Origin of the sequence: Streptomyces sp. NPDC020801 (assembly GCF_044334385.1) — a bacterium.
GTDB lineage: Bacteria > Actinomycetota > Actinomycetes > Streptomycetales > Streptomycetaceae > Streptomyces.
The window spans coordinates 1-57,671 of the sequence record NZ_JBIRST010000026.1; the positions used below are offsets into that span (position 1 = coordinate 1).

Here is a 57,671-nt window from a genome sequence, read left to right on the forward strand (position 1 = left end):
TCAGGTCACTCACTGTGCGTCACATTCCTGGTGTCAGCCGGGGCCCGACCAGCACCCAGCAAGATCACCTCTTACACAAAGGAGTAAACAGCCTCCGACTACCTGCTCGGCGGCAAGGACAACTACGCCGTGGACCGGGAGATCGGCGACGTGTTCAAACGCGACCTTCCCGGCTCGGTAGCAATCGCCTTCGCCAACCGCGCAGCCCTGACCCGGGCGGTCAGGGAGATCGCGACGACCACCGACGTACGGCAGTTCATCGACCTCGGCAGTGGTCTTCCGACCGCCGACAACGTCCACCAGGTCGCGCAACGGCACGCTCCGGAGTCCCGGGTCGTGTATGTCGACATCGACCCCCAAGTGCTGGTCCACGGCCGTGCGCTGTTGGACGAAAACGAGCAGACCCGGGTCGTTCCGGCCGATGTACGCAACCCCGAAGACGTCCGTACCCACCCGGACACCCTCAAACTGATCGACTTCGATCGCCCCGTCGCCGTCATGTTCAGCGCCATCCTCCACCACGTCAACGACGAGGAAGACCCGGCTGGGATCGTCCGCTACTGGCGCGACCACGTGCCCTCCGGGAGCTACTTCTTCGTCAGCCACTTCCGGTCCGGCAACAACCCGGAGACAGCGGAGGCCGAGGGAGTCCTGCAGCAGACCTTCGGCCGCGGCCGGTGGCGCAGCGACGAGGAGATCGAATCCCTGCTGGACGGCCTGGAGATCCTCGACCCCGGGATCGTCCCCGCGTCCCTTTGGCGTCCTGACGTCGTTGACAGCCCGTGGAACAGCAGCGGCGAACGGGAACTCACCGTCTGGGAGCGTCTCATCGCCGCCGGGCTGGCCAGGAAACCCTAGGATTCGTCCGGCGGCCATGTGGCCGCCCTGTGCCTGTGTCGTTGGTGTGGGCATGGGGCGGGGTGACCTGCCCGATGCCGAGTGGGAGCGGCTGCGGCCGTCCGTCGGGTGGACGGTCCTGTCAGCACGGTCGACCTGTCACGGCTGCCGTACCCGTACCCTCCGTTGCCGGCAGCGCAGGTGCTCTTGCTTCTCGGTTCCTCGAGTTGGTGTGGGGGTGAGATGGATGTCCTGGGGATCGACGCCTGCGCTAAGCAGGGGTGGGTGGGGATCCGGCTCACGGACGGCGCGTACGCGGAGAGCCTGGTGGCAGTGTCCCTCGATGCGCTGATCGAGCGTGCGGGTGCCGTGGAGGCGATCGCTGTGGACATGCCGCTGGGGCTTGTCGAGAAGGGCTGGCGTGCCGCTGATCCCGCGGCCAGGGCGCTGCTCGGGGTGCGGCGCAGCAGCGTTTTCCTGATCGCGCCGCGAGAACGGCATGGCAGGAACCTGATTGTGCGGCGGCCTCAAACCGGTGTCAGGAGCTGACTGGGAGTCGGCTGAGCCGGCAGGCCTGGGCGCTGGCACCGAGACTTCTAGCCTCGATCTCTCGTGACGGTCCGTCGGTTCTTTCGGCGGGCCGTTTCGGTTGTTCGGATCGGTGGTGGGCTCGCTGATGGCCCGGCTGTCGCGTCGGGTGGGCACCGGGTTCCACGGGCCTGGCGGGGGTGGTGCTGCTCGCAGGGACGGGAACGTACTGGTCAGCCGGGGTTCGGGATGGCTTCGAGCCGTGCCAGGGCGTCCGTTATCACGTCGGTCCAGGGCCAGTGGCGTGCGTACCTCAGGTGCCGGCGGCGGGCAGTGGTGACGATCTGGGCGTTCCTTGCGGATGATCAGCCGCATTCCCTTCGGCCAGCCCTTCAGTCAGCCGCCGGACAGTTCGGCGATCCAGGCGCCGTCGCGGATCTCGCCGCCCGGCTCGACGGCCACCGTCCATGCGGCGGTCGGAACCTTGAGCACGGCCCGGTGTATGGCGCCGGTGATGGGCATGCCGACCGAATACGACGGCCACCGCCCTCGCTGGGCGAGCCAGGCGACGAACTCGTGGGTGCCGCCACCGGAGTCGGTACGGATCAGCGTCTGGTGCCCGCGCCGGTACTTCTTCGGCAGCTGGGCCAGGGCGAGTTGAGCCGTGGTGATGTGGTCGGCGTCGGTATCGCTGCCTGCGTTGCCCGGCCTGAGCAGACCGGCCACCGGCTCACCGCTGCCGCCACTTCCGTGGTCGACGATCCCCATCAGAGGATGGTGTCCGAAGGTCTTCTTCCAGGTCGCGGTGGCGTCCTGCTTCTCGGAGTGGGCCAGCACGAGCACCCCGTCCAGGTCCACGATCACCTGCCCCGCGGCATCCGGAGCCGCGGTCTTGGCCACGTTCCAGACAGGCTCGCGGGCTTCGGCCCGCGCGGCCCGTATCGCGGACAGAGCCTTCGACCCGGCGGCGGCGAGGGTGTCGACCAGGCGGGAGACCGTCGGGTCGGAGGCCACTGGTCCCGCGCACCGGCCCCACGCCCACCCGCCCGCCGCATCGCACCGACCCCGCGTGCGGCCGCACGGCCCATGCCGCCCATGGCCCGAACCGTCACGCGAGGCACGGAGCCGACGGCACGGGCGGCCGGCGCTCGGCGAAGAGCCGACCGGAGTACGGGCGCCCGAGCCGAAGACCGGGGCGGTGGCGGGGGTGTCCGGGCCGAACGGAGGACCGCTGCCAGGGCCGTCCGAGCCGACGGACGAGCCCGTGGCCCGAGCGTTCGAGTGGCACGGCACGCCGGTGGTGCCGCAGGCCGCGCCGTCCCCGGTCCGCCGGGGGCGCCGTCGAGCCGAGTCGGCCCCGAAGCGACCCGACCGCGGCCTGCGGGCTTGGCTACGTCGGAGAGGCTCTCGGACTGCCCGGGTGTGAACCAACCCGGCCGAGGTGCCGGCCGACCAGCTCAGCAGCGTTCAGACGGGTGGCTGCTGTCGCTGTACCCACTGCCGAAGTTGTGGTAGTTGCCGTGGAAATCGTGGTTGGTCAGGCACTTGGGGTACACGAATGGCGGAAAATGCAACACGCCATGTGCCCAGGACAGATACACGTGCGGCATCGAGTAGCTGTAGCCGGGGCCGTCGATCGGAACCAGGTCGGAGGTCCAGAAGTCTCCGCTGATTTGCTGGTAGGGGCTGCTGTAGTACTTCTTGCCAGGCTGCTTGTGATTGGCGTCTTCGATCCAGATGGAGCCGGGGCCGGAGTTGGTGATGGAATCATCACTCCAGTGCACTTCGGCGTACATCATGCGGCAGCTGGGGATGTAACCGAGGTACAACACGCCAAGCGTGCCGCCCGTGGTGGTCTTCAGGGTCGTCGGGACGCTGGCCATTACCCGGTCGGAGCCGCAAGACGCAGCCTGTGCCTGCGCCGGCGCCGCGCCCAGCAGCCCTGCTCCGGTGACCAGAGCCGCGGCCGCAAGCGCCATGGAGAGTTTCTTCTTGAACCTTCGCCATCCAGGCGGGCTTGCGAACGAGCTGGCGGGGGTCGAACCTACGTTGGAAGCTGTGCCGGGTTTCATCTGAAATCCTTTCAGTAAAGGGTTGGAGAGGAATAGAGACCGACGCGAATCTGGTGTCTGTTTTGTAGACCGCGCCGTAGTGGCCGGTAACCGTGCGTACGCGGGCTCGGCTTGAGGCAGGCGGTATCGAGACACCTGGATCCACGCAGATACGCAGCGGTCACTCCCGTTCGCTTGGGCTGCTCATCACTTGGGCCTGGCTACCTCCCCTGGTCGCCTCAAGCGCGGAATCCGAAGGCACGCTCCGCACGCATTGCCCGCCTACTGGCCTTCGGCGAGCCCCGCTACGGCGACGATATGGACACGCGTCCGTCGGCCGTCCTAGATTCGTCCTAGTGCGAGGTCAGCCGGGGGATCGGCGCTGATCGTCACGTGGCGGGGGGGACATGAGATTCGGCGTGCTGGGGCCGTTACACGCCCAGATCACCGGACGCGAGGTCCGGTTCGACGGACCGCGGCAGGCCAAGATGCTGGCCGCACTTCTGATCGACGCCAACAACATCGTCTCCATGGAACGGCTCTTGGCCGTGATGTGGGACGGGAAAGCGCCTGCCACTGCGGTCCGTCAGGTCCAGGACGCTGTCTCCGGGCTGCGCCGCAACCTCGTCGCCTGCGGAGCGCCCGGCTCCTTGATCAGCACGCAGCGTGGTGGCTACCAGATCCACCTGTCCCCGGATCAGCTCGACCTGCTGCAGTTTGACCACGAGGGGCACCTCGCCGAACGGCACACGGCCCCGTTCGAGAAAGCTGCCGCGTTGCGGCGGGCGCTGGCCTGCTGGCGCGGTAACGCGCTGGTCGACATCTCCAGCCGGGTCCTGGAGCTCGATGCGGCACGGCTGAACGAGAAGCGCGCGGCCACGCACAAACAGTGCCTGAGCATCGAACTCGACCTGGGGCGTCATCGGGAGATCATCGAGGAGCTGACCGCCCTGCTGCGCGAGCACCCCTACGACGAGCACGTCGCCGAACACTTGATGGTCGCTCTCTACCGGTGTCGGCGACAAGGCGAGGCGCTGCAGGTGTACGAGCGGCTGCGCCGGACACTGGCCGACGAACTCGGCGTCGATCCCACCCCGCCGCTCCAGGCACTGCACCAGCGCATCCTGACCGCCGATCCCGCCCTGGCGGCTCCGCTCCCGGCAAGCGGTCCCTCGGACATACCACCGGAAAGTGCTGACGCGGCGGCCACCGGGCCGGCTATGGCGATGCCGGTGCGTCAACTGCCGCTCGACGTACCCGACTTCGTGGGCCGGGCGGAGGCACTGGCCGAGATCGCTGGACTGCTCGACGGGTCGGCGGCGAACCGGGCCCCGGTGGCCGTCATCGTGGGCGGTCCCGGTGTCGGCAAGTCCTGCCTGGTGACGCACGCCGCGCGTCTGGCGAGCGCCACCTTCCCCGACGGCCAGCTCTACCTCAACCTCGCCGCCACATCGGACGAGCCGCGGGACCCGGCGCTGATGCTGGCCGAGGCGCTGCGCGCGCTCTCGATCGCCGGCAGCGCGATCCCGAACGGCCTGTCTGAACGGGCCGCGCTCTACCGGTCGTTGTTGGCGGACCGCCGGATGCTGGTGGTGCTGGACGATGCCGGTCACGCCGATCAAGTGCTGCCGTTGTTGCCCGGGGCCGACGGCTGTGCCGTCTTGATCACCAGCCGCACTCTGCTGACGCAACTTCCCGGCGCCCGGCACATCGACCTGGACGTGCTGAGCCCGGCAGAGGCACGGGAGTTGTTCACCGGCATCGTCGGGCGGCGGCGGGCCGAGCGGGAACCGGCGGAGGCCGACGCGATCCTCGACTGCTGCGGCAACCTGCCGCTGGCGATTCGGATCGCCGGCGCCAAGCTCACCGGCCGCCCGGCCTGGTCGCTGCGGGTGCTGCGGGAACGGATCGAGGACGAGTCCCGGCGGCTGGCCGAGCTGAGGATCGGGGATCTCAGCGTGCGAGCCAGCGTCGAACTGAGCTTGCGGCTGCTGCCCGCCGACGCGGTGCGCGCGCTGAGCCTGCTGGGTCTGCTCGGCGCCTACACCCTGCCCGGCTGGGTGGTCGGCCCGCTGCTGGACCGGCCGGACGCCGAGGAGGTGCTGGACACCCTCGTCGACGCCAGTCTCGTGCGGCTCACCGCCACCGACGCCATCGGCCAGCCGCGCTACCGGCTGCACGACCTGATCAGGACCTGTGCCGTGGAGGTCGCCGCCCCGCTGCCAACGGCGGACAAGAGGGACGCGATCATCCGGGTGCTGTCCACCTGGCTCGATCTGGCCGGGCGCGGCACCGATCGGCTGCCGGCCGGACTGCTGGCCGCCGCGCCCGGTTCGACACCGCGCCGGTCGCTGCCCGACTCGGTCGTCGACCGGCTGATGGCCGACCCGCTCGGCTGGTTCGACGCGGAACGCGACACCCTGCTCGGCGCGGTGAAACTGGCCGTGGACTGGGGACTGGACGAGCTGGCCTGGGAGCTGGCGGCCAGCCCCGCGACCTACTACGACCACCGGTGCCTGTATCAGGACTGGCAGCACGGGCACCGGCTCGCACTGGACGCGGCCGAGGCCGCCGGCAACATGCGCGGCGCATCGGTGCTGCTGCGCGGACTTGGACAGCTGCACATCTACCGCGACGAGTTCGACCGGGCGACCCGTGCACTGGAGTCCTCTGTCGGGCTGTGCCAAGACGGCGCGGACAAGCGCGGAGAGGCGTTGTCGATGGCGATGCTGAGCACGGTCAGCCGGGTACAGGGCCGTGACGACGAAGCCGCCGAACGTGTCGAGCGGGCGCTGGCCATCGCCGTTGGCCAGGGCGACCGGCACCTCGAAGCGCAACTGTCCTGCTCGATGGCCGTGATGCGGCTCATGCAGGGCAAACTCGACGAGGCGGAGTCCTGGTTCGCCGAGGCCCTGCGCCAGGCCAGGGCGCTCGACGACGGGCATCGGGTGGCGGTCGTGCTGCGCCGGTTCAGCCGGCTGCACGATCGGCGCGGTGATCCGGACGAGGCGCTGCGCTGCCTGTGGCAGGCGCTCGCCACCTTCGAGGAACTGTCCGACGAGCGGTGCGCCGCGTACACGCTGCTGGAAGTCGGCCGCGTGTACGCCGGTCAGCACGACCGGGACCGGGCGAGCCCGGCGTTGGAACGCGCGGCGGACCTGTTCCACCGGCACGGCGACCGTCAGGACGAGGCCACGTGCTGGCAACTGATCGGCGACCTGGACGCCGCCGCCGGCGTCCACCACCTGGCGCACGAACACCGCGGGCGGGCGCAGCGGTTATGGCAGACGATTGGCGACATGAACCAGACGAAATCCCCAGCGCGACCATCGTCGCCGTGACCTGACTGACGCTGCGCATGCGCAAGCAGTGCGAGGGGTGAGCCGCCCTCGACACGGACACGGGGATAGGACCCGATACGCTTCTTCACCTGGGAAGTGCTTCTCTCCTCGGAGTGAACAGGGCCCCAGCAAGTCCTATCGTTGCAGGTCAGAGGCACCTTCCGCGTTTTGATCAACTCTCGGACAGGCCACCTCGTGAAAGCGCGAGGCCCCCTGGTCGGCGCACCGGATCGCGCTCGGGATCGCGGAGCGGGTCCCCACGATGCCCGAGCCGGACGCAGAGAGCCGCCTCATTGAGACTCGGTACTGACCCGGTCTGCACGTCGGCGGGCCTCAAGGACGCGCTCCCCGACCTCGGGCGGTGCGCGCCGCACAACTGGACGTTGGCGCCCTCGACGCCCTGATGCCCGCCGGGCGTCGAGGGTTTCATGGTCATTCCCGGAACGCCGGGCCGTCGGGCCAGGATCGGGCGACCTTCGCATCATTCGCGAACAGCCAAATCCACCTGCACCGCTCCGGTAGCATGATCGAACTTACGATGAGCACCATCATCGCCCGTCTCTCAACCGGAAATTGGCCAACCATTGATACCTATAGCATCGCGGGTGTTTTCGCGAATATTCTGCAGAATCGAATTCGCCGCGTGGCCTCGGCGGCGGGCGATGCTGTGGGCCATGGCGGGTGTGGTGGCCCTCGGATTCCTCGTCGCGCTGGAGATCTCCGCGCGTCGCTACGGCCTGCCGGGACCGATCACCAACCAGGTGCGAGAGGTGATATTCCCGCCTAAATCGGGCTTCCTGTTGTACGCCAGTATGGCGTTGATGATGGTGGTGCTCACCTGGCGGCAACGGTTCGTCGCGGCTGCCGCAGCGATCGGTATCGACGTCGCCTTCTTGCTGGTGCGTTGGGCGGCCGGAGCCGAGGTGACCGACGGGCACCCCTTCGGCAACGGCGCGTTGTGGGTGATTCTGGGCCATGCGGTCATCGCCGTCACGCGCCGCACGGGCCGGGAACGTGTCCTGCTGCTGAAGGGTGTCGGGCTGGGCCTGCTGCTGGTGGCCGGCCGCAAGGTCGGGGATACCTGGCTACTCATCACCTCGAAGACCCGCCCGGCGGTGCTCGACCAGTACGTGGCCACCGCCGATCGCGCGCTGGGCAATCCGTCGTGGCTGGCAGGCCGGATCGTCACGGCCACCGGCCCGATCGGCGCCCATGTTCTCGACTACGTGTACGTTCAGCTTGCGGTGGCCGCGGTAATCGTCGCGATGTACCAACTGCGCAACGTGGCGGTCGAGCGCCGCTTCCCGGGCCATCATCTGGTGCGCACCTTTCTGGTCATCGGCCTCCTCGGGCCGGGCATCTACATGATCTTCCCCGTGGTCGGACCGGTCTTCGCCTACGGCGCCGACGGCGGGCACTGGGCGGTGGCCAACCTGTGGCCGAACACGCCGCCGGTCACCACCCCGCACCAGATGCCGTTCGACGAGATCACCCCACGCAACTGCATGCCCAGCCTGCACACGGCGTGGGCTACCGCGATCTTCGTTCATTCCCGCAAGGGTCCATGGACTCTGCGCTTCGCAGGCGCGTTCTGGCTGATTGCGACGCTGACCGCAACACTGGGATTCGGCTACCACTACGGTGCGGATCTCGTTGCCGGTGTGGTGTTTGCGCTCACGATCGAGGCAGCGCTGCGCTCACTCGCATATGGCTGGGATCGGTCGGGAATCCAGCTGGTCACCTTCGGCGCAACGGTCTTCGCTGCGCTCTTGGTTTCATATCGCTATCTGCCGGTGGAGATGGCCGAGCATCCGTGGGTGTTCGGACCGCTTCTCATCGCGGCGATGACCGCAGTGGTCCACGGCTACGTACGGACAACCAAACTGTGGGAACCGAAAGCCGTACCAGTGCGGCGACCGGAACCGCAAACCGAATTCGTTTGAGTCTGCGAGTTTCAGCGTATGCTGAAACTTTGCCGGCGGGCAATCGGGTGAGTCCGCTACGGGCAAGGAGAACGGCGGGAGATGGTGGCACGGGCAGGAAGGGGACCGCGGGGGGAACGTGGCGCGCAGTCGGACCGCATCCTGGCGGCGGCGCGCAAGTCCTTCGCCGAGCACGGCTACAGCGGGACCTCGTTGCGGGCCGTGGCGCAGGCCGCCGACGTGGACCCCACCCCGGTGAACTACTACTTCACCGGCCGTAGGGGGCGATGGAGCGCTGAGCTGAGCGCGCCGGCCGACGGCTCCGGGAGGGTTGCCTCTCGGGTGCCCTTTCCAACTCGGCCGAGTGACAGGCTGGTTGGGGTTGGAGGCGGCGATTGCCCGCCCGCGGAGCGTGCGGCCTGTGCCCGTCGTTGTCAGAGGTGAACGGTACGGTCCGGGCCGTGAACACAGAGCTGGGCGGCGACTGTCCGGTGCGGCGGTTCGAGGGTGACTTCGGGACCCATATGACCCTCCGGCCGGAAACGGGCGGAGACGGCGGAGATCGTGCAAACCCTGCGGATCGTGCAGACGGGGAAGACGGCGACGAGGCGATACGCCGTTGGGCGGCACACCATGGCTTCAAATACACCCGCATCGTGCTGGACCGGGGCCGTACGCCGGACCAGCCCATGCTGACGTGCCAGGGGCGGGGAACCCCGGCGGAGCAGCTGGCGACGGCCCGGGAGTGGGTGGACCGGCTGCACGGCGACGGATTCCACGTGGCGCGAGTGAAGATCGAGGCGGCGCCTTGGAACGTCGGCGTCCCGCCGACGGACACCGAGGCCGTGGCTCTCCCCGGCCGGTACTGCTTCGAGCAGTCAAACTCATCCTGTCGAACGAGGCCGAGGCAGCCGCATTCAGGACGACCCGGACGGTGACGCCCTTGTTCTTCAGGGCTATGAGGTCGTTGACGGCCGTGGTGTCCTCCAGCTCGTACATGGTCGTGTCGAGTGAGGCCGTGGCCGAGTTGATGAAGTCGTAGATGGTGGGCCGGCTGCCGCTCTGCGAGAAGGCGAACGCCGAGTAGCTCGCGGCGTTCGCGGGGACGGCGGTGGCGAACACGGCGGCACCGGCCGCCAGGGCGACACCGGCACGGCCGAGGACCTTCCACAACATGCGTGGCTCCTAGTCAGTCGACGCTCACGTGGGGTGAGCGGGGCATGACACCACGCGCGTAGAACGCTGGGGAGGGGGAGTGCGGTGAGCTTGGCGTGACATATGCGTCGCGAGCGCGGGCAAGTGGGCTTCCGTGCAGGTGGGAGGGGGTGCGCACTGGGCCGTTGAAATGGCAAGGACTTGGTGTGTGGTGCCCGTCCGAGGCCCGCAGGTGGGTGGACGCTTCTTGGGGCGCCTCCGCGCGCCCCCCGCGCGTCCTCCCGCGCGCCCCTGTGCGGGCCCGCCTGGCGGCCGAGGTGGGCGGGCAAACAAGTTGAATGTCGTAATTGTCAAGAAAAAGCAATGCATATCCGATAATCCTGCATACTGGAGCTGATCTCGTACGTCCGTACGGGGAGGGAGTGATCCAGTTGACGGTCGGCTGGGATGAGAGCGGCGGCCTCGTCGATGTCTACGAGCGGTTCATGGCAGGTGAGCGGGTCGAAGACGTGGGCGGAATCGTCAGGACCCCGATCCTGACGTCCTGGCAGCGCTGCAAGTCGCTGGGGCTCGTCCCCGACCAGCTCTTCCTCACCTGTGAGCAGAACCTCGACCTGGACGGACGGCTGCTGGCCGCCGCATCCCCGGTCCTCGACCGGCTGGAGGCCGCGCTGGACGGACCGCCGGTGAGTGTGATCCTCACGGACGCACAGGCGCGCGTGCTGTCGCGCCGGGCCGGCGATGCGGAGTTGAACAGGCACCTGGACGCGGCCCAGATCGTCCAGGGCTTCGGCTTCCCCGAGTCCAGCGCGGGCACCAACGCCGTCGGTACCGCGCTGGCCGAGCGTCGCCCCGTCTATGTTCTGGGCCGTGAGCACTTCGCGGACTGCATGCAACTGCTCGCCTGCGCCGGCGCCCCCGTCCGTGATCCGCTCAGCGGCCGCGTCGAGGGGGTCCTGGATCTCACCTGCTTCCGGCGGCATTCGGATCCGGTGATGCTGCCCCTCGTGCAACAGGCCGCCGACGAGATCGAGCAGCGGCTGCTCGAACAGTCCTCGCAGCGCGAGCGTGAACTGCTCGCCGAGTTCCTCCGCACCCGGCGGGCCGCCGGAGAACCCGTCGGACCGCTCGGGGAACCCCTGCCCGGGGCGGCACCGGCCGCGGGCCTGATCAACCCCATCGACCAGGCCGTCCTCCGGGAGAGGGCCCAAGAGCTGATCGCCTCCCCGCACCAGGTGGCCACCGAGGTGACTCTGTCCGGCGGCCGGACCGCGGTGCTGGTCTGCCGCGAGGTGTGTGCGGCCTCCGGCGAGACGGGGATCGTCGTGGAAGCCGCCATCGCCGCCGGTCCGCAGTGCCGTATACCAGCGCCCTCAGGACCCGAGCCCTCCCGTGCGAGCAGGCTGGTGACCGAGGCGACGACGCCGCCGTCGGCAGCGGCCGCGGCCCCTCGGCATCGCGCCGCGGCGACGGCGGCCACAGCGCGTCCGACGGCACTCATCGAGAAGCATCAGGCCCGGGCAGAGGTCCAGGGCAGAGCGCAGCCACCGGCGCCGGAGCCCGGGCAGGCGCCCGGCCAGGGCCCCGCAGTGGACCGGGGCCAGGCCGTCCTGACGGCGGACGCCGCGACCGCCGCACCGACGGCTCCGGCGGAGGTCCCCCACACCCATGCGGGGCTGCTGCTCCTGGGCGAGCCGGGAGTCGGCAGGCTCGCCCTGTTGGCCCGGAAGCGCCTGGAACTGCTGTACGACGCCAGCGCGGCCATCGGCCGGACCCTCGACGTGACCCGTACGGCAGAGGAGCTCGTGGAGACGGTGGTGCCGCGGTTCGCCGACTTCGTCGCCGTCGACCTGCCCGACTCGGTGCTGCGCGGCGAGGAACCCGTCGATATCGGCGAAGGGCTGCGGCGGGTGGCGCTCGGGGCGGTACGCGAGGGCTCGCATCTCTACCCCGTCGGCCAGAAGGTCAGCTGGCTCGCCGCCTCACCGCAGGCGCGCTGCCTGGAGACCGGGAGTCCCGTGCTGGAGCCGGAGCTGAGCCGGGCCGCCGACTGGATGGCCAACGACCCGGGGCGCAGCCGGAAGGTCCTCGAGTCCGGAGTCCATTCCCTGATCACCGTGCCGATGCGGGCCCGCGGGGTCATCCTCGGTGTGGTCAGCTTCTACCGTGCCGAGCACTTCGGCCCCTTCGAGGACGACGACCTGTGGCTCGCCGGCGAGCTGGTCGGCCGGGCCGCGGTCTGCATCGACAACGCCCGCCGTTTCACCCGCGAGCACACCATGGCCCTGGCGGTGCAGCGCAGCCTCCTCCCACGGGGCCTGCCCGTTCAGGACGCCGTCGAGGTCGCGCACCGCTACCTGCCCGCGCAGGCCGGGGTGGGCGGCGACTGGTTCGACATCATCCCGCTGTCCGGAAGCCGGGTGGCTCTCGTCGTGGGTGACGTCGTCGGCCATGGCGTGCACGCGGCCACCACCATGGGCCGGCTGCGCACCGCCGTGCACAACTTCTCCGCCCTCGACCTGCCGCCCGAGGAGCTCCTCACCCACCTCGACGACCTGGTCGGCCGCCTGGACGCCGACAGTGGCGGAAGCGACGGGATCGTGGGTGCCACCTGCCTGTACGCGGTGTACGACCCGGTGTCCCGGCGCTGCACGTTCGCCCGGGCCGGCCACCCCCCGCCCGCACTCGTGCTGCCCGACGGCACCGTCGACTTCGTCGACGTGCCCGCCGGCCCGCCGCTGGGTCTCGGCGGACTGCCCTTCGAGCCCCATGAGATCGAGGTGCCCGAGGGCAGCCGGATCGTTCTCTACACCGATGGGCTCATCGAGCAACGCGGCCAGGACCTCGACGCCGGACTCGGTCTGCTGCGCCGCACACTCGCCGCCACCCGGCCGTTCGCCGATTCGCCGGAGGAGACCTGCGGGGCCGTCCTGGACGCCATGCTCCCCGCCCACCCAGGCGATGACATCGCCCTGCTCGTCGCCCGGACCCGTGCCCTCGACGCCGAACGGACGGTGCACTGGGACGTGTCGGCCGATCCGGCCGAAGTCCCGCGGGTTCGCGCGGCAGTCACCGAACACCTCAAGAAGTGGGATCTCGTCGAGCAGGTGCCCACCACCGAGCTGATCGTCAGCGAGCTGGTCACCAACGCCATCCGGTACGGCGGTGCCCCCATCCGGCTGCAGCTGATCCGCGATCACACGCTGATCTGCGAGGTGACGGACGGCAGCAGCACGTCCCCGCGCCTGCGGCGGGCCCGCACGACGGACGAGGGCGGACGCGGCCTCTTCCTCGTGGCCCAGCTCGCAGAACGATGGGGTACGCGCTACACGGCCGACGGCAAGGTCATCTGGACCGAGCAGCCACTGCCTCCCGACGGCTCGGACGGATCCGTCCGGCTCCCGGCCTAGAACCCCTGGAGCAGGGGGGCCGGCGGCGGGACCCGAACTCCATGGGCGCGGCGCCGGTATGCCTGCCGGGACCGCCGGCCCCCGGCATCGTGGTCGTCCACCGGGAACGGCTCCACCGCCGCCGCGCAAGAAAGCGCCCCCGACTCGCTGTGCGCGACGGCGTGGCCGTAGTGGCACGGTAATTCGGTGGGACGGCCGTTGACGCCCAGGGAGCCCTCGCCGAGGACCTGCGCGTCCGTGCGGCGCCGATTCGCTGTACGCCGCATCCTCCCCCTCCGCGTCGTACCGCGCCACGTCGGAACGGGTTGGAACAGGTTCGGGGAGCCGAAGGAAAATGTGGTGCCCTGCCGGTCCGTCCCTTCGTACACTTCCCACGACATCGCGCGCCGCCCTCAACCGGCCGCGCGCCGCCATGACATCCGAGGGGAGCCCGACGTGCGCAACCGCACCGACGTCGTCGTTCCCCCGTCGCGGTCCGAGGTGATCCTGGTGTCCTGGTCCGTCCGGTGCCCGCTGCGCGGCCGGTACCGGATGCCCGTGACGAGTATCTGACCCGGTCCTCTTCCCCCACCGCCCGCCCGTGGGCCGGTCGGGTCGACTGCGTCCTCACACGGGAATCGCGCCGCCCTTTTCCTGATCACCGATCATCCGAAAGGCCATGGGCCGTGCGCACCAACCCGGACGTCATCCATTCCGACGCCCTCACCACCACCCGCAACCTCGGCATCCTCGCCCACGTCGACGCCGGCAAGACCACCGTCACCGAGCGGATCCTGTACGCCACCGGCACCACCCACAAGCGGGGCGAAGTGCACGACGGCACCACCGTCACCGACTTCGACCCGCAGGAACGCGACCGTGGGATCACGATCTTCGCCGCGGCCGTGAGCTGCGCCTGGGACGGGCATCGGATCAACCTGATCGACACCCCGGGACACGTCGACTTCGCCGACGAGGTGGAGCGGTCGTTGCGGGTGCTCGACGGGGCGGTGGCCGTGTTCGACGCCGTGGCGGGCGTGGAGCCGCAGAGCGAGTCGGTGTGGCGGCAGGCGGACCGGCACGGGGTGCCGCGGATAGCGTTCGTCAACAAGATGGACCGGGCCGGGGCGGACCTCGACGCCGCCGTGGCGTCGATCCGGGAGCGGCTGCATCCGGCGCCGCTGGTCGTGCAGTTGCCCATCGGGGCCGAGAACGGCTTCACCGGAGTCGTGGACCTGGTGCGCATGCGCGCGCTGGTCTGGCCCGAGGGCTGTGACGCCGTCGAGGTCGGACCCGTGCCGGACGGGCTGCGCGAGGAGGCCGCGCGGCGGCGCCGGCTGCTCGAAGAGGCGGTCGCCGAACGGCATCCGGCCGCGCTGGAGGAGTTCTGCGAACGGCGGACGCTCACCGCGGCCACCCTCGGCTCCGCCCTGCGCGAGGTGACCCGCGCCGGCGACGGCGTCGTCGTGCTGTGCGGGTCCGCCTACCGCAACCGCGGTATCGAGCCGTTGCTCGACGCCGTCGTGGCCTACCTGCCGTCGCCGCTCGACGTACCCGCCGTATGCGGTACGCACGACGGTGCCGCGCAGGAACGCGCGGCCGATCCGCAAGCTCCGCTCGCGGCACTGGCGTTCAAGGTGAACGCCACCGCCACCGGGCGGCTGACCCACCTGCGCGTGTACTCGGGCACGATCGAGAAAGGAGACACCGTGTGGGACGCGACCGCGGGGCGCACCGAGCGCATCGGGCGGATCCTGCGCGTGCAGGCCGACCGGCAGACGCCGCTCGAGCGTGCGCTCGCCGGGGACATCGTCGCCGTGGCCGGGCTGAAGTCCGCCCGCGCGGGAGCGACCCTGTGCGATCCCGGTGCCCCGCTCGTCCTCGAGCCGCCCGGCGTCGCCGAGCCCGTCGTCTCCGTGGCCGTCGAGGTCCGCAGGAGCACGGACACCGGCCGGCTGGCGTCCGCGCTCGCGCGGCTGACCGAGGAGGACCCCTCGCTGGTCGTGCGGACCGACACCGAGACCGGTCAGACGGTGCTGTCCGGCATGGGTGAGCTGCACCTGGAGGTCGCCGTGGAGAAGCTACGGCGGGCCCACGGGCTCGACGTCAATGTCGGCCGGCCGCGGGTGGCCCTCCGCGAGACGGTCGCCCGCGGGGTGTCGGGCGTCGTCTTCCGGCACGTCAAACAGGACGGGGGCGCCGGGCAGTTCGCGCACCTCGTGCTGGACGTCGAACCCGCCGGCGGTGCCGCCGGGGACGGCTTCGTCTTCCGGTCGGCCGTCGTCGGCGGGCGCGTTCCGCAGGAGTACGTCCGTGCGGTCGAGGCGGGCTGCCGCGACGCCCTGGCCGAGGGACCGCTCGGCGGGCATCCGGTGACCGGGCTGCGGGTCACGCTCACCGACGGGGCCACCCATCCGAAGGACTCCTCGGAGCCGGCCTTCCGCACGGCGGGGCGCCTCGGCCTGCGCCAGGCACTGCGTGCCTGCGCCATGCGCCTTCTGGAACCGGTCGCAGAGGTCACGGTGACCGCGCCCGAGGATGCCGTCGGCGCCGTCCTCGGCGACCTGGCCGCACGGCGCGGCCGGGTGTCGGGACAGGCCGGCCGCGCGGGTACGGCGGTGGTCACCGCCACCGTCCCGCTGGCCGAGCTCTTCGGCTACGCGACCCGCCTGCGCGGCCGGACCCAGGGCCGGGGCACCTTCACGGCGCGCCCGGCGGGCTACGCCCCCGCCCCGGGCCCGACGGGCTCGACCGGTCCGACCGGCTCGACCGGTCGGACCGGTCCGACCGGGACTCCGGCTCGGTGACCCGCAGGCCGGTCCTTCCCCGCACACCGGGGAGGGACCGGCCGTCCCGCCGGCACCGCTGCGTCAGGGGTACGACACCACCGTCGACGGCGTCGTCGACGTCCCCGCCGTCGGCGCCCCCGTCTCGTTGACGACGTGCTCGTACTGCCCGTTGCCGCCCAGCGACACCACCAGCAGGTCGTGGAACCTCACCCCCGGCCGGTCGGGCGCCGCGAAGCCGTGGTGCTGCACGATCGTCGGGTCGACGTTGTAGTAGCAGTAGCTGCCCAGGCCCCAGCCCTCGTGGGCGGTGACGTCGTCGCCGACCTTGTAGGCGGCGTAGCCCTTGACCGAACCGTTCTGGATCGCCGCCTGGTTCGGTGCGTCGTAGGCCTTCTCGTTCTGGAAGAAGACGGTGCGGCCGCGCTGGCCGTACCACTGGACGTCGTACTTGTTGAAGTGCTCCACGAACAGGCCGGTGGCCAGTACGTCGTCGCCGTTCACGACGATGCCGTAGTCGGCCCGGTTGGTGTCCCAGCCGACGCCCGTGCCGTGGTCGGCGCGCCAGACCCAGGTGTGGTCGACGATGGTGTGTCGGCTGTTGATCACCATGCTGGTGGTGGCCTTGCCGGCCCCCGCGCCGCCGATGCGCACGAACACGTCCTGCACGGTGGTCGGGTTGGCCGAGTGGTCCTTCGACGCGCCGTTCGGGCCGACCTCCAGCAGGGTCGCGGAGTTGACGGGCCCGGCGTCGATGAGGAAACCGGCGAGCCGTACGCCGTCGACGTCGGAGACCTTCATCACCGTCACGCCGCCCTCCGGGACCAGGGTCGCGTACCCCAGGCCCAGGACCACGGTGTTCGGCCGGTTCACCAGGATCGGCCGGTCCACGTGGTAGATCCCCGGGGTCAGCAGGAGGTGAAGTCCCTGGGCCAGGGCCTGGTTGAGGGTCGCCGCGCTCACGCCCGGCTTCGCGACGTAGAACCGGGACAGCGGAAGGGAGGTGCCTCGCGGGGTGCCGTTGCCCCAGGTCACGCCACGGGCGTTGGTCCGTTTCTCCGGCAGGAACACACGGAATTGGCTCCCGCTGACGTACAGGAAGGGCTTCTCCCGGGAGACGGGGGTCGTGGCGAGCGTCGTGTACGGCGGGTTCGGGAAGCTCTGCGCGGGGGCGCCCTCGACGCCGGAGAAGACCATGTTCCACACGCCGTTGAGCCAGCTGCCGATCGCGCTGTCGCGGGTGTACCACTGCTGCTGCGAGTACGGGCCGACCCGGCCCTCGATCCGGCTGTCGGCGATGTAGCCGCCACTGGCCCAACCGTAGCCGGACGGGGCGAGGTCGAGGCCGCCGCGTACATGCATACGGCGAAACGGCGCCGCCTGTGCGACGGCCCAGCGGTTGGTGCCGCCGGCCGGGACGAGGGCGAGGTTCTCCGCCGAACGCCAGAAGTTCTGGGTGGCGTTGCCGTTGAACCAGCCCGCGTCCACCGTGACGTCCCCGTTGATGGTCGTGTCGTCGGGGGAGAGGCCGAGGCCCGCGACGGAGGTGTAGAAGCCGATCTGGGCGTTCAGGCCGTGGTACGCGCCGGGTCTGAACAGCAGGGCGTAACGGCCGGTGCCGAACTGGGCCGACTCCTGCCGGCTGAAGACGTCGTCCAGCTTCGCCTGGATTCCGGGCGTGGACGGGTCGAAGACGAGGACGTTGGGCCCGAGGTCGCCGCCGCCGGGCAGGGCGCGGGGCCTGCGGTGCCCGGTGCCCGGCGGGGCGTCGGGCGCGACCCCGCGTGCGGCGGCTCCGCGTGCGGCGGCTCCGCGTGCGGCGGACGCCGGCGTCGCGGACAGCCCCGCCAGCAGGGGAGCGGCCGCCGCGGCGGCGCCGAGGACGGCCCGGCGACCCATGGCGGGTGCCGGGGAATCTGGGGAGACAGGGGGCATGGGGCGGCTCTCCTGGTTCAAGAGATGAACGGAGTGGGGTTCGAGAGCGCTCTCTCGCCGGTGAATGCTTCATCCCTGTGAACGAAGCGTCAAGAGTTGTGACCAGACTTGTGCCGAGCCGCTGACGGGCCGTCAATCAACCGCGCATGCCGGGCGATGGACTGGAGAGGCGGGCGGGTGCCGGCGCGGACCTGCCGAGACCCAACCGTTGCACAGCGTCCATGGCGCCTGCCGGGCGCTCCCGCCGCAGGTCACCGGTCGGCCGGCCGCCGTATACAGCCGATCGCCGGCTCCCTGCGGCGGGCGGCCGCCGATTCACTCCTGCCGCATCCCTTGACGGGCCCTCCCCGGGAGGTTTAACTCACGTCCTAAATTAAGTCCTGAGGTGCTTCGGAAGTCGAACGGGTGGAGGGTCCCGACGGTCGGCGTCCGCAGGCGTTCTCGGGCTTCTCGACTCCCGGAAAGGGACACCAGGAGCCATGCGCAGCATCCGAGCCGCGGCCGTAGGCGCCGTCACCATGTCTCTCGCCCTTGCCGCCTCGGCCTGCGGAGGCGGTTCGTCGACGGGCGGCGGGTCCAGCGACTCGCCCGAGTCGCTCACTTACTGGGCCTCCAACCAAGGCGCCAGCATCGAGATCGACAAGAAGGTCCTCCAGCCCGAGCTCGACAAGTTCCAGAAGCAGACGGGCATCAAGGTGAAGCTGGAGGTCGTCCCCTGGACGGACCTGCTCAACCGGATCCTGACCGCGACCACCTCCGGCCAGGGCCCCGACGTCCTCAACATCGGCAACAGCTGGAGCGCCTCCCTGCAGGCCACCGGAGCCCTGCTGCCGTGGGACGCGAAGAACTTCGCCAGGATCGGCGGCAGGGACCGTTTCGTCGAGTCCGCCCTCGGCTCGACGGGCGCACCGGGCAAGGACCCGGCCGCGATACCCCTCTACTCGATGGCGTACGGCCTCTACTACAACAAGAAGATCTTCGCCGACGCGGGGATCGCCAAGCCCCCGGCGACCTGGGCCGAGCTGGTCGCCGACGGGAAGAGGATCCAGGCGAAGGGCAAGCAGGTGCTGGGCGCCGAGGGCTCCAACGTCTCGGAGAACATCCACCACGTCTTCGTCTTCGCCAGGCAGCACGGTGCCGGCTTCTACACCGCCGACGGCAAGCCCGACTTCACGAACGACGGCGCGGTCACGGCGGTCAAGCAGTACGTCGACCTGATGGCCAAGGACAAGGTCATCCCGGCGGGCGACGCCGAGTACGCGCAGAACCAGTCGGTGAGCGACTTCGCCCAGGGCCGTACGGCGATGCTGCTGTGGCAGTCGGCCTCCGCCAACCTCGCCTCCCAGGGCATGAGCGCGGACGCCTACGGTGTCGCCCCGGTCCCCGTGCAGTCCGGCACGCCCGGCGCCGGCACCCGGGTCAACTCCATGGTCGCCGGCATCAACCTGGCCGTCTTCAGGAACACCCACAACCTCGACGGCGCGACGAAGTTCGTGAAGTTCCTGACCGGTGACGACGAGCAGAAGATCCTCAACAAGGCCTACAGCTGCATCCCGTCGGTCAAGTCCGCCCAGTCGGACCCCGTGTTCAGCACCCCAGCGAACACCGTCCTGAAGAACACCCTCGCCACGAGCGCGGCAGCGCTGCCGCAGGTCGCCGACGAGTCCCAGTTCGAGACGACGGTCGGCACGGCCGTCAAGGAACTCTTCGCCGACGCCGCCGCCGGCCGCGCGGTCACCACGGACTCGGTGAAGGCCAAGCTGCTCAAGGCCCAGCAGCAGATGCCGGCGAAGTGAGCGCGGACACCGTCATGACGACCACCGCCTGCGAGCAGGCCGGCAGGGGGGCGGTGCCCGGCGGTTCTCCCGGTGCGGCGGCGCGCGGCCCGCGCCGCCGGTCCGGGCGGATCCGCCGCGCCGGGCTGCCGTACCTGCTGCTCCTGCCCGCCCTGCTCCTCGAACTCCTGGTCCATCTGGTGCCGATGGTGATCGGCATCGTGATGAGCTTCAAGGAGCTCACCCAGTTCTACATCCGGGACTGGGGCACCGCCCCCTGGTCCGGCTTCGGCAACTACCGCATGTCGGTGGACTTCGACGCCCCCGTGGGCGAGGCGCTGCTCCACTCCTTCCTCGTCACCGTCGGATTCACCCTGCTGTCGGTCGGCCTGTGCTGGCTGACCGGCACCGTGGCCGCGATCTGCATGCAGGACACCTTCCGAGGCCGCGGCCTGCTCAGGGCGCTCTTCCTGGTGCCGTACGCGCTGCCGGTCTACGCGGCCGTCATCACCTGGGTGTTCATGTTCCAGCACGACAACGGCCTGGTGAACCACGTCCTGCACGACCAGCTGCACCTCACCGGCAAGCCGTCCTTCTGGCTCATCGGCGACAACAGCTTCGCCGCGCTGCTGACCGTGTCGGTGTGGAAGGGCTGGCCGTTCGCCTTCCTCATCGTCATGGCGGGCCTGCAGAACATCCCGCGCGAGCTGTACGAGGCGGCCGCGCTGGACGGCGCCGGCATGTGGCAGCAGATCCGCCGCATCACCCTGCCGTCGCTGCGCCCCGTCAACCAGGTGCTGGTCCTGGTGCTGTTCCTGTGGACGTTCAACGACTTCAACACGCCGTACGTGCTGTTCGGCAAGGCCGCCCCCGAGGCCGCGGACCTCATCTCCGTGCACATCTACCAGGCGTCCTTCGTCACCTGGAACTTCGGCACCGGCTCCGCCATGTCGGTCCTCCTGCTGCTGTTCCTGCTTCTCGTCACCGGCGCGTACCTGGCGCTCACCTCACGTGGCCGGAGGTCCGCCGATGCATGACTCCCACCGGTCCCCGATGGCGCCGCCACGCTCCTTCCTCTGGTCCCGGCGGATCTTCCTCACCCTGCTGACCGGCTTCGTCCTGGTGCCGGTCTACGTCATGGTCTCCAGCTCGCTGAAGCCGCTCGCGGACGTCACGGGCAAGTTCCGCTGGCTGCCCAGCGACCTGACCGTCCGCCCGTACATCGACATCTGGTCGACGGTCCCGCTCGCCGAGTACTTCGTGAACTCCCTCGTGGTGGCGGGCGCCGCCACGGTCTGCTCGGTGGTGATCGCGGTCTTCGCGGCGTACGCGGTCAGCCGCTACACGTTCCGCGGCAGACGCGTCTTCACGGTCACCGTCCTGTCCACGCAGATGTTCCCGGGCATCCTGTTCCTGCTCCCGCTGTTCCTCCTCTACGTCAACATCGGCAACGCCACCGGCATCGCCCTGTTCGGCTCCCGCGGCGGCCTGATCCTGACCTACCTCACCTTCTCCCTCCCCTTCTCCATCTGGATGCTGATCGGCTACTTCGACTCCGTGCCGCGCGACCTGGACGAGGCGGCCCTGGTGGACGGCTGCGGCCCGCTCGGCGCGCTGCTGCGCGTCGTGGTGCCGGCCGCGATCCCCGGCATCGTCGCCGTCGCCGTCTACGCCTTCATGACCGCCTGGGGCGAGGTGCTCTTCGCCTCCGTGATGACCAACGACACCACCCGCACCCTCGCCGTCGGCCTGCAGGGCTACTCCACACAGAACGACGTGTACTGGAACCAGATCATGGCCGCCTCCCTCGTCGTGAGCGTGCCCGTGGTCGCCGGCTTCCTGCTGCTGCAGCGCTACCTCGTCGCAGGGCTCACCGCGGGAGCGGTGAAGTGACCGCCGACACCATCCTTTCCGAGAGGACTTCCGTGCCCGACGCCATCGACCTCGCCGCGCTCCCGGACGACTTCCTGTGGGGTACGGCCACCTCGGCGTACCAGATCGAGGGAGCCGTCGCCGAGGACGGCCGTTCACCGTCGATCTGGGACACCTTCTCCCACACCCCCGGAAAGATCGACAACAACGACCACGGCGACATCGCCTGCGACCACTACCACCGCTGGCGCGAGGACATCGCCCTGATGCGTCAACTGGGCGCGAACGCCTACCGGTTGTCGATCGCCTGGCCGCGCGTGCGGCCGGAGGGCGACGGCCCGGTCAACCCCAGGGGCCTCGCCTTCTACGACGAGTTGATCGACGGCCTGCTGGAAGCCGGCATCACCCCGTCCGTCACCCTCTACCACTGGGACCTCCCACAGGTCCTCCAGGACCGCGGCGGCTGGCCCGAACGCGCCACCGCCGAGCACTTCGCCTCCTACGCGTCGGTCGTGGCCGAACGCCTCGGTGACCGCGTCACACACTGGGCGACCCTCAACGAGCCCTCCTGCTCGGCCTGGATCGGCCACCTCGAGGGCAGGATGGCCCCCGGCCTCACCGACCTGAGCTCCGCGGTCCGCGCCTCCTACCACCTGCTCCTGGGCCACGGCCTGGCAGCCCAGGCGATCCGCGCCGCGAGCCCCCGCGCCGAGATCGGCATCGTCAACAACCTCTCGACCGTCTTCCCCGCCACCGGCCGCCCCGAGGACGAGGCGGCCGCCCACCGCCACGACGGCCACGTCAACCGCTGGTGGCTGGACCCGGTCCACGGCCGCGGCTTCCCCGCGGACATGCGCGAGGTCTACGGCGTGGACCTCCCCGAGCAACCTGGTGACCCGGGCACGATCGCCACCCCCCTGGACTGGCTCGGCCTGAACTACTACTTCCCGGCCGCGGTCGCCGACGACCCCACCGGTCCGGCCCCCCGCGTGCGCACCGTCCGCCGCCCGGGCGTCCCGCGCACCGGCATGGACTGGGAGATCGACGCAAGTGGCATGGAAACGCTGCTGCTCCGCCTCACCCACGAGTACGGCGCCCGCAAGATCCACGTCACCGAGAACGGCTCCGCCTTTGCGGACGTGGTCCGGCCCGACGGCACGATCGACGACCCCGAACGCCAGGACTACCTGGTCGAGCACCTCGCCGCCTGCGCCTCCGCCGCCCGCAAGGGCGCCCCGCTGGCGGGCTACTTCGCCTGGTCGCTCCTGGACAACTTCGAGTGGGCCTACGGCTATGCCAAGCGCTTCGGCCTTGTCCACGTCGACTACTGGACCCAGGAGCGGACGATCAAGGGCAGCGGGCACCGGTACGCGGGGATCGTGCGCGCGCACCGGGGGAGGGGGCGCAGGGCAGCTTGAGACCGGGCGCCCCGTCCCGGGGTCGTCCCTCCCGCCCTCAGCAGTTCCTCCCGCTCACCCGAACGAGATCACCAGCGCAACGAGGAGCAGCAGCGACAGCACCGCCTCCGCGGCCCCGACCCGCGTAGCCCGCACCCGGCCGAGAGCGGGAACGGCCAGCGCACGGACCAGGCACACCGCGAAGAATCCGGCGATCCAGGGGCCCAGTACGACCGCGACCCCCACGGCTGCCGCGTGGTAGCAGCCCGAGGCCCGTCGATAGGCGGTGCTGTTCCGCTCACGGATCATGGTCTTGACGTAGAGGATGGTGCCCGCGAAGTAGAGCAGACAGGCCAGCGCAGGGCGCCAGGCATCCTCGAACCCGCCCCCGCCGAGGAGCAGCGCGACCGGGAGCATGCCGCACGCCGGGACGACGGCCACGAGCCCGTTGATCAGGGCGCGTTCCCGGTTGCGCCAGGCGTACCAGCAGTTCAGGGCGAGCAACGGTGCGGCGCAGGCCGCGGCGAGGAGCAGCCGGGGCGCGTGCACGGCGAGGGCGGCGCCGAGCGGCACCAGCGCCGCCGTGAGGACGACGGCCGGCCGGGTGTGGCGGGCGGCGGCCCTGGGGTTGCGGGAGTTGCGGCGCAGCCGCAGCCACTGCTGGACATGGAAGACGGCGAGGTAGCCGAGCAGCCACGCGAGCAGCAGCGGGACGTGCCACGGCGTCGGTCCGCCCAGCAGCGTGCCCGCCAGAAACGGCACGACCAGCATCGCCCAGGCGCCGTGCTGGTTCGGCAGCCAGCGCCGTACGGCGCGCGAAGACATGTCCGCTGTCCAACCTTTCGAGCCGCCGTACGGGCGCGGCCCGTCCTCAGCCTGTCATCCGCTCAAGGGCGGAGATCCGGCCATTGGTCCCGGATCGACAGGACCTTCGCCCTTTCGCCGCTCCCTTCGCTGCTCCCTTCGCCGTTCTGGCTCACCCCGCCGCCCCGATCCGGCGCGCCAGGACAGCGGGAGCGGGTCGGGCGCCGGTCGGGAGGGAGGAGGGGGCTGGGAGGGGGCGCGGCCCGGCCGGGACGTACCCGGGCGCAGTCAACGCCTGGTCTGCTCCTGGCGGCTTGACGCGGTGTGGCGGGTGGACGTGGTGCGGCCGCTTGCCGTGGTGCGGCGTGGTGACGTGGTGCGGCGGGTCGCCCAGGCGTACGTGGCCGCCGTGATGAGGAACACGCCCATGACGGCGGCCGGAGCGGCGGCCGTCACCCAGCCCGCGTCGCCGTCCGGGCCGGCGACGGCGTGCAGGACCGCGACGGCCACGGCGGCGGCCACGCCGCAGCCCACGACGGCGGCCACGACGTGCCGGGAGCGACCGGGGCCGGCCGGGGGCGGAACGTGGCCCAGCCGCGCCCAGTGGCGTGCGGTCTCCCGCGCCTCGCGCCTGCGCTGTACGGCGGCGTCCAGGCGCAGTGCGGTCGTGGCGGTGGCGCCGACGGCGGCCGCGACGCACGGCGTCCACCACCCCTCGGCCACGAGCAGCAGCAGCGCGAGTGCGCCGGTGCCGGCCCAGCCGGTCACGCAGGCGGCCGCTGCGATGCGCCGGGAGTCGGGCCGGTCGGCCCCGGCCCGCAGGTCGGCGAGGGCCGGCAGGTACCAGACGCAGCCGGCGGCGGTGAGCGCCGCGGCTCCCAGCGCGGCGACGGCGTGCGACACGGCCTACCTCGCCGCCGCTTCCAGACCGGGGGCCCCGGCGGTCCCGGCGACCTCGGCCGCCCCGGCGATCTCCGGGTGGTGCAGGTCGAACGCCGGGGACTCGCTGCGTATCCGGGGCAGGGAGACGAAGTTGTGCCGGGGCGGCGGGCAGGAGGTCGCCCACTCCAGTGAACGGCCGTAGCCCCAGGGGTCGTCGACCTCGACCCGCTTGCCGTACTTGGCCGTCTTCCACACGTTGTAGAAGAACGGCAGGATCGACAGGCCAAGCAGGAACGATCCGATCGTGGACAGGGTGTTGAGGGCGGTGAAGCCGTCCGCGGCCAGGTAGTCGGCGTACCGGCGCGGCATGCCCTCGACGCCCAGCCAGTGCTGCACGAGGAAGGTGAGGTGGAACCCGACCGTGAGCGTCCAGAAGGTGATCTTGCCGAGCCGCTCGTCCAGCATCTTGCCGGTGAACTTCGGCCACCAGAAGTGGAAGCCCGCGAACATCGCGTACACGACCGTGCCGAACACGGTGTAGTGGAAGTGCGCCACCACGAAGTACGAGTCCGACACGTGGAAGTCCAGCGGCGGCGCGGCCAGGATGACACCGGTCAGACCGCCGAAGAGGAAGGTGACGAGGAAGCCGACCGTCCACAGCATCGGCGTCTCGAAGGAGAGGCTGCCCTTCCACATGGTGCCGATCCAGTTGAAGAACTTCACCCCCGTGGGCACCGCGATCAGCATCGTCATGAAGGAGAAGAACGGCAGCAGCACACCACCGGTGACGTACATGTGGTGGGCCCACACGGTCACGGACAGGCCCGCGATGGCGATGGTCGCACCGATCAGGCCCATGTAGCCGAACATCGGCTTGCGGCTGAACACCGGGATCACCTCGGAGACGATCCCGAAGAACGGCAGCGCCAGGATGTACACCTCGGGATGGCCGAAGAACCAGAACAGGTGCTGCCACAGCAGCGCCCCGCCGTTGGCCGCGTCGAAGACGTGGCTGCCGAACTTGCGGTCCATCTCCAGGGCGAACAGCGCCGCGGCCAGCACCGGGAAGACGATCAGGACGAGGAGCGCGGTGAGCAGCACGTTCCAGGTGAAGATCGGCATGCGGAACATGGTCATGCCGGGCGCGCGCATGCAGACGATCGTGGTGATGAAGTTGACCGCTCCGAGGATGCTGCCGAAGCCGGACAGCGCCACGCCCATGATCCACAGGTCGGCACCGAGCCCCGGCGAATGGACGGCGTCCGACAGCGGGGCGTACAGGAACCAGCCGAAGTCGGCGGCCCCGCCCGGCGTGAGGAAGCCGAACGCGGCGATCGAGGAACCGAACAGGAACAGCCAGTACGCCAGCATGTTCAGCCGGGGGAAGGCCACGTCCGGGGCGCCGATCTGCAGCGGCATGATCCAGTTCGCGAAGCCGGTGAACAGCGGCATCGCGAACATCAGCAGCATGATCGAGCCGTGCATCGTGAACGCCTGGTTGAACTGCTCGTTCGACATGATCTGCAGACCCGGACGGGCCAGCTCGGCCCGCATCATCAGCGCCAGCACGCCGCCGACGATGAAGAACACGAAGGCGGTGACGAGATAGAGCGTCCCGATCCTCTTGTGATCGGTCGTGGTCAGCCACTCCACCCATGCCGGCCGTACGACGCCGCGCTCCACCCGGCTGCCCGCCTCGCCGGCCGAGTCCGCGGCCGGCGCCGCCTGCTCTCCCGGCCGCACTGCCGCCGCCTGCTGTATCCGCACCTCGTCCACCGGACGGTGCCCTCCCCATCTGCTCGGTTCATCGACGCAACGACGAGCCCGGAGGTGCTCCGGTTGAGGAAACGGACCGGCCCTCCCGGCCGCCGCCCCATGATCGCCGCAGCGGTACGGGGTCCCCATAGGGCCGAACAGTCCCTGCGGGGACCTCCGAGTAGGGCCCAACAGCCCGGGACCTCTTCCTGGGAGAACGGTGACCGAGGCCCCTTCCGCCGGGTGGATCTGTGACCCTACGTGCGGTCCCGCAGGGTCGCACGGGCCGCACGGGCCGCACGGAGCCAGGTGTCCTTGGCCCGGGCGAGGGCGTGGAATTCATCCGGCCGCTTGCGGATGAATTCGTTCTGCCGGTCCCGCTCCACCCGGCTCGATTCCTCGACGTGACGTGTCTTCTCCTTGCAGTGCACCTCGGTTGCAGCGCATGACGTACTACGTGCTGGCGACCCGGGCGCGAAGTGAGCTGCACCTCGCCCATGAGGGAGGGCGGCGAGGAACCACCTCTGCTCGCCGCCGTGGGATCACACGACGCGCTGCGCGGTCGAGGAGCGGAGACACTCACACGTCCGGGGGAAACCCGACGCTGATGAACCGGGCGTCGCCGCCGCACGTATGCCCTGTTCGTGGGAGGATCCGTCACCGTGAGCGCGTCGCCGGCGGTACGGAGTCTGCGCGCCGCGGTGTTCGCCGCGGTGTGCGTGCTTCTCGCGGCCGCCGGGCACGGGCTCGCCATGGGCACGATGCCACCGCTGTGGGCGGACGGTGCCGGGTTCGTCGGGGTCTTCGGGGCCGGATGGCTGCTCGGCGGCCGGGAGCGGTCCCTGCCGGGGATCGGTGCGACGATGCTTGTCACACAGGTGGGGCTGCACTTCGCCTTTGACGCCGCGCGGGCCGGGGCGGGCGAGCCCGGCGCACCGCACTCGTTCTCCTCCATGGCGTCGATGCCGATGCCCGACGAGGGCGGCATGCGCACGGCCTCCACGCAGGTCCATGCCGCGGCCGCGCTCATCGATTCCCACGCCCTGACCTCGCATGCCGCGGCCGCCCATGTGCTCGCCGCGCTGGTCGCGTCCTGGTGGCTGCGGCGCGGGGAGGCCGCGCTGTGGTCGTTGCTGCGCCGGGCCGTCGCCTTCGTGCCCGCGCTCGCGGCCTGGTGGCGCCACGCGCCCGCCCCCGCGAATGCCCAGGCCGTCCGCCGCCCCCGCACCGCGACCGCGGCGCGCCGGCTCCGCCGGCTTCTGCTGCGGCACGCGGTGAGCAGGCGCGGGCCGCCGGCCCGGATCCCGTACCCGGTCTGAACCGACACCGCACACCCCCCTCTCGTACGGAGATCCACTCACCCATGTCCACGACACGTACTGCCACCGCCACCGGCCTGCTGCGCCGCGCCGGCATCGTGACCGTGCTCGCCGCCGCCGGGATCCTCACCGCGGCGGGCGTCGCCTCCGCGCATGTCACGGTCCACCCCGAGGCCTACGCGAAGGGCGCCACGGACGGCCTGCTCACCTTCCGTGTGCCCAACGAGGAGGACTCGGCGAGCACCACCAAGGTCCAGGTGTACCTGCCCACCGACCACCCGCTCCTCGGCCTGCTCGTCACCCCGCAGGACGGCTGGACCGCCAAGGTCACCAACACCAAGCTCAAGACGCCGGTCAAGACGGACGACGGGACCATCACCGACGCCGTGTCCCAGATCACCTGGACCGGCGGCAGGATCGGACCCGGCCAGTACCAGGACTTCAACGTCGCCTTCGGTCAGCTTCCCGAAGACACGGGCCAGTTGACCTTCAAGACCCTGCAGACCTACTCCGACGGCAAGGTCGTCCGCTGGATCGAGGAACCCCAGGGCGGCGACGAGCCCGAGAACCCGGCGCCGGTCCTGAAGCTCACCGCCGAGGGCAGTGAGGCGAAGCCCGCCGCGTCGGCGGCCGACGGCACGAACTCCGGGCAGGCCGCCTCCGCCGCGTCCACGAGCTCGTCCTCCAGTGACTCGACCGCTCGCGGACTCGGGATCGCCGGGCTGGTCGTAGGGGTGCTCGGTCTCGCCGCGGCCGCGTTCGCCGTCGTACGGACGCGGTCGCCGCGGTCGTAGCACGGCACAAGACGGCACAGCAGGGCACAGCAGGGCACAGCACGGCACGGCACGGCGCAGGGCCCGGATCACATCCCCCGTGATCCGGGCCCTGCGTCATGCCTGCGACGTCACGCGGCCCGGGCGGTCTCCAGCAGCGCGTCCTCGACGGAGGCCTCCAGGATCCCGTCGACCTCCCGGCCGACCTCGGCGGTCACCGCCCGCATACGCGAACTGCGCCACAGCCACAGAACGTCCCGCCCGAACGACCACACCAGCAGCACCAGAGCCAGCAGCACCACACCGAAGTTCGCCGCCTCCGGCAGCAGGTCCGCGCCCGCCACCAGCAGGAGGACGCCCTGGAGGGCGGCCACCGTCTTGCGGGCGGTGCTCGGCGGCAGTGGCGCGTTCAGCCAGGGCAGGGCGCGGGCGGCGGCGGCGAAGGCGTAGCGCATGCCGCCGATCAGCAGTACCCACGGGCCGAGGTCCATCGAGACGTAGACGCTCAGCACCAGGATCAGGAAGGCGTCCACCTCCATGTCGAAGCGGGCGCCCAGCGCCGTGGACGTGCCGGTGCGGCGGGCCACCTTGCCGTCGACACCGTCCAGGATCAGCGCCACCGCCGTCAGGCCGACCAGCACCGACACCGGCGGTGAGCTCTCGAAGGAGTCCGCGACCAGGGCCGTCACACCGCCGACGAGAGTGGCCCGGCCCAGGGTGACCCGGTTGGCCGCGCCGAAGTTGCGCAGCCTCGACCGGTGCAGTGCCCGGGAGAGCACCGCCCAGGTGGCGACGGCGAAGACCAGGCCGGTCACCCAGCCGGCTGGTCCCATGCCGATCGCCGTGCCGAGCAGGGCCAGCAGCAGGATCTGGACGCCCGCTCCCACAGCGGTCTCCTGCAGAGCCGGCCTCGCGTCGTAAGTGTTGTTCAGGGCCACCGCACACCCTCCGGCCGAGTGACAGAGTCGATCAACGCCGCGTACGTTGTGCGCGGCCTGTGCACACCTCGGTACGTGAACAACTTCCCGATCGTTCAGGAGGACGCTCGATGAAACGCTCTGCCCGCGCCTTCTGGCTCAACTCGCCCGGTCACGGCGAGATACGCGACGTGAGCCTTCCGGACCCCGGCGAGGGGGAGGTCGTCGTCCGCGCGCTGTACTCCGGGGTCAGCCGGGGCACGGAGACACTGGTGTTCCGCGGCGGGGTGCCCATCAGTCAGCACACCGCCATGCGGGCGCCCTTCCAGGAAGGGGACTTCCCCGGGCCGGTGAAGTACGGCTACCTCAGCGTCGGGGTGGTGGAGGAGGGGCCGGAGAACCTGGCCGGGCGCACCGTGTTCTGTCTCTATCCGCACCAGAGCCGCTACGTCGTCCCGGCGAGCGCCGTCACCCCGGTGCCGGCCGGCGTGCCCGCCGAGCGGGCCGTCCTCGCCGGCACCGTCGAGACGGCCGTGAACGCGCTGTGGGACGCCGCTCCCCTGGTCGGCGACCGGATCGCCGTGGTCGGCGGTGGGATGGTCGGCTGCTCGGTGGCCGCGCTGCTCGCCCGGTTCCCGGGCGTGCGTGTCCAACTGGTGGACGCCGACCCCGCCCGCGCCCGGATCGCCGAGGCGCTCGGCGTCGGCTTCGCCCGGCCCGAGGAGGCCCTCGGCGACTGCGACCTCGTCGTGCACGCCAGCGCCACCGAGCAGGGCCTCGCCCGCGCCCTGGAACTGCTCACCGCCGAGGGCACGGTCATCGAACTGAGCTGGTACGGCGACCGGCGCGTCGCCCTCCCGCTCGGCGAGGCCTTCCACTCCCGCCGCCTGGTCATCCGCAGCAGCCAGGTCGGCACCGTCTCCCCGGCCCGCCGCACCAGCCGTACCTACGCCGACCGGCTCGCCCTCGCCCTCGACCTGCTCGCCGATCCGGCACTGGACGCCCTCGTCACCGGGGAAAGCGGGTTCGAGGAGCTGCCGGAGGTCATGCCGAAGCTGGCCTCCGGGGAGATCCCGGCGCTCTGCCACCGGGTCAGGTACGAGGACGCGCCGGAGTGAGTGGGGGGCCAGCCGTTCAATCCGGTACGACAAGAGCGCCTGACCTGAGAAAAGAGTGAGAGGCGGCTGAACAACGGGAAGTGTGGAGCCGTACTACACGGCATCCCCCCGGCAGGGATCAGCCGGGGGACCAGACGCGCCGCACCTGGAGGGTCGTCCGTTGTTCAGCATCACCGTCCGCGATCACATCATGATCGCCCACAGCTTCCACGGCGAGGTGTTCGGACCCGCGCAGCGGCTGCACGGAGCCACGTTCCTCGTGGACGCCACCTTCCGGCGCGAGCAGCTGGACGACGACAACATCGTCGTCGACATCGGACTGGCCACCCAGGAACTGGGCGCCGTCGTGAGCGAGCTGAACTACCGCAACCTCGACAACGAGCCCGACTTCGCCGGCATCAACACCTCGACGGAGTTCCTGGCCAAGGTCATCGCAGACCGGCTCGCCGAGCGGATCCACAAGGGCGCCCTGGGTGAGGGCGCCAAGGGACTCGCCGGCCTCACCGTCACCCTCCACGAGTCGCACGTCGCCTGGGCAAGTTACGAGTGTGCCCTGTGACCGAGCTGACCGACCTGCCCGGGGTCACGGGCACGACCGGGGCCACCGGCATGAATGACATGACCGTCACGACCGGCAAGACCGTCACAACCGATATGACCGTCACGACCGGCATGACTGGCACGACCGGCAAGACCGTCACAACCGGTATGACCGTCACGACCGGCATGACTGTTCCACCGGCCTCGGCCCTCGCCTACCTGCCCGCGCAGCGCGCGGGCTCGGAGAACGTCGGGATCATCCCCATGTCCCTGCACACCGTGCACTTCGTCCTGCCGGGCGGCGTCGACGACCCGGCCACGCCGAGCGGCGGCAACGCCTACGACCGCCGCGTCAGCCTGGACCTGCCCGGCTTCGGCTGGCAGGTCCGCCCGCACGCCGTGGACGGCAGCTGGCCCCGGCCCGGCGCCGAAGCCCGTACGGAACTCGCCCGCATCCTGCGGGAGTTGCCCGACGGTGCCGTCGTCCTCCTGGACGGGCTCGTCGCCTGCGGCGTCCCCGAGATCGTCGTCCCCGAGGCGCAGCGGCTGCGCCTGGCCGTCCTCGTCCACCTTCCGCTCGGCGACGAGACCGGGCTCGAGCCCGCCGTGGCCGCCGAACTGGACGCCCGGGAAAGGGAGGTGCTGCGGGCGGTCCCCGCCGTCGTCGGCACCAGCGACTGGGCGGTCCGCCGCCTCGTCTCCCACCACGGCCTCGCCCCCGACCGGGTGCACGTCGCCGTGCCCGGCGCCGACATCGCGCCGCCGGCCCCCGGCACCGACGGTGTCTCGCGGCTGCTGTGCGTGGCCGCCGTGACCCCGCGCAAGGGACAGCACCGGCTGGTGGAGGCCCTGGCCACGGTCACCGACCTGCCGTGGAGCTGCGTGTGCGTCGGCGGGCTGACGCAGGACCCCGCGTACGTCGCCCAACTGCGCGCCCTGATCGGCAGGCACGGCCTCCAGGACCGCTTCCACCTGGCCGGACCGCGGGCCGGTGCCGACCTGGACGCCAGTTACGCCGCCGCCGACCTGCTGGTCCTCGCCTCCTACGCGGAGACCTACGGCATGGCGGTCACCGAGGCGCTCGCGCGCGGCATCCCCGTACTGGCCACGGACGTCGGAGGCGTTTCCGAGGCGGTCGGCCGCGCCCCCGACGGCGGGGTACCCGGCATCCTCGTCCCGCCGGAGGACCCGGCGGCCCTCGCCGCCGAGCTGCGCGGCTGGTTCGGCGAGGCCGACGTGCGGCGCCGGCTCAAAGCCGCCGCCCGGGGCCGGCGCGCCGCGCTCGACGGCTGGGCGACGACCGCCCGCAGCCTGGCCGGTGTGCTGGGCCGGCTGCCGAAGGAACCGCGGAGGGCGGCATGAGGAAGACGACCACTTCGACCGGCGCCGGGCGGCGCGGCGGACGGATACCGTCACAGCCGGGACCGTGCGACGCAGCGGAGGCGGCGGACGCGGGGCCGCAGACCACTGAAGCGGCCGGCGGGGCAGGTTCCGCCCCGGCCCTGCCGTCCGTGCAGCGGGTCGCGTCGGCGGCCCAGTTCACCGGAAAGGACGCGTCGGCCATGGCGGAATCCGCTCTGCATGCGCACCCCGGCCCGCAGGACGCCGCCTCCCCGGCGACCCCGGAGCCCCCGACGAGCCCCTCCGGGCCGGTGATCCCGGGTTCCGGTCCGGCCTCCCGTCCCGGGGAGCGGGCCACCGTACGGTTGCGGGAGGACGGGCCGGAGGAGCCGCCCCGGTACGCGCCCGAGTGGTTGCAGCTGCGGGAGGTGGCGGACGCCGCGGCGCGGGCGACGGAGCTGCTGGACCCGCTGCGCATCCGGCTCGCCAATCTGCCGAACCTGCACGGCGGGCTCGTCGTGCACGATCTGGGCTGCGGCACCGGCTCGATGGGCCGCTGGCTCGCCCCCCGGCTGGACGGCGCCCAGCACTGGATCCTCCACGACCGCGACCCCTACCTGCTGCACTTCGCGGCCGTCGGCGCCGCGCGCGCCGCCGCCGACGGGAGCCGCGTCACCGTGGAGACGCGCCGCGGCGACGTGGCCCGGCTCACCCCGGACGCCCTGGCGGGGGCGTCGCTGGTGACGGCGTCGGCGCTGCTGGACGTCCTCACCCACGAGGAGATCGCCACCCTTGCCGCCGCCTGCGCCGGAGCCGGCTGCCCGGCTCTGCTCACGCTGTCGGTGGTCGGCCGTGTCGACTTCACCCCGGCCGACCCGCTGGACGCCGAGATCACCGAGGCGTTCAACGCCCACCAGCGCCGCGGCGGTCTGCTCGGTCCCGACGCGGTCGGCGTGGCCTGCGAGGCCTTCGGCGAGCGCGGCGCGACCGTGCACGTGTTCCCGAGTGCCTGGCGGCTCGGCCCGGACCAGCGCGAGCTGACCGCCCAGTGGCTGCGCGGCTGGGTCGGCGCGGCGGTCGAGGAACGGCCGGAGCTCGGGGAGCGCGCCGACCGTTATCTCACCGAGCGTCTGGAGGCGTGCGCGGCGGGCGAGTTGCGGGTCGTCGTCCATCACAGCGACCTGCTGGCGCTGTCCCGGCCCGCGGGCGGTGCCGCATGAGCGTGCAGGCGGCGGACGTCCTCATGGTGCGTGCGGACCGGGAAGACCGGGAAGACCGGGCGGAATCCGGAGCCTTGGGCGCGCCGGCCGCCTCCGGGACATCGGCCGCCTCCGGGACATTGGCCGCCTCCGGGGCGTCGGCCGCCTCCGGGGCGTCGGCCGCCTCCTCGGCACCGGCCGTCGCCGGTGGCCCGCGCCGGTTGCTCGCGCGCCTCAACAGCCGTGCCCTGCGCACCCACTTCGGCACCGTCGCCGGGGTCGCCATCCTGGCCGTGCTGCTGTGGCGGCTGGGCACCGGCGTATTCCTGGACGGGCTGCGCCGGATCGACGCGCCCACGCTGCTCGCGGCGCTCGGGATCGGGCTGGTCACCACGGTGTTCAGCGCCTGGCGCTGGCAGCTGGTGGCCCGGGGCCTGCGTATCCGGCTGCCGCTCGGCGCGGCCGTGGCCGACTACTACCGCGCGCTGTTCCTGAACGCGGCGCTGCCCGGCGGAGTGCTGGGCGACGTCCACCGTGCGGTGCGGCACGGGCAGAGCGCCGGGGACGTCGGCCGCGGCGTGCGGACCGTGGTCCTGGAGCGGGTCGCCGGGCAGATCGCGCTCGCCGTCACGGGAGTCGCGGTCCTGCTGACGCTGCCCTCCCCGGTCCGGGCCCAGGCCCGGCACCTCGCGCCCCTGGTCGGCCTCGCCGCCGTGGGCGCGCTCGCCGTGGTCCTCGCCCTGCGCATGAACCGTGCGGCGCCGTCCCGCCGGGGACGTGCCCTGCGCCGCACCCTGGGCGAGGCGCGCGAGGGGCTGCTGTCCCGCCGCAACGGACCGGGCGTAGCCCTGTCCTCCGTCGTCGTCCTGGCCGGGCACGTCGCGATGTTCGTGGTCGCCGCCCGGGTGGCCGGCTCCGAGGCGTCGGTGTCCGTGCTGCTTCCGCTGGCGGTCCTCGCCCTGGTCGCCATGGGACTGCCGCTGAACGTCGGCGGCTTCGGCCCGCGCGAGGGCGCCACCGCCTGGGCGTTCGGCGCCGCCGGACTCGGCGCGAGCACCGGACTGGCCGTGGCGGTGGTGTACGGGGTGCTGAGCTTCGTCGCCGCCCTGCCTGGCGCTCTCGTCCTGGCCGCCCGCTGGTGGGCCGGCGCACGCGCCGGGTCCGGCGCCGTGGCGGCGGACCCGGAACCCGCCCACGCGGCCGGACACGCCTACCCGGGCGAACCGCCCGTCCCGGCCGCCTCGTCCACGTCCGACGTCAGCAACGAGAAATACGGTTCGAAGGACGCGGCCAGGCTCGCCAGCAACTCCCGCCCCTTTGCGGCGGAGCCCAGGGAAGGACGGCCGATGACGCCCGATTCGGTATAGGCGGACATTCCGACGGTGAGGAGATGGCGCCGGTCGTCCGCGGTGAAATCGGCGGACTCGTAACCGGCCCGGACCATTTCGGGATGAGCGTGCAGAAGAATGGAGGTCTCGATTTCCCCCGCATGCATGTCGGTGAGCAGCGAGGTGTGCACCCCGGCCCGTTCCCGGGCAGTCTCCCAGTCCTCCGCGGCCGGGAACAGCGCGATGTGCTCGCCGCGTGCGGAGGATTCCTGGACCACGTTGCCCAGCACATAGTTTCCGCCGTGCCCGTTGACGACCACCAGGGCCTCGACACCGGAGCGGCGCAGCGAGTCCGCGATGTCCCGTACCACCGAATGAAGGGTCACGGAGGAGATGCTGACGGTTCCCGGCCAGGCCGCGTGCTCGTGCGAGCAGGAGATCGTCACCGGCGGAAGGAGGTGCACCGGGTACGCGCCGGCGATCTGGCGGGCGATGGCACAGGCGATCAGCGTATCGGTCGCCAACGGAAGGAACGGGCCGTGCTGTTCGAAACTCCCCACCGGCAGGACCGCGACCTGTCGTGAGCGGTCCGCCCCTCGATTCCGTACGTCCTCCGTGGTGTCCGCCGGCCACAGATCATATGCCGTCGGGTGTGTCGGGCGCGTTCCCGAACCACTCATTGTTTTCAGGCCTTTCGTCTCTGCTTAGGATCCAGATCATGACAGAAAACCTCGGCGTACTCGGCAAGAAGTCCCCACGGCGCACGGGCGTGGAACGCGTTGTGAATGCCCCGCTGCCCACCGTGTACGGGAAATTCCAGGCGGTCGGCTTCATGGACCACGACCGCGGCGACGAGCAAGTGGCCCTGGTCCACGGCGACATCGGCAGTGAGCGTGTCCTGGTCCGGCTGCACTCGGAGTGCCTGACCGGGGACGCCTTCGGCTCGCAGCACTGCGAGTGCGGCGACCAGCTCGCCGCCGCGCTGCGCGCCGTCGTCGCCGAAGGCAGCGGCATCGTCGTCTACTTGAGGGGCCACGAGGGCCGGGGCATCGGCCTGCTGGCCAAACTGCGGGCGATGGCGTTGCAGGCGGAGGGCCTGGACACCGTCGAGGCCAACCTCGCCCTCGGACTGCCCGTCGACGCCCGCGACTACGGTGTCGCCGCCCGGATCCTGGAAGACCTGGGGGTGCGCTCGGTGCGCCTGATGTCCAACAACCCGCTCAAGCGCGAGGCGCTGGTGCGGCACGGCATCCAGGTCGCCGAGCAGGTGCCGCTGCTGATCCCGCCGTGCGAGAGCAACATCACCTACCTCCGCACCAAGCGGGAGCGCATGGACCACCACCTGCCCCACCTGGACGCGGTGGCCCACCTGTCCTGAGGACGGGGCGCCGGCAGCGGGCTCAGCCCACGACCGCCTCGTGCAGCAGCCGTTTCAGCTCCGGGTAGATCTTCAGGGAGCGCTTCGGGCGGACCTGGGTGAGGAACTGGCAGGTGAGATCGCGGCCCGGGTCGATCCAGAACGTCGTCGTCGCCACTCCGCTCCAGCCGTAGGTGCCGGTACCTGCGGGGGCCTGGGTGCGAGTGGGGTCGGTGACGACGGAGACGCCGAGACCGAAGCCCACGCCCTCGTTGCCGGGTTCGTCGTGGGCCGGGCGGCTGCCGTAGGAGCGCAGGTCGGCGTTGCCCGGGAGGTGGTTGCGGGTCATGAGGTCCACTGTCTCGGGGGCGAGCAGACGGGTGCCGTCGAGCTCGCCGCGGCGGCGCAGCAGTTCCATGAAGCGGTGCAGGTCGTGGGCGGTGGCAACCAGGCCACCGCTGCCCGACAGGAGGCGGGGGCGGCCGCGCAGCGGCAGGCCGGGGATCGGCTCGATGCCGCCCTCGCCGGTCTCCCCGTACAACTCGGCCAGCCGGCCCGCCTGTTCGTCCGCGACGCGGAAACCGGTGTCGGTCATCCCGAGCGGCCCGAGGATCCGCTCGGCGAAGAAGACGTCCAGCGGCTGCCCGGACACCACCTCCACCACCCGGCCCAGTACGTTGCTGGCCACGGAGTAGTTCCACTGCGTGCCCGGATCGAACTGCAGCGGCAGGCTCGCGTACACGTCCATCGTCTCGGCCAGGTCCGCGCCCCGCGGCACGGAGGACTCCAGTCCGGCCGCGCGGTACAGGGCGTCGACGGGGTGGGCGTGGTAGAAGCCGAAGGTCAGGCCCGCGGTGTGGGTGAGCAGATGCCGGATCAGGATCGGTCCGGCGGCGGGGCGGGTGGTGACCTCGTCGCCGGAGCCGCTCACGTACACCCGGGGGGCGGCGAAGACGGGCAGGTGTCGCTCCAGCGGGTCGTCCAGCGACAGCCGCCCCTCCTGCACCAGCAGCAGCGCGGCGACCGCGGTGACCGGCTTGGTCATGGAGTAGATCCGCCACACCGTGTCGCTCTCGACGGGCAGGCCGGCCGCCACGTCCCGCCGGCCGTGGGTGGTGAAGTGCGCGATCCGCCCGCCCCGCGCGACGGACACGAGGAAGCCGGGCAGACGTCCCTCGTCGACGAGCCGGGTGAGGTACTGGTCGAGGCGGTCCAGGGTCTTCCCGTCGAGCCCGGCCTCGCCCGGCTCGACCTCCTGTCGCAGCTTGGCCATGGCTTTCCCTCCGGTCCGGTCCCTGTCGCACGAGGACCACTGCGGCCTACCCCGGCCCGTGCCCCCTCAGACTTCATGGTCGCGCAGGGACGTCCGCACGGTCCTCCGGCTCCGCGGCCTGATGCCCCGTGACCTCCGGCCGGGGGATGTCCACGCCGTCCGGCGCTGCATCCCTCCCGGGTGCGGGTTGGTCCGGTTCCTGCCGGGCTCCGTTCCGTCCGGGCCGGGCTGGGTCCGGCTCCTGTCCGGCTCCGTTCCGTCCTGGTCCGGCTTCGGCCGGCTCCTGCCCGGCTCCGTTCCGCCCAAGCCCGATGGGAGGCCGGCTCCGTTCCGCCCAAGCCCGATGGGAGGCCGGCTCCGTTCCGCCCAAGCCCGATGGGAGGCCGGCGCCGGCCCGGCAAGGAGCGTCCGGACAGCGCGCCGGCCACGGCCACCCCGGTGAGCATCACCAGTGCCGGGAGGCCCGGGCCGCCGGGGCCTCCCGAGGGGTTCGGGCCGCTTGCCCCGCCGAGGCCCCACAGCACCGTGGCGGCGGCCACGCCCAGCGCCGGGCCGATGTTCATCGCCGTCTGCTGCAGTCCGCCCGCCACGCCTGCCGAGGCGACCGCCGCCTCTCGTACCACGACCTGCGTGGCCGCCACCATCACCGTGCCGAAGCCGGCCCCGAGCAGTGCGAATCCGCCGCACAGGGCGAGAGTCCCGGCCGCCCGGGCGAGCACCAGGACGCCCACCGCGAGGACGGCCATCGCCGCCACCGCCGTACGACGGGCCCCGGCACGGCGCAGCAGCACCGGGCACACCGCTGCGGCGAGCACCATCAACACCGCCAACGGCAGGCTGCGCAGCGCGCTTTGGAAAGGGTCCAGGCCCAGAGTGTCCTGCAGTACGTAGGTGGCGACGAACAGCGTGCCGGACAGGGCGGCCGACGCGGTCACCAGCATCACGAGCGCAGACCGGACGGCCGGCGAGCCGATGACGTCCGGTGGCAGCAGAGGGTCGGCGGTACGACGCTCGTGCCGGACGAACGCGGCCCCGGCGACGACGGCCGCGACCGGTCCCGCCCAGCCCGGATCCGGCAGCGCGACCAGCGTGTGCACCGCGCAGCCGAGCGCCACGGCGAGCAGCAGCGCGCCGGGCAGGTCGAGCCGGGCGCGGACGGCTCCGGCCTGCTCGTCGCGTACGCCCGTGCGCTCGTACCCGTACTCCTGTTCCTGTTCCTTTTCGTGCCCGTGTTCGTGCCCGTGCGAGGCCTGGGGCCGCTTCCGCGTGGGGAGCGCGAGGGTGAGCGCGCCGAACGCAAACGCAGGCCCGACGTTGAGGAAGAACACGGATCGCCAGCCCAGTCCGGTCACCAGCGCCCCGCCCACCAAGGGACCGGCGGCGGCCGCCACCCCGATCGCGATCGTCCGCACGGCGATGGGCATGCCGAGCCGGTCGGGCGGGAACGCGGCACGCAGCATCCCCAGCGTGGCCGGCTGCAACAGTGCCCCGCAGACCCCCTGGGCGACACGCAGGGCGATCACCCAGCCGACGCCGGGCGCCAGGCCGATGCCCGCGGAGGCGGCCCCGAAGCCGAGCATCCCGACGGCGTAGAGGCGCCGGTGCCCGAACCGGTCGCCGAGCCGTCCGGCGAACACCAACAGGGCGGCCACCGCGACGAGATACCCGGTGCTGGTCCACTGGACCTGGGCGAAGGAGGCGCCGAACTCGCGTCGCAGGGTGGGCTGCGCGACGGTGAGGACCGTGCCGTCGAGCGCGACGATCGTCGCGCCCGCCACGCTGCTCGCGAGCGCCACCGCCCGCGCGCCGTTCACCGCCTGCCGACCCTCCACCGTCGGCCGACCGTTCACCGGCCGTCTGCCGTCCACCGGGTGCGGGCCGTTCACCGGGCGTCCTCGGGGCCGAGGTGGGCGTCGAGGGCGGTGCGGAGTACGGGCGTGAAGTCGTCGGTACCGGTGGCGAGTTGGAGGCTTCCCCAGCCCCACAGCTGGGCGATGCCGTGCAGATTGGCCCACAGGGAGCCCGCGACCGTGCGGGCGTCCGCGCCGGCGTAGGCGCCGGTGGCGGTGGGGGAGGCGCGGCCGACCAGGTCCACCAGGAGGGCGAAGAGCGGAAGGCTGGTGTCCCGCAGTCCCAGATGGCCGCTCTCCAGCAGATCGTGACGGAACATCAGCTCGTACATGCCGCGATTGCCCAGGGCGAAGTCGAGATAGACCCGCCCCAGTGCGGTCAGCTGGGCGCGCGGGCCCGTCGCGTGGCCCTCGCCGGTGGGCCCCGTCACCCGCGCGGCGCGCTCGGCCAGCTCGGCGAAGCCGCGCCGCGCGATCGCGGACAGCAGCTCCAGGTGGGTGGGGAAGTAGCGGCGCGGCGCTCCGTGCGAGACACCCGCCCGGCGGGCGATCTCCCGCAGGGTCAGGGCCTGAGCGCCCTCCTCGGCCACAAGCTCCACCCCGACGTCGACCAGCCGCTCCCGCAGGCTGCGACTCTTCTCCGGCTCGTTCATAGACACTGTCTACCAAGTTGCGTAGACAGTGTCAACTCAATGCGTTCGGCAGGGGAATGCGCGGCTGGACCGAAGCGGTTGACCGGGGTATGACTCACGACACGACGCACGACCCCGCGCAGGACGCCCTGCTCGCGCTGCTTTCCGAGGGCCACGGCGGGGTGCTGGTCACCCTCAGGAGGGACGGCCGTCCCCAGCTGTCGAACGTCGGTCACGCCTACGACCCGGACGAGCGGGTCATCCGCGTCTCCGTCACCGACGACCGCGCCAAGACCCGCAACGCCCGCCGGGACGCGCGGGTCTCGTACCACGTCACCAGCGCGGACCGCCGCGCCTACACCGTCGCCGAGGGCACCGCCGACCTCTCACCGGTCGCCAAGGATCCCCACGACGACACCGTCGAGGAACTGATCCGCCTCTACCGCGACGTCATCGGCGAACACCCCGACTGGGACGACTACCGCGCCGCGATGGTCCGTGACCGACGCCTGGTCCTGCGGCTGAAGGTGGAACGGGCATACGGCATCCCGAAGGGCGGCAACGACGGTTAGGAGCCGAAACGCGGTCCTGGTTGGCTGGACGCCCGCTGCTCAGCATCCGTTGGTGCGCGTAGTGCCTGTGGTGGGTGTGGTGCATGTGGTGCATGTGGTGCGTGTGGTGCGTGTGGTGCGTGTGGTGCGTGTGCGTGTCGTGCATGTGGTGCGTGTGGTGCGTGTGCGTGTCGTGCATGTGGGGTATGGCGGGGCACTGGAGCACTTGGGGCGCTGTGCCTACGCGGCGCCCGTGCCTGCGTCCGCGGCCGTGGACGCGTTCGTGCGCGCCTCGATCGCCCGCAGCACCGCCACCATGTCCTCGCCCCCGTGCCCTAGTGACACCGTCTCCTCGAACAGGGCGTGGCACACGTCCAGCAGCGGGGAGGCTATACCGGACGCGCGGGCGGCCTCGGCGACGAGCCGGTTGTTCTTCAGCACGTCGAGCGCGGCCGCCTGCACCGCGAAGTCGCCGGCCAGCAGCTTGGGCGCCTTCATCCGGGAGACGGCGCTGGACATCGGTCCCGCGCCCAGCACTTCCAGGAACAGCCGCCGGTCGAGGCCCTGCCGCCCGGCGAAGTGGAACGCCTCGGTGAGTCCGGTCACCAGGGTGATCAGGAACAGGTTCACCGACAGTTTCATCAGCAGTGCGCCCGGCGCGGGACCACACAGGAACGTCTCGCGGCACATCGGGGCGAGCAGCGGCCGTACGAGGTCCACGGCCCGCTCCTGTCCGGCCAGCATCGCCACCAGCTCACCGTTCTCCGCCGGGACCCGCGAGCCCGAGACGGGCGCCTCGACGTAACTCCCGCCCGCCGCATGGACATCGGCCTCCAGAGCGCGGGAGTACGCGGGCGAGGTGGTGCCCATGTGGACCACCGTCCGGCCCGCGACACGCGCGGCGAAGTCCGGTCCTCCCCGGCCGAGGGTGGCGTCCGTCGACCGCTCGTCGGCCAGCATCAGGATCACCACGTCCGTGCGGGCGAACACCTCACCGGGGTCCGCCGCCACGGCGGCGCCGGCCGCGCGCAGGGGAGCGGCCCGTGCGGCCGTGCGGTTCCACACGACCAGGCCGGTGCCCGAGCGGGCCAGCCGGAGTGCCATGGGTCCGCCCATGACTCCGAGACCGAGGAAGCCGATGTTCACGGGGACCGCCCAGAGGTCGAGGCCGGTTCTATGACAGCTGTCATAGTAGCCGCCTTATGACTGCGGTCATAGGGTGGGAGACGCAAAGGGGCGGTACGGCGCCGGGAGGTCGACGATGGCAGGGTCCGAGCCGGGGCCGCGGGAACGGATGGTCTTCAGCGCGGCCCAGCTCATCCGGCGCGACGGGGTGGGCGCGACGGGCATGCGGGATGTGGCCGCGCACGCGAACGCGCCGCGCGGATCGCTCCAGCACTACTTCCCGGGCGGCAAGGAGCAGCTGGTCAACGAGGCGGTGGCGTGGGCCGGCCGGTACGCGGGCAAGCGCGTCGCGCGCTTCCTGGCGGGCCTGGGCGAGCCGACGCCGAGCGGCCTGTTCGCCGCGATGGTCCGCCAGTGGACCGACGAGTACGAGACGGCCGGCTTCCTCTCCGGCTGCCCGGTCGCCGCGGCCACGGTGGACTGCGCCTCCTCCGGTGTGTCCACGCGTGAGGCGGCAGCCGCCGCGTTCGCCGGCTGGCGCGGGCCGGTGGCCGAGGCCCTGACGGACCTGGGCGTACCCGCCGGGCGGGCCGAGCCCCTTGCCACGTTGATGATCAGCTCACTTGAGGGCGCGATCATCATGGCCCGTGCCGAGGGGACCGTACGGCCCCTGACGACCGTGGCCCGCGAACTGGGCCCCCTGCTCGACGCGGCCGTGTCGCCGAAGAACGGGGCGCGGAGCACAGGAAGAGGTGGCGCATGATCAACGGAGCGCACGTGGTGATCCATACCCGCGACGCGGCGGCCGACCGGGCCTTCCTTCGGGACGTACTGGGCTTCTCGCACGTCGACGCCGGGCACGGCTGGCTGATCTTCGCGGCTCCGCCCGCCGAGGTCGCCTGCCATCCGACCGAGGGCGAGCCGGCGCAGGAACTGATGCTGATGTGCGACGACCTCGACGCCACCACCGCGGAACTCTCCGCGCGTGGCGTGGAGTTCACCCGGCCGGTGCAGGAGGCCCGCTGGGGCCGGGTGACCGCCTTCCGGCTGCCCGGGGGTGGCGAACTCGCCCTGTACGAGCCGCGGCACCCACGGCCCTGACAGCTGCTGGCGACCCGCGGCCCTGACACGAGCCGCGGCACCCGCGAAGCCGGTCTGCGTGCCCTGCTGCGCGAGCACTGGGCCGATGTGCTGCGGGTGATCGCGGGAGGCGTCGAAGAAGATCCTCGGGAAGACCAGCGCGGCGGCGCTGCCGGAGATGAAGAAGTCGCAGTACTCCAGCGCGCTGCCGATCCAGGCGGCCGCGGTGGCCTTCTTCGGCCGGCTGGGCGGGGCGGCGGGGACGGACACGGCGTGCTCCTTCGGGGGAACTCCACCCGGGGAGGAGCGAGAGGAAAGCGAGAGGTGCGGGGGAGAGGCCGGATCCCGGCTGATCAACCCTCTGGACAGTTAGTAGGGGTGGGTGGGACGTTGCACTCGCGTCTCCGCCCTGTCGAGAGGCCGGGCGCGGCCCTCAGCCGGTGGCCCGCTCCGCCGTCAGAGTGGCCCGCTCCGCCGTCAGATAGGCGATCACCATGTCGCCGAGCATCGCGCGGTAGTGCTCGCGCCGGCCGGCCGCCACCAGGTCGCGGCCGAACAGAGCGCCGAAGGTGGCCCGGTTGGCGACCCGGAAGAAGCAGAACGAACTGATCATCGCGTGCAGGTCGACGGCGTCCACGTCGGCCGTGAACAGGCCCGACTCCTGCCCGGACGCGAGGATCCGGCGGATCACGTCCAGTGCGGGGGAACCGATCTTGCCGAGCTTCTCCGAGGCGGCGATGTGCTCCGCGCCGTGGATGTTCTCGATGCTCACCAGCCGGATGAAGTCCGGGTGCTGCTCGTGGTGGTCGAAGGTCAGCTCCGCCAGCCGCCGGATGGCCGCGACCGGGTCCAGATGCTCCACGTCCAGGTGCTGCTCGGCGTCGCGGATCACCCCGTAGGCGCGCTCCAGCACGGCCGTGAACAGCTGCTCCTTACCGCCGAAGTAGTAGTAGATCATCCGCTTCGTGGTGCGGGTGCGGGCGGCGATCTCGTCCACCCGGGCCCCGTCGAAGCCGGCCCGGGCGAACTCCTGCGTGGCCACGTCGAGGATCTCGGCCTGGGTGCGGGCGGCGTCACGGGTGCGCCCGCCGGGTCGTGCCGGTTCGTCGGCGCTGGTCATCACGTTCCTTCGGGCGTGGGCGCGTTTCTGGCTCGTGATTGTAGAAGCAGGCTGCCGTCCGCCGAGAGTGGTGCCGACCGCGCTGACCGGGGTCTTTCGCGGCGGGACTTTCTGCGGGCCGGGGAGGCTGATTCAGCTGACGTACTGGTTCGCACATTAGAGGCGCTCGGGAGGTTCCCGGTGGCCAAGGACTCGTACAGGGACTCGTATCTCGTCGGGCTGACCGGCTCCGACATCGGCCCGTTCTCCAGTCCGGCGCTGCACGAGCGCGAGGCCGCCCGCCAGGGACTCCGGCTGCTGTACCGGCTCATCGACATCGACACCCTCGGGGTGCCACCGCAGGCGGTGGGCGACCTGCTGCGCTCGGCTCGCGATCTCGGCTTCGACGGACTCAACATCACCTACCCCTGCAAGCAGCTCGCCCTGGAGCACCTGGACGCCCTCGACCCGCAGGCCGAGGCGGTCGGCGCGGTCAACACCGTCGTCTTCGAAGGCGGTCGCGCGATCGGCCGCAACACCGACGTCACCGGGTTCGCCGCCTCCTTCACGCGCGGCCTGCCCGACGCGCCGCTGCCCTCGACGGCACGGAACCGTTCCTGCCGGACGAGGAACCGGACACCTACCGCGGCCTCGGCATCCTCTACGACCGTGACGAGGGCGCCTTCCGGCACTGCTGCACCGATACCGTCGGCCACCTCTTCTTCGAACTCCTCCAGCGGGACCCCGGCCACCTTGGCCACGGCGCCCCCAACGCCCCTGTGCGCCCGGCGGCCCAGCACGCCGTGCGTCCGGCCCGCTGAACGGCGCCGGGGCGGCGGACCACGGCCGCCCCGGAAGAGACCCGGAAGGGAATGGCCGGCCGGCAGGGATCCGGCCGGCCTCCCGGGTGTCAGGCGCCGGCGGCTAGCCCTTCTGCACCGACTCCACGGCGTGCCCGCCGAACTGGTTGCGCAGCGCCGCGATCATCTTCATCTGCGGGGAGTCGTCCTGGCGGGAGGAGAACCGCGCGAAGAGGGAGGCGGTGATCGCGGGCAGCGGTACGGCGTTGTCGATGGCCGCCTCGACCGTCCAGCGGCCCTCGCCGGAGTCCTCCGCGTAACCGCGCAGCTTGTCCAGGTGCTCGTCGTCGTCCAGGGCGTCGACGGCGAGGTCCAGCAGCCAGGAGCGGATGACGGTACCGTCCTGCCAGGAGCGGAACACCTCGCGGACGTTGTCCACGGAGTCGACCTTCTCCAGCAGCTCCCAGCCCTCGGCGTAGGCCTGCATCATGGCGTACTCGATACCGTTGTGGACCATCTTCGCGAAGTGGCCGGCGCCCACCCTGCCCGCGTGGACGAACCCGTAGGGGCCCTCCGGCTTGAGCGCCTCGAAGAGCGGCTTCAGCCGGTCCACGTGCTCCTTGTCGCCGCCGACCATCAGCGCATAGCCGTTCTCCAGCCCCCACACACCGCCGGAGACACCCGCGTCGACGAAGCCGATGCCCCGCGCGTTGAGCTCCTTGGCGTGCTTCTCGTCGTCCGTCCAGCGGGAGTTCCCGCCGTCCACGACGATGTCGCCGGGCTTGAGCAGGGTCGCCAGCTGGTCGATGACGTGCTGGGTGGCGCCGCCGGCCGGCACCATCACCCAGACCGTGCGCGGGCCGTCGAGCCGGTCGACGAGATCGACCAGGCCGTCGACGTCCGAGAGTTCGGGATTGGTGTCGTAGCCGACGACGGTGTGGCCGGCGTTGCGGAGGCGCTCCCGCATGTTGCCGCCCATCTTGCCCAGACCGATGAGGCCCAGCTGCATCGATGCCATGTCAGTTCACTTCCTGAGGGTGCGGTAGGCGGCCACGAGGGCGGCGGTGGAGGGGTCGAGACCGGGCACGTCCGCGCCCTCGGTCAGGGCGGGCTCGATGCGCTTGGCCAGCACCTTGCCGAGCTCGACGCCCCACTGGTCGAAGGAGTCGATGTTCCAGATCGCGCCCTGCACGAACACCTTGTGCTCGTAGAGGGCGATCAGCTGTCCGAGTACCGACGGGGTCAGCTCGGTGGCCAGGACGGTGGTGGTGGGGTGGTTGCCGTGGAAGGTGCGGTGCGCCACCTGCTCCTCGGGCACGCCCTCGGCGCGCACCTCCTCCGGCGTCTTGCCGAAGGCCAGCGCCTGTCCCTGCGCGAACATGTTCGCCATCAGCAGGTCGTGCTGCGCCCTGAGTTCACCGCTCAGCTCGGCCACGGGGTTGGCGAAGCCGACGAAGTCGGCCGGGATCAGCTTCGTACCCTGGTGGATGAGCTGGTAGTAGGCGTGCTGGCCGTTGGTGCCGGGGGTGCCCCAGACCACCGGTCCGGTCTGCCATTCGACGGGCTCGCCGTCGCGCTGCACCGACTTGCCGTTGGACTCCATGTCCAGCTGCTGCAGATAGGCGGTGAACTTCGACAGGTAGTGCGAGTACGGCAGCACCGCGTGCGTCTGCGCGTCGAAGAAGTCGCCGTACCAGACGCCCAGCAGGCCCAGGATCAGCGGGGCGTTGGACTCGGCGGGCGCGGTGCGGAAGTGCTCGTCGACGATCCGGAACCCGTCCAGCATCTCCCGGAAGCGGTCCGGGCCGATCGCGATCATCAGGGAGAGACCGATGGCGGAGTCGTAGGAGTAGCGGCCGCCCACCCAGTCCCAGAACTCGAACATGTTGTCCACGTCGATGCCGAACGCGGCGACCTTCTCCGCGTTCGTCGACAGCGCCACGAAGTGCTTGGCGACCGCCTTCTCTCCCCCGCTCGGGACTTCGCCCGAGTGGGAGGTGCCCCCGTCGCCCAGCCCCGCCAGCAGCCAGGAACGGGCCGAGGTGGCGTTGGTGATCGTCTCGATGGTGGTGAAGGTCTTGGACGCGACGATGAACAGCGTCTCCGCCGGGTCCAGGTCCCGGGTCGCCTCGTGCAGGTCCGCGCCGTCGACGTTGGAGACGAACCGGACGGTCAACTCCCGTGCGGTGAAGGCGCGCAACGCCTCGTACGCCATCGCCGGGCCGAGGTCGGAGCCGCCGATGCCGATGTTGACGACATTGCGGATGCGCCGGCCGGTGTGGCCGGTCCACTCGCCGGAGCGGACGCGGTCGGCGAAGTCGCTCATCCTGTCGAGGACTTCATGCACCTTCGGCACGACGTTCTCGCCGTCGACCTCGATCACCGCGTCCCGCGGGGCGCGCAGCGCGGTGTGCAGGACCGCACGGTTCTCGGTGACATTGATCCTCTCGCCCCGGAACATGGCGTCGCGCAGGCCGAACACGTCCGTCGCGGTGGCCAGTTCCCGCAGCAGGGCGAGGGTCTCGTCGGTGATCAGGTGCTTGGAGTAGTCGATGCGCAGGTCGCCGACGCGCACCGTGTAGCGCTCCGCGCGGGAGGGGTCGTCCGCGAACAGCCGGCGCAGATGCGCCTGCCACTGGGCGCGGTGGTCCTCCAGGGCGGTCCACTCGGGCCGCCGGGTGAGCTTGGGGGTGTCGGACATGTCAGACGGTCTCCTTGACGCTCTCGCCGCGCAGGGCGACGGCGTACATCTCGTCGGCGTCGAGGCGGCGCAGTTCCTCGGCGATCAGCTCGGAGGTGGGGCGGACCTTCAGGGCGAGGGAGCGCGACGGCTGGCCCGGCAGGGTCAGCGTGGCCAGCGGGCCCTCGGGCCGGTCGATGACGATCTCCCCGTTGTCGGTGCCCAGCCGTACGGCCGTGACGACCGGACCGGCGGTGACCACGCGGTCGGCCGTGACGCTCAGCCGGGCCTCCAGCCAGCGGGCCAGCAGTTCCGCGCTCGGGTTCTCGGCCTCGGCCTCGACGGCCGCCGAGGTCACCTTCACCCGGGCCTGGTCCAGGGCCGCGGCCAGCATGGAGCGCCAGGGGGTGAGACGGGTCCAGGCGAGGTCGGTGTCGCCCGGCGCGTAGTGGCGCACCCGCGTCTGCAGTACCTCCAGCGGACGCTCGACCGCGTACAGGTCGGTGATCCTGCGCTGCGCCAGCGCGCCCAGCGGGTCGGCGGAGGGGTTGTCGGGCGCGTTCACCGGCCACCAGACGACGACCGGGGCATCCGGCAGCAGCAGGGGCAGCACCACGGAGTCGGCGTGGTCGGACACGTCGCCGTAGGTGCGCAGCACCACCGTCTCGCCGGTGCCGGCCTCGGAGCCGACGCGCACCTCGGCGTCCAGCCGGGAGTGGGTGCGGTCCCGCAGGGTGCGGGCGTGCCGCTTGATCACGACCAGGGTGCGCGAGGGGTGCTCGCGCGAGGCGTCCTCGGCCGCCTTGATCGAGTCGTAGGCGTTCTCCTCGTCCGTGACGATGACCATCGTCAGGACCATGCCCACGGCGGGCGTGCCGATGGCGCGGCGGCCCTGCACCAGCGCCTTGTTGATCTTGCTTGCCGTGGTGTCGGTCAGGTCGATCTTCATGGCCTGCGCCAGCTCCGTCCGTCTTGTGCGAGCATCTCGTCGGCTTCCCGCGGACCCCACGTACCCGACGGGTACTGCGCGGGCCTGCCGTGCTCGTCCCAGTAGGTCTCGATCGGGTCGAGGATCTTCCAGGACTCTTCCACTTCCTGGTGACGGGGGAACAGGTTGGAGTCACCGAGCAGTACGTCCAGGATGAGGCGCTCGTACGCCTCCGGGCTGGACTCGGTGAAGGACTCGCCGTAGGCGAAGTCCATCGACACGTCCCGGATCTCCATGGAGGTGCCGGGCACCTTCGAGCCGAACCGGACCGTCATGCCCTCGTCCGGCTGCACGCGGATCACGATCGCGTTCTCCCCGAGTTCTTCGGTGGCCGTGGAGTCGAAGGGGGAGTGCGGGGCCCGCTTGAACACCACCGCGATCTCGGTGACCCGGCGGCCCAGCCGCTTGCCGGTGCGCAGGTAGAACGGGATGCCGGCCCAGCGCCGGTTGTCGATCTCCAGCTTGACCGCCGCGTAGGTGTCGGTCTTCGACTGCGGGTTGATGCCCTCCTCCTGGAGGTAGCCGACGACCCTCTCGCCGCCCTGCCAGCCCTCGGCGTACTGGGCGCGCACGGTGTGGGCGCCCAGGTCCTCCGGCAGCCGCACCGACTTGAGCACCTTCAGCTTCTCGGTGAGCAGCGCCTCGGCGTCGAAGGCGATCGGTTCCTCCATGGCGGTCAGCGCCATCAGCTGCAGCAGGTGGTTCTGGATGACGTCGCGGGCGGCACCGATGCCGTCGTAGTAGCCGGCCCGGCCGCCGATGCCGATGTCCTCGGCCATGGTGATCTGCACATGGTCCACGTACGACCGGTTCCAGACCGGCTCGTACATCTGGTTGGCGAAGCGCAGCGCCAGGATGTTCTGGACGGTCTCCTTGCCCAGGTAGTGGTCGATGCGGAAGACCTGCTCCGGGTCGAACACCTCGTGCACGATCCGGTTCAGCTCCCGGGCGCTGGCCAGGTCGTGACCGAACGGCTTCTCGATCACCGCGCGCCGCCAGGAGCCCCGGGGCCCTTCCGCCAGACCGTGCTTCTTCAGCTGCTGCACGACCTTGGGGAAGAACTTCGGCGGTACGGAGAGGTAGAAGGCGAAGTTGCCGCCCGTACCGCGCGAGGAGTCCAGCTCGTCGACGGCCGCGCGCAGCTGCTTGAACGCCGTGTCGTCCTCGAAGTCGCCGGGGACGAACCGCATGCCCTCGGCGAGCTGCTGCCAGACCTCCTCGCGGAACGGGGTGCGCGCGTGCTCCCTGACCGCGTCGTGCACCACCTGCGCGAAGTCCTGGTCCTCCCAGTCGCGGCGGGCGAAGCCGACCAGCGAGAAGCCCGGCGGCAGCAGACCCCGGTTGGCGAGGTCGTACACGGCGGGCATCAGCTTCTTGCGGGACAGGTCGCCCGTGACGCCGAAGATGACGAGCCCGGACGGGCCCGCGATCCTGGGCAGCCGGCGGTCCCGGCTGTCACGCAGCGGATTCACCCAGTCGGCGGCCGGCACGAGGGGGACGCGCACGCCGGCGCGCGCGTGCCCGGCGTCCGGTGCCGTGGCCTTCGCGGTCCCGGGGCCCGCCGCCTGCGCACGCGCGGCGGTGCGCGACGGCCCGGCGGTGCGCGACGGCCCGGCGGTGCGCGACGGCCCGGCGGTGCGCGACCGTGCGGTGGCCTCCGGCCGCCCGGTGGCATCCGGACCCGCGGCGGCTTCCGGCTGCGCCGCGGCAGCCGGCGTCAGGCTGCCCGGTCCGTCCGCCTCCGGCGCCGCCGACTCGGCGGGTTTCTTGCTCATTCCGCGTCAACTCCCTTGCTGTTCAGGGACTTCGTGACCGTGTCCAGCAGGTCCTGCCACGCCGCCTCGAACTTGGCGACGCCCTCGTCCTCGAGCTGCTGGACGACCTCGTCGTAGGAGATCCCCAGCCGCTCGACCGCCGCCAGGTCGGCGCGGGCCCCCTCATGGCCGCCCGTCACCGTGTCACCGGTGATGTCGCCGTGGTCGGCGGTGGCGTTCAGCGTGCCCTCCGGCATGGTGTTCACCGTGCCGGGCGCGACCAGCTCATCCACATACAGGGTGTCCTTGTACGCCGGATCCTTCACCCCGGTCGACGCCCACAGCGGGCGCTGCCGGTTCGCGCCCGCGCCCTCCAGCGCGCCGAAGCGCCCACCGGGCCGCCGCGAGCCGTCGGCGGAACCGAACACCTGCTCGTACGCCGCGTAGGCCAGCCGCGCGTTCGCCAGCGCCGCCCGGCCCTTCAGCGCCAGGGCCTCCGCGCTGCCCAGCAGGGTCAGCCGCTTGTCGATCTCGGTGTCGACCCGGGAGACGAAGAAGGAGGCGACGGAGTGGATCCCCGACAGGTCCAGGCCCGCAGCGCGCGCCTCCTCCAGTCCGGCGAGGTAGGCGTCCATCACCTCGCCGTAGCGCTCCAGGGAGAAGATCAGCGTCACGTTGACACTGATACCCGCCGCGACGACCTCGGCGATGGCCGGCAGACCCGCCCGGGTGGCCGGGATCTTGATCATGACGTTGGGGCGGTCCACCAGCCAGGCCAGCTGCCGGGCCTCGGCGACCGTGGCCCCGGTGTCGTGGGCGAGGCGCGGGTCGACCTCGATCGAGACCCGCCCGTCCCGGCCGCCGGTCGCCTCGTACACCGGTCGCAGGACGTCGGCGGCGGCGCGGACGTCGGCGGTGGTCATCATGCGCACGGCCTCGTCGGTCGTGACGCCGCGCACCGCCAGGTCGGCGAGCTGCTCCTCGTAGCCCTCGCCGGAGCCGATGGCGGCCTGGAAGATCGACGGGTTGGTGGTCACGCCGACGACGTGCCGGTTTTCGACGAGCCGGGCGAGGTTGCCGGAGGTGATCCGCTTGCGCGACAGGTCGTCCAGCCAGATGGACACGCCCTCGTCGGACAGGCGCCCCAGGGCTCCGGCGGTCGCGGTTGCTTCGGTCACGGTGATCATCTTCCTTGTCGCGTTCGGATCATGCGCGCGCGGCGGCCAGCGATGCGCGGGCCGCGGCGGCGACGTTCTCGGGGGTGAAGCCGTACTCGGCGAAGAGCGTGCCCGCGTCGGCGGAGGCACCGAAGTGCTCGAGGGAGACGATCCGTCCGGCGTCGCCAACGTAGCGGTACCAGGTCAGGCCGATGCCGGCCTCGACCGCGACGCGCGCCCGCACCGACGGCGGCAGCACGCGCTCGCGGTACTCGCGGGGCTGCTCCTCGAACCACTCCACCGACGGCATCGACACCACCCGGGTGCCGACCCCCTCCGCCTCCAGCAGCTCCCGCGCGGCGACGGCGAGCCGCACCTCGGAGCCGGTGGCGACCAGGACGACCTCCGGTGTCCCGGTGGAGGACTCCCGAAGGACGTAGCCGCCCCGGGCCGCGTCCGGGTTCGGCGCGTACGTCGGCACGCCCTGGCGGGTGAGCGCGAGGCCGTGCGGGGCCGGGTCGGTGGAGTGCCGCCTGAGGATCTCGGCCCAGGCGATCGCGGTCTCGTTGGCGTCGGCCGGGCGGACGATGTTCAGACCCGGGATGGCGCGCAGCGAGGCCAGGTGCTCGACGGGCTGGTGGGTGGGGCCGTCCTCGCCCAGGCCGATGGAGTCGTGCGTCCACACGTACGTCACCGGCAGCTGCATCAGGGCCGACAGGCGCACGGCGTTGCGCATGTAGTCGGAGAACACCAGGAAGGTGCCGCCGTAGACGCGGGTGTTGCCGTGCAGGGCGATGCCGTTCAGCTCCGCGCCCATGGAGAACTCGCGGATGCCGAAGTGGACCGTACGGCCGTACGGGTCGGCCTCCGGCAGCGGGTTGCCCTCGGGCAGGAACGACGACGTCTTGTCGATCGTGGTGTTGTTCGAGCCGGCCAGGTCGGCAGAGCCGCCCCACAGCTCGGGCAGCACCGCGCCGAGCGTCTGGAGCACCTTGCCGGACGCGGCCCGGGTGGCGACGGCCTTGCCCTCCTCGAAGACCGGCAGGACGTCCTCCCAGCCCTCGGGCAGCTTCCCGGCCACGATCCGGTCGAAGAGCTCGGCCCGCTCTATCTGGCCGCCGCGCCACCGGCCGAGCCGCTTGTCCCAGGCCGCGTGCGCCTCGGCGCCCCGGTCCAGGGCCCGGCGGGTGTGGGCGAGGACGTCGTCCTCGACCTGGAAGCACCGCTCCGGGTCGAACCCGAGGACCTGCTTGCTGGCGGCGACCTCCTGCGCGCCGAGCGCCGAGCCGTGCGCGGCCTCGGTGTTCTGGGCGTTCGGCGCGGGCCAGGCGATGATCGTGCGCATCGCGATGATCGAGGGGCGGCCGGTCTCGGCCCTGGCCGCCGTCAGCGCCGCGTACAGCGCGCGGACGTCGATGTCGCCGTTCCCGGCGGGCTCGATGCGCTGGGTGTGCCAGCCGTAGGCCTCGTAGCGCTTCAGCACGTCCTCGGAGAAGGCGGTGGCGGTGTCGCCCTCGATGGAGATGTGGTTGTCGTCGTAGAGGAAGACGAGGTTGCCGAGCCTCTGGTGGCCGGCGAGCGAGGAGGCCTCGGCGGAGACACCCTCCTGGAGGTCGCCGTCGGAGACGATCGCCCAGATCGTGTGGTCGAAGGGGGAGGTGCCGGCGGGGGCGTCCGGGTCGAACAGGCCGCGCTCGTAGCGGGCGGCCATCGCCATGCCCACGGCCATGGCGACGCCCTGGCCCAGCGGGCCGGTTGTGGTCTCCACACCCGCCGTGTGCCCGTACTCCGGGTGGCCGGGCGTCTTCGAGCCGTGCGTGCGGAACGCCTTCAGGTCCTCCAGGTCCAGCTCGTACCCGGCGAGGTAGAGCTGGGTGTACAGGGTCAGCGAGGTGTGACCGGGGGACAGGACGAAGCGGTCACGGCCCGTCCACTCGGGGTCCGCGGGGTCGTGACGCATCACCTTCTGAAAGATCGTGTACGCCGCCGGGGCCAGGCTCATCGCCGTGCCGGGATGGCCGTTGCCGGCCTTCTGCACGGCGTCGGCCGCCAGAATCCGGGCGGTGTCGACGGCCCGCCGGTCGAGGTCGGTCCACTCGAAGCGGTCGGATGTCTGCACGCTCATCTTCAAGAAGTCCTCGGAAGAAGCGGGATGCGCTGTCGGACGTGTTCGAACTTAAAAGTCTGACTTTTTCGCCGGAAGGTCTCTGTGTGTCAGCCTGTGGTGAAAGTGGGACACTCCGGGAACGATCGAGGCGGCACGAGAAGGACATGGCGGACACAAGCACCGAAGACGGTGGCCGTGACGGTGACGGGATCAGAACCTTCCCCTTCCCGGTCGACCTCAGCCTGCGCGGCGTCGGTCTGCAAATAGGCCCCATGGGCGCCGACCGCACCTGGCACGCCGAGGCGCCACTGCACCGCGTCCACCGCATCGACTTCCACGTGGTCATGCTCTTCGGCGCCGGCCCCGTGCGGCACATGGTCGACTTCGCCGAGTACGAGGCCGCGGCCGGCGACGTCCTGTGGATCCGCCCGGGACAGGTCCACCGCTTCTCCAGGACGAGCGAGTACCGCGGAACCGTCCTGACCATGCAGCCCGGCTTCCTGCCCCGCGCCACCGTCGAGGCCACCGGCCTGTACCGCTACGACCTGCCGCCCCTGCTGCACCCCGACGAGACCCAGCGCGACGCCCTGACGGCCACGCTCGCCCAGCTGCGACGCGAGTACGAGGACACCGAGACCCTCCCGCTGAGCCTGCACACCGCGGTACTTCGCCACTCGCTCACCGCGTTCCTGCTGCGGCTGGCCCATCTCGCGGCGAGCTCGGCCCGGGCGGCGCGCGGGCAGACCGACACGACCTTCACCCTCTTCCGCGACGCGGTCGAGCGGGGCTTCACCACCAACCACAGCGTCAGCGCCTACGCCGACGCGCTGGGCTACTCCCGACGCACCCTCGTCCGCGCGGTGCGCGCCGCCACCGGCGAGACCCCCAAGGGCTTCATCGACAAACGTGTCGTCCTGGAGGCCAAGCGCCTCCTCGCCCACACCGACCTGCCGATCGGCCGGGTCGGCGCCGCCGTGGGGTTCCCGGACGCGGCGAACTTCTCCAAGTTCTTCCAACTGCGCACCGGGCAGACGCCGGTGGCGTTCCGGGCGGAGCTGCGCTGAGCGCCACCACCGGCCGGGTGCGCGGCCGCCCGGGACACGGCCGAGGAGCCCCACGTGCCTGTGGGGCCCCTCGGCGGGGGTGGCGGTCCGTGCGGGACGCGCGGTACTGCGGGATCCAAGGGATCCACGGGATCGCGGGAACTCACCGGACCGCGGGAACGTACGCGTACGGGACTGCGGGAACGTACGGGACGGCGGGACCGGCGGCCTGCGGCCTGCGAGCTGCGGTCTGCGGTCAGTGGCCGAAGTCGAACCAGTTGACGTTCACGAAGTCCGTCGGCTGGCCACTGGTGAAGGTGAGATAGACGTCATGGGTGCCGGTCACCGAGGAGATGTTCGCCGGGACCGTCCGCCACGACTGCCAGCCACTTGTGTTGCCCAGCGCGAAGCTGCCGACGGGCGCGTTGCTCCGGCTGTCCAGACGCACCTCCACCAGTCCGCTCACCCCGCCCGCCGCGCCGCCGGCGACCCGGGCGTAGAACTGCGTGGCCGCCGTGGAACCGAAGTTGACGCCCTTGTAGAGGGCCCAGTCGCCGTTCGCGAGGGAGCCGATGTCCTGGCCGCCGCCGGTGTCGGTGGTCGTCTCGGTGCTCGCGCCGCTCTGGCCGTCGTAGGACTCGGCCTGGATGGCGCTGTAGGCGTCGCGGTTGCCGGACGGCGGGGGAGTGGTGCCGCCCCCACCGCCCGAGGACTGGAGCACCTGCACATAGTCCACGGCCATCGGGTGGCCGGGCTCGGTGCCGCTGTCGGGTCCGCCGCCGAACGCGCCGGGGAAGCCGCCGCCCATCGCCACGTTCAGGATGACGAAGCAGCCGTGGTCGGTGGCGTTCGCCCACGTGGTCGCGTCGACCTGATTGGCCTTCACGGTGTGGAAGTCGACGCCGTCGAGGTAGAAGCGGATCTCCTCGGGGCTGGTCGACCTGTCCCACTCCATCGCGTAGGTGTGGAACCCGGCCTGGCAGGTGGTGCCGGTGCAGGACGTCGAACCGCCGATGCCCGACGTCTCGTTGCACGGGCCGCCCGGGTTGGTGCCGCAGTGCATCGTGGCCCAGTCGGTGTTGAGGCCCTGGACGTTCTCCATGATGTCCAGTTCGCCGACGCCCGGCCAGTTCTGGTAGTTGCCGCGGAAGGGTGAGCCCAGCATCCAGAAGGCGGGCCAGTAGCCCTTGGCGGCGGCGCCGGTGACGTTGGGCATCTGGATGCGGGCCTGCACGCGCAGCTTGCCGCCGGCCGGGGGCCGGAAGTCGGTGCGAGTGGTCTCGATCCGGCCCGAGGTCCAGTTGCCGGAGGCGTCCCGGCGCGGGGTGATGAGCAGGTTGCCGTTGCCGTCGAGGGAGACGTTGCTGGTGCTGGAGGTCATGCTCTCGACCTCGCCGGTGCCCCAGTTGGCGGCGCCGCCCGGATAGGAGGTCCCGGTGTCGTACTGCCAGTCGGAGGTGTTGACGCCGGAGCCGGCGGAGCCGTTGAAGTCGTTGAAGTCGTCGAGGAAGACCTGCGTCCAGCCCGACGGGGGCGTGGGCGCGGAGGCGTTCGCGGGCAGGGTGGCGGCGGTCGCGGCGGCCGCCGCCAGGCCGAGGGTGCCGAGGACCGCGACGAGCGCCCGCCGTGCGGAGCGCCGTCTGCGGTGGGTCGCGACGGGAGGACCGGCCGGCGGGCCGGCGGATGTGCCGGTGCGTTCACTCATGGGGGGTGCCTCTCGGGTACGGGGTGGGGTGCGCGGGTGACGCCTCGTTCGTGGGCGGTCCGAAGCCGGCTCGAGGACGTTCCCCAACCGGGCTGAGAGCGCTCTCAAGCGTGGTTGCGCCGCCAATGTGCTCTCGGTCGGTGCAATCGTCAAGAGTTGAAACAAGGAAAGTCCTTGCCGGGCAAGGGAGTTCAGCTGATGAAGGCGGAGATTTCCGGGTTGTTCCGCGGGGCCGCCGGCCCGCAACCGCTGCCGGGTCCTGCCGCACCGGGCGGGCGGCCGTCGGCGGTTTCCCCGGCGTGGCCGAGGGATTCGAGGGGCGCCTGGCGCGGGCGTGGGTAGGGTCGGTGCTGCCGTGCGGAGGCACGGGGACGGCGAAGGTCCGCGGTCCCGGGGACCTGGACGTGGTGTTGTCGGACGCGCCGGTGGACGCGGCGGCGCACTCCTCGCTGCGGGAGGCGGGCGTCGAGGTGCTCGTGGCGGAAAGGGTTCAGGCGTGAGGCTGACGATTCTGGGCGGCGGCGGATTCCGGGTGCCCCTCGTGTACGGGGCGCTGCTGGGGGACCGGGGCGGGGGCCGGGTCACCGAGGTCGTCCTGCACGACCTGGACCCCGGCCGACTGCGGGCGGTGGCCCGGGTACTGGCCGAGCAGGCCGCGGGGATGCCGGACGCCCCGTCGGTGACCACCACCACCGACCTCGACCAGGCGCTGCGCGGCGCCGACTTCGTGTTCTCCGCGATCCGCGTCGGCGGCCTGGAGGGACGCGCCGACGACGAGCGGGTCGCGCTCGCCGCGGGAGTGCTCGGCCAGGAGACGGTCGGCGCGGGCGGGATCGCCTTCGGTCTGCGGACGGTACCGGTCGCGGTCGACATCGCCCGGCGCGTGGCCCGCCTGGCACCCGACGCCTGGGTCATCAACTTCACCAACCCCGCCGGACTGGTCACCGAGGCCATGTCCCGCCACCTCGGCGACCGCGTCATCGGCATCTGCGACTCTCCGGTCGGCCTGGGCCGCCGGATCGCCCGCGTGCTCGGTGCGAACCCGCGGCAGGCGTGGATCGACTACGTGGGCCTCAACCACCTCGGCTGGGTGCGCGGCCTGCGGGTCGCCGGCCGCGACGAACTCCCGCGTCTGCTCGCCGATCCCGGCCTGCTCGGCTCCTTCGAGGAGGGCAGGCTCTTCGGTGTCGACTGGCTGCAGTCGCTGGGTGCGATCCCCAACGAGTACCTGCACTACTACTACTTCAACCGTGAGGCCGTACGGGCCTACCAGCGGGCCGGGAAGACCCGCGGCGCCTACCTGCGCGACCAGCAGGCCCGGTTCTACGAGCAGATGCGGAACCCGGACGCCTCGGCGCTCGAGGTCTGGGACCGCACCCGCGCCGAACGCGAGGCCACCTACATGGCCGAGAACCGCGAGACGGCGGGCGCGGGAGAACGCGACGCCGACGACCTCTCCGGCGGCTACGAGAAGGTGGCCCTCGCCCTGATGCGGGCCATCGCCCG

44 protein-coding genes and 6 pseudogenes (1 of these 50 running past the window's edge) are annotated in these 57,671 nt (G+C 71.4%); 27 read left to right on the plus strand and 23 right to left on the minus strand.

The window, feature by feature from the left end; all coding sequences use genetic code 11:
* Positions 1-102 precede the first annotated feature (102 nt).
* Positions 103-858 (plus strand): SAM-dependent methyltransferase, encoded by a 756-nt coding sequence (locus ACH4UM_RS35450; protein WP_398188870.1) that lies wholly within the window; start codon positions 103-105, stop codon positions 856-858.
* A 222-nt stretch (positions 859-1,080) separates the two neighbouring features.
* A complete protein-coding gene (locus ACH4UM_RS35455; RefSeq protein ID WP_398188700.1) occupies positions 1,081-1,386 on the plus strand; it encodes a DUF429 domain-containing protein in 306 nt (101 codons plus the stop codon).
* 378 nt (positions 1,387-1,764) lie between these two features.
* On the opposite strand, the pseudogene ACH4UM_RS35460 reads toward ACH4UM_RS35455, so the two are convergent.
* Positions 1,765-2,385: pseudogene (locus ACH4UM_RS35460) on the minus strand (transposase); the annotation flags it as partial.
* Positions 2,386-2,822: 437 nt separating this feature from the next.
* The gene (locus ACH4UM_RS35465; protein ID WP_398188703.1) at positions 2,823-3,344 is read right to left on the minus strand and encodes a hypothetical protein; all 522 of its coding nucleotides are present in this window, start codon (positions 3,342-3,344) and stop codon (positions 2,823-2,825) included.
* Positions 3,345-3,835: 491 nt separating this feature from the next.
* On the opposite strand from ACH4UM_RS35465, the gene ACH4UM_RS35470 reads away from it, so the two are divergent.
* The 3 genes from ACH4UM_RS35470 to ACH4UM_RS35480 all read left to right on the plus strand — a co-directional run bounded on the left by ACH4UM_RS35470 (position 3,836) and on the right by ACH4UM_RS35480 (position 9,123).
* On the plus strand, positions 3,836-6,757 hold the full coding sequence (locus ACH4UM_RS35470; protein ID WP_398188706.1) for an AfsR/SARP family transcriptional regulator: 2,922 nt from the start codon (positions 3,836-3,838) through the stop codon (positions 6,755-6,757).
* A gap of 662 nt (positions 6,758-7,419) precedes the next feature.
* Complete coding sequence (locus ACH4UM_RS35475; protein ID WP_398188709.1) at positions 7,420-8,700, plus strand: phosphatase PAP2 family protein; 1,281 nt, start codon at positions 7,420-7,422, stop codon at positions 8,698-8,700.
* A gap of 81 nt (positions 8,701-8,781) precedes the next feature.
* On the plus strand, positions 8,782-9,123 hold the full coding sequence (locus ACH4UM_RS35480; RefSeq protein WP_398188712.1) for a TetR family transcriptional regulator: 342 nt from the start codon (positions 8,782-8,784) through the stop codon (positions 9,121-9,123).
* Between the two features lie 195 nt (positions 9,124-9,318).
* Here the strand turns inward: ACH4UM_RS35480 and ACH4UM_RS35485 are convergent, their stop codons facing one another.
* Complete coding sequence (locus ACH4UM_RS35485) at positions 9,319-9,855, minus strand: phospholipase D-like domain-containing protein (protein WP_398188715.1); 537 nt, start codon at positions 9,853-9,855, stop codon at positions 9,319-9,321.
* A 401-nt stretch (positions 9,856-10,256) separates the two neighbouring features.
* On the opposite strand from ACH4UM_RS35485, the gene ACH4UM_RS35490 reads away from it, so the two are divergent.
* Positions 10,257-13,244, plus strand: coding sequence for a SpoIIE family protein phosphatase (locus ACH4UM_RS35490; protein ID WP_398188718.1), 2,988 nt, complete (start codon positions 10,257-10,259; stop codon positions 13,242-13,244).
* 665 nt (positions 13,245-13,909) lie between these two features.
* Complete coding sequence (gene fusA / locus ACH4UM_RS35495) at positions 13,910-16,030, plus strand: elongation factor G (RefSeq protein ID WP_398188721.1); 2,121 nt, start codon at positions 13,910-13,912, stop codon at positions 16,028-16,030.
* A gap of 63 nt (positions 16,031-16,093) precedes the next feature.
* Here the strand turns inward: fusA and ACH4UM_RS35500 are convergent, their stop codons facing one another.
* Entirely contained in the window at positions 16,094-17,944 is a 1,851-nt protein-coding gene (locus ACH4UM_RS35500; RefSeq protein WP_398188724.1) for a coagulation factor 5/8 type domain-containing protein, read from the minus strand.
* Positions 17,945-18,423: 479 nt separating this feature from the next.
* Between ACH4UM_RS35500 and ACH4UM_RS35505 the strand changes: the two genes are divergently transcribed.
* The 4 genes from ACH4UM_RS35505 to ACH4UM_RS35520 are packed head-to-tail and all read left to right on the plus strand — an operon-like array spanning position 18,424 to position 23,009.
* A complete protein-coding gene (locus ACH4UM_RS35505; protein WP_398188727.1) occupies positions 18,424-19,740 on the plus strand; it encodes an ABC transporter substrate-binding protein in 1,317 nt (438 codons plus the stop codon).
* A 14-nt stretch (positions 19,741-19,754) separates the two neighbouring features.
* Positions 19,755-20,756, plus strand: a complete 1,002-nt coding sequence (locus tag ACH4UM_RS35510) for a carbohydrate ABC transporter permease (protein WP_398188730.1) — start codon at positions 19,755-19,757, stop codon at positions 20,754-20,756.
* 16 nt (positions 20,757-20,772) lie between these two features.
* Positions 20,773-21,612, plus strand: a complete 840-nt coding sequence (locus ACH4UM_RS35515; protein WP_398188873.1) for a carbohydrate ABC transporter permease — start codon at positions 20,773-20,775, stop codon at positions 21,610-21,612.
* A 32-nt stretch (positions 21,613-21,644) separates the two neighbouring features.
* On the plus strand, positions 21,645-23,009 hold the full coding sequence (locus tag ACH4UM_RS35520) for a GH1 family beta-glucosidase (RefSeq protein ID WP_398188876.1): 1,365 nt from the start codon (positions 21,645-21,647) through the stop codon (positions 23,007-23,009).
* A gap of 54 nt (positions 23,010-23,063) precedes the next feature.
* Here ACH4UM_RS35520 and ACH4UM_RS35525 read toward each other — a convergent pair whose 3' ends face one another.
* The 4 genes from ACH4UM_RS35525 to ACH4UM_RS35540 all read right to left on the minus strand — a co-directional run bounded on the left by ACH4UM_RS35525 (position 23,064) and on the right by ACH4UM_RS35540 (position 26,860).
* Positions 23,064-23,813 carry a YwiC-like family protein gene (locus ACH4UM_RS35525; protein WP_398188733.1) on the minus strand — a complete coding sequence of 250 codons (750 nt, stop codon included), beginning with the start codon at positions 23,811-23,813 and terminating at the stop codon, positions 23,064-23,066.
* 267 nt (positions 23,814-24,080) lie between these two features.
* Complete coding sequence (locus ACH4UM_RS35530; protein WP_398188736.1) at positions 24,081-24,695, minus strand: hypothetical protein; 615 nt, start codon at positions 24,693-24,695, stop codon at positions 24,081-24,083.
* Between the two features lie 3 nt (positions 24,696-24,698).
* On the minus strand, positions 24,699-26,327 hold the full coding sequence (gene ctaD / locus ACH4UM_RS35535) for a cytochrome c oxidase subunit I (protein WP_398188879.1): 1,629 nt from the start codon (positions 26,325-26,327) through the stop codon (positions 24,699-24,701).
* Between the two features lie 359 nt (positions 26,328-26,686).
* Positions 26,687-26,860, minus strand: a complete 174-nt coding sequence (locus ACH4UM_RS35540; protein WP_398188739.1) for a hypothetical protein — start codon at positions 26,858-26,860, stop codon at positions 26,687-26,689.
* Between the two features lie 231 nt (positions 26,861-27,091).
* Here ACH4UM_RS35540 and ACH4UM_RS35545 point away from each other — a divergent pair, with 231 nt between their 5' ends.
* Positions 27,092-27,748 carry a hypothetical protein gene (locus ACH4UM_RS35545; RefSeq protein ID WP_398188742.1) on the plus strand — a complete coding sequence of 219 codons (657 nt, stop codon included), beginning with the start codon at positions 27,092-27,094 and terminating at the stop codon, positions 27,746-27,748.
* A 44-nt stretch (positions 27,749-27,792) separates the two neighbouring features.
* Positions 27,793-28,542, plus strand: a complete 750-nt coding sequence (locus tag ACH4UM_RS35550; protein ID WP_398188745.1) for a YcnI family protein — start codon at positions 27,793-27,795, stop codon at positions 28,540-28,542.
* 110 nt (positions 28,543-28,652) lie between these two features.
* Here ACH4UM_RS35550 and ACH4UM_RS35555 read toward each other — a convergent pair whose 3' ends face one another.
* A complete protein-coding gene (locus tag ACH4UM_RS35555; RefSeq protein WP_398188748.1) occupies positions 28,653-29,459 on the minus strand; it encodes a CDP-alcohol phosphatidyltransferase family protein in 807 nt (268 codons plus the stop codon).
* 110 nt (positions 29,460-29,569) lie between these two features.
* On the opposite strand from ACH4UM_RS35555, the gene ACH4UM_RS35560 reads away from it, so the two are divergent.
* The 5 genes from ACH4UM_RS35560 to ACH4UM_RS35580 all read left to right on the plus strand — a co-directional run bounded on the left by ACH4UM_RS35560 (position 29,570) and on the right by ACH4UM_RS35580 (position 35,003).
* On the plus strand, positions 29,570-30,556 hold the full coding sequence (locus ACH4UM_RS35560) for a zinc-binding alcohol dehydrogenase (protein WP_398188751.1): 987 nt from the start codon (positions 29,570-29,572) through the stop codon (positions 30,554-30,556).
* 160 nt (positions 30,557-30,716) lie between these two features.
* The gene (locus ACH4UM_RS35565; RefSeq protein ID WP_398188753.1) at positions 30,717-31,115 is read left to right on the plus strand and encodes a 6-pyruvoyl trahydropterin synthase family protein; all 399 of its coding nucleotides are present in this window, start codon (positions 30,717-30,719) and stop codon (positions 31,113-31,115) included.
* 149 nt (positions 31,116-31,264) lie between these two features.
* Positions 31,265-32,458 carry a glycosyltransferase family 4 protein gene (locus tag ACH4UM_RS35570; RefSeq protein WP_398188882.1) on the plus strand — a complete coding sequence of 398 codons (1,194 nt, stop codon included), beginning with the start codon at positions 31,265-31,267 and terminating at the stop codon, positions 32,456-32,458.
* Positions 32,459-32,658: 200 nt separating this feature from the next.
* Complete coding sequence (locus ACH4UM_RS35575; protein WP_398188756.1) at positions 32,659-33,657, plus strand: methyltransferase domain-containing protein; 999 nt, start codon at positions 32,659-32,661, stop codon at positions 33,655-33,657.
* Between the two features lie 23 nt (positions 33,658-33,680).
* Positions 33,681-35,003, plus strand: coding sequence for a lysylphosphatidylglycerol synthase transmembrane domain-containing protein (locus tag ACH4UM_RS35580; protein WP_398188885.1), 1,323 nt, complete (start codon positions 33,681-33,683; stop codon positions 35,001-35,003).
* On the opposite strand, the pseudogene ACH4UM_RS35585 reads toward ACH4UM_RS35580, so the two are convergent.
* Positions 34,886-35,644, minus strand: a pseudogene (locus ACH4UM_RS35585) (creatininase family protein); the annotation flags it as partial. The gene ACH4UM_RS35580 and the pseudogene ACH4UM_RS35585 sit on opposite strands and share 118 nt — an antisense overlap.
* A 38-nt stretch (positions 35,645-35,682) precedes the next feature.
* Here ACH4UM_RS35585 and ribA point away from each other — a divergent pair.
* Entirely contained in the window at positions 35,683-36,342 is a 660-nt protein-coding gene (gene ribA / locus ACH4UM_RS35590; RefSeq protein WP_398188759.1) for a GTP cyclohydrolase II, read from the plus strand.
* A gap of 22 nt (positions 36,343-36,364) precedes the next feature.
* Here the strand turns inward: ribA and ACH4UM_RS35595 are convergent, their stop codons facing one another.
* From ACH4UM_RS35595 to ACH4UM_RS35605, 3 genes and pseudogenes are all read right to left on the minus strand, one after another.
* Positions 36,365-37,594 (minus strand): serine hydrolase domain-containing protein, encoded by a 1,230-nt coding sequence (locus tag ACH4UM_RS35595; protein ID WP_398188762.1) that lies wholly within the window; start codon positions 37,592-37,594, stop codon positions 36,365-36,367.
* 347 nt (positions 37,595-37,941) lie between these two features.
* Positions 37,942-39,408 (minus strand): annotated as a pseudogene (locus ACH4UM_RS35600) (MFS transporter); the annotation flags it as partial.
* Positions 39,409-39,476: 68 nt separating this feature from the next.
* A complete protein-coding gene (locus ACH4UM_RS35605) occupies positions 39,477-40,097 on the minus strand; it encodes a TetR/AcrR family transcriptional regulator (protein WP_398188765.1) in 621 nt (206 codons plus the stop codon).
* Positions 40,098-40,186: 89 nt separating this feature from the next.
* On the opposite strand from ACH4UM_RS35605, the gene ACH4UM_RS35610 reads away from it, so the two are divergent.
* Positions 40,187-40,648, plus strand: coding sequence for a PPOX class F420-dependent oxidoreductase (locus ACH4UM_RS35610; protein ID WP_398188768.1), 462 nt, complete (start codon positions 40,187-40,189; stop codon positions 40,646-40,648).
* Positions 40,649-40,867: 219 nt separating this feature from the next.
* Here ACH4UM_RS35610 and ACH4UM_RS35615 read toward each other — a convergent pair whose 3' ends face one another.
* The gene (locus ACH4UM_RS35615) at positions 40,868-41,773 is read right to left on the minus strand and encodes an NAD(P)-dependent oxidoreductase (RefSeq protein WP_398188770.1); all 906 of its coding nucleotides are present in this window, start codon (positions 41,771-41,773) and stop codon (positions 40,868-40,870) included.
* A 115-nt stretch (positions 41,774-41,888) separates the two neighbouring features.
* Here ACH4UM_RS35615 and ACH4UM_RS35620 point away from each other — a divergent pair, with 115 nt between their 5' ends.
* Together ACH4UM_RS35620 and ACH4UM_RS35625 are read left to right on the plus strand one after the other, a co-directional pair.
* On the plus strand, positions 41,889-42,515 hold the full coding sequence (locus tag ACH4UM_RS35620; RefSeq protein WP_398188773.1) for a TetR/AcrR family transcriptional regulator: 627 nt from the start codon (positions 41,889-41,891) through the stop codon (positions 42,513-42,515).
* The gene (locus ACH4UM_RS35625) at positions 42,512-42,853 is read left to right on the plus strand and encodes a VOC family protein (protein ID WP_398188775.1); all 342 of its coding nucleotides are present in this window, start codon (positions 42,512-42,514) and stop codon (positions 42,851-42,853) included. The genes ACH4UM_RS35620 and ACH4UM_RS35625 overlap by 4 nt, the downstream gene beginning before the upstream one ends.
* A gap of 105 nt (positions 42,854-42,958) precedes the next feature.
* Here ACH4UM_RS35625 and ACH4UM_RS35630 read toward each other — a convergent pair.
* Positions 42,959-43,102: pseudogene (locus ACH4UM_RS35630) on the minus strand (MFS transporter); the annotation flags it as partial.
* A 163-nt stretch (positions 43,103-43,265) separates the two neighbouring features.
* The gene (locus ACH4UM_RS35635; RefSeq protein ID WP_398188778.1) at positions 43,266-43,952 is read right to left on the minus strand and encodes a TetR family transcriptional regulator; all 687 of its coding nucleotides are present in this window, start codon (positions 43,950-43,952) and stop codon (positions 43,266-43,268) included.
* 180 nt (positions 43,953-44,132) lie between these two features.
* Here ACH4UM_RS35635 and ACH4UM_RS35640 point away from each other — a divergent pair.
* Together ACH4UM_RS35640 and ACH4UM_RS35645 are read left to right on the plus strand one after the other, a co-directional pair.
* A pseudogene (locus tag ACH4UM_RS35640) lies at positions 44,133-44,529 on the plus strand (shikimate dehydrogenase); the annotation flags it as partial.
* A gap of 25 nt (positions 44,530-44,554) precedes the next feature.
* A pseudogene (locus ACH4UM_RS35645) lies at positions 44,555-44,752 on the plus strand (sugar phosphate isomerase/epimerase and 4-hydroxyphenylpyruvate domain-containing protein); the annotation flags it as partial.
* Between the two features lie 103 nt (positions 44,753-44,855).
* Here the strand turns inward: ACH4UM_RS35645 and gnd are convergent.
* From gnd to tkt, 6 genes are read right to left on the minus strand one after another with little or no spacing between them, the layout of a single operon-like run.
* Positions 44,856-45,740, minus strand: coding sequence for a phosphogluconate dehydrogenase (NAD(+)-dependent, decarboxylating) (gene gnd / locus ACH4UM_RS35650; protein ID WP_398188887.1), 885 nt, complete (start codon positions 45,738-45,740; stop codon positions 44,856-44,858).
* Between the two features lie 15 nt (positions 45,741-45,755).
* Positions 45,756-47,432, minus strand: coding sequence for a glucose-6-phosphate isomerase (pgi, locus tag ACH4UM_RS35655; protein WP_398188781.1), 1,677 nt, complete (start codon positions 47,430-47,432; stop codon positions 45,756-45,758).
* Position 47,433: 1 nt separating this feature from the next.
* Positions 47,434-48,360, minus strand: coding sequence for a glucose-6-phosphate dehydrogenase assembly protein OpcA (gene opcA, locus ACH4UM_RS35660; RefSeq protein WP_398188783.1), 927 nt, complete (start codon positions 48,358-48,360; stop codon positions 47,434-47,436).
* A complete protein-coding gene (gene zwf / locus ACH4UM_RS35665; protein ID WP_398188786.1) occupies positions 48,357-50,174 on the minus strand; it encodes a glucose-6-phosphate dehydrogenase in 1,818 nt (605 codons plus the stop codon). The genes opcA and zwf overlap by 4 nt, the downstream gene beginning before the upstream one ends.
* Entirely contained in the window at positions 50,171-51,340 is a 1,170-nt protein-coding gene (tal, locus tag ACH4UM_RS35670) for a transaldolase (protein ID WP_398188789.1), read from the minus strand. Before tal ends, zwf begins: the two co-directional genes overlap by 4 nt.
* 19 nt (positions 51,341-51,359) lie before the next feature.
* Positions 51,360-53,435, minus strand: coding sequence for a transketolase (gene tkt, locus ACH4UM_RS35675; protein ID WP_398188792.1), 2,076 nt, complete (start codon positions 53,433-53,435; stop codon positions 51,360-51,362).
* Between the two features lie 146 nt (positions 53,436-53,581).
* On the opposite strand from tkt, the gene ACH4UM_RS35680 reads away from it, so the two are divergent.
* On the plus strand, positions 53,582-54,481 hold the full coding sequence (locus tag ACH4UM_RS35680) for a helix-turn-helix domain-containing protein (RefSeq protein WP_398188795.1): 900 nt from the start codon (positions 53,582-53,584) through the stop codon (positions 54,479-54,481).
* Positions 54,482-54,716: 235 nt separating this feature from the next.
* Here the strand turns inward: ACH4UM_RS35680 and ACH4UM_RS35685 are convergent, their stop codons facing one another.
* Positions 54,717-56,165, minus strand: a complete 1,449-nt coding sequence (locus ACH4UM_RS35685; RefSeq protein WP_398188798.1) for a glycoside hydrolase family 16 protein — start codon at positions 56,163-56,165, stop codon at positions 54,717-54,719.
* 299 nt (positions 56,166-56,464) lie between these two features.
* On the opposite strand from ACH4UM_RS35685, the gene ACH4UM_RS35690 reads away from it, so the two are divergent.
* Together ACH4UM_RS35690 and ACH4UM_RS35695 are read left to right on the plus strand one after the other, a co-directional pair.
* On the plus strand, positions 56,465-56,665 hold the full coding sequence (locus ACH4UM_RS35690) for a hypothetical protein (protein WP_398188800.1): 201 nt from the start codon (positions 56,465-56,467) through the stop codon (positions 56,663-56,665).
* A protein-coding gene (locus ACH4UM_RS35695) for a 6-phospho-beta-glucosidase (protein ID WP_398188803.1) crosses the window boundary here: on the plus strand, positions 56,662-57,671 show its 5' portion. 328 nt of this gene lie beyond the right edge of the window; only the first 1,010 of its 1,338 coding nucleotides appear in the window; its start codon is at positions 56,662-56,664; its stop codon lies off the right edge, out of view. Before ACH4UM_RS35690 ends, ACH4UM_RS35695 begins: the two co-directional genes overlap by 4 nt.

Coding starts and splice junctions, on each gene's coding strand:
- ACH4UM_RS35455 (WP_398188700.1), top strand. CDS start 1,081: ATGGATGTCCTGGGGATCGACGCCTGCGCTAAGCAGGGGTGGGTGGGG.
- ACH4UM_RS35465 (WP_398188703.1), bottom strand. CDS start 3,344: ATGGCGCTTGCGGCCGCGGCTCTGGTCACCGGAGCAGGGCTGCTGGGC.
- ACH4UM_RS35475 (WP_398188709.1), top strand. CDS start 7,420: ATGCTGTGGGCCATGGCGGGTGTGGTGGCCCTCGGATTCCTCGTCGCG.
- ACH4UM_RS35480 (WP_398188712.1), top strand. CDS start 8,782: ATGGTGGCACGGGCAGGAAGGGGACCGCGGGGGGAACGTGGCGCGCAG.
- ACH4UM_RS35485 (WP_398188715.1), bottom strand. CDS start 9,855: ATGTTGTGGAAGGTCCTCGGCCGTGCCGGTGTCGCCCTGGCGGCCGGT.
- ACH4UM_RS35500 (WP_398188724.1), bottom strand. CDS start 17,944: ATGCCCCCTGTCTCCCCAGATTCCCCGGCACCCGCCATGGGTCGCCGG.
- ACH4UM_RS35505 (WP_398188727.1), top strand. CDS start 18,424: ATGCGCAGCATCCGAGCCGCGGCCGTAGGCGCCGTCACCATGTCTCTC.
- ACH4UM_RS35510 (WP_398188730.1), top strand. CDS start 19,755: ATGACGACCACCGCCTGCGAGCAGGCCGGCAGGGGGGCGGTGCCCGGC.
- ACH4UM_RS35515 (WP_398188873.1), top strand. CDS start 20,773: ATGGCGCCGCCACGCTCCTTCCTCTGGTCCCGGCGGATCTTCCTCACC.
- ACH4UM_RS35525 (WP_398188733.1), bottom strand. CDS start 23,813: ATGTCTTCGCGCGCCGTACGGCGCTGGCTGCCGAACCAGCACGGCGCC.
- ACH4UM_RS35550 (WP_398188745.1), top strand. CDS start 27,793: ATGTCCACGACACGTACTGCCACCGCCACCGGCCTGCTGCGCCGCGCC.
- ACH4UM_RS35560 (WP_398188751.1), top strand. CDS start 29,570: ATGAAACGCTCTGCCCGCGCCTTCTGGCTCAACTCGCCCGGTCACGGC.
- ACH4UM_RS35570 (WP_398188882.1), top strand. CDS start 31,265: ATGACCGTCACGACCGGCATGACTGTTCCACCGGCCTCGGCCCTCGCC.
- ACH4UM_RS35575 (WP_398188756.1), top strand. CDS start 32,659: ATGGCGGAATCCGCTCTGCATGCGCACCCCGGCCCGCAGGACGCCGCC.
- ACH4UM_RS35580 (WP_398188885.1), top strand. CDS start 33,681: ATGGTGCGTGCGGACCGGGAAGACCGGGAAGACCGGGCGGAATCCGGA.
- ribA (WP_398188759.1), top strand. CDS start 35,683: ATGACAGAAAACCTCGGCGTACTCGGCAAGAAGTCCCCACGGCGCACG.
- ACH4UM_RS35595 (WP_398188762.1), bottom strand. CDS start 37,594: ATGGCCAAGCTGCGACAGGAGGTCGAGCCGGGCGAGGCCGGGCTCGAC.
- ACH4UM_RS35605 (WP_398188765.1), bottom strand. CDS start 40,097: ATGAACGAGCCGGAGAAGAGTCGCAGCCTGCGGGAGCGGCTGGTCGAC.
- ACH4UM_RS35610 (WP_398188768.1), top strand. CDS start 40,187: ATGACTCACGACACGACGCACGACCCCGCGCAGGACGCCCTGCTCGCG.
- ACH4UM_RS35620 (WP_398188773.1), top strand. CDS start 41,889: ATGGCAGGGTCCGAGCCGGGGCCGCGGGAACGGATGGTCTTCAGCGCG.
- ACH4UM_RS35625 (WP_398188775.1), top strand. CDS start 42,512: ATGATCAACGGAGCGCACGTGGTGATCCATACCCGCGACGCGGCGGCC.
- ACH4UM_RS35635 (WP_398188778.1), bottom strand. CDS start 43,952: ATGACCAGCGCCGACGAACCGGCACGACCCGGCGGGCGCACCCGTGAC.
- gnd (WP_398188887.1), bottom strand. CDS start 45,740: ATGCAGCTGGGCCTCATCGGTCTGGGCAAGATGGGCGGCAACATGCGG.
- pgi (WP_398188781.1), bottom strand. CDS start 47,432: ATGTCCGACACCCCCAAGCTCACCCGGCGGCCCGAGTGGACCGCCCTG.
- opcA (WP_398188783.1), bottom strand. CDS start 48,360: ATGAAGATCGACCTGACCGACACCACGGCAAGCAAGATCAACAAGGCG.
- zwf (WP_398188786.1), bottom strand. CDS start 50,174: ATGAGCAAGAAACCCGCCGAGTCGGCGGCGCCGGAGGCGGACGGACCG.
- tal (WP_398188789.1), bottom strand. CDS start 51,340: ATGATCACCGTGACCGAAGCAACCGCGACCGCCGGAGCCCTGGGGCGC.
- tkt (WP_398188792.1), bottom strand. CDS start 53,435: ATGAGCGTGCAGACATCCGACCGCTTCGAGTGGACCGACCTCGACCGG.
- ACH4UM_RS35680 (WP_398188795.1), top strand. CDS start 53,582: ATGGCGGACACAAGCACCGAAGACGGTGGCCGTGACGGTGACGGGATC.
- ACH4UM_RS35685 (WP_398188798.1), bottom strand. CDS start 56,165: ATGAGTGAACGCACCGGCACATCCGCCGGCCCGCCGGCCGGTCCTCCC.